Origin of the sequence: Flavobacterium sp. (genome assembly GCF_044357305.1) — a bacterium.
Taxonomy (GTDB): Bacteria; Bacteroidota; Bacteroidia; order Flavobacteriales; family Flavobacteriaceae; genus Flavobacterium.
On sequence record NZ_JBIKPS010000015.1, the window covers coordinates 1 to 57,671 of the forward strand.

Below are 57,671 nucleotides of genomic sequence, written 5' to 3' on the forward strand. Positions count from 1 at the left end.
AACCTAAAACCTAAAACCTAAAACCTAAAACCTAAAACCTAAAACCTAAAACCTAAAACCTAAAACCTAAAACCTAAAACCTAAAACCTAAAACCTAAAACCTAAAACCTAAAACCTAAAACCTAAAACCTAAATACTGCCATTAGAAGCATCAAGAATAGTTACATTTTTGGCTTGTGAGCTTGCAATAAATACAATAGTTACGATAGTGTAAACAGTATTTTTTTTTGTTTTTAATTACTAATTTTTTTAGAGTTTTGCTTGATTGATTTGGTTATTTTCATATTTCTTTTAAAGAATTTTACGTTTATTTATTCTTTTATCACTTTAAATGTTTGCTTCAAATTCTCATCAGCAATAGTGAGCGAATAAATACCACTCGATAAGTTACCTAATTCAATAATTGTGTTTTCTGAATTTAATTTGCCTTTAAGTATGATTTTACCTAAGATGTCATAAATTATATAATCAGAACCTACTAATATTGCAGCTACTTTTACAGTGATTTGGTTTTTTGCTGGATTCGGAGATATAAAAATAGTATTGAAACTCGCCTCGTTTAAACCTAAAACCGCACCTACGGTAGCTGTTTTAGAAACTGTACAACCATTACAATCAGTAGCTGTTACAGAATAAGTTCCTGCAGCAACACCAGTAAGGTCTTCGGTTGTTGCACCATTAGACCATTGATAACTAAGTGTGGAAGCATTAGTTCCGTAATGAACTTTAATAAGAGGTGCCCTTGGCGAATTTGGTGGATTTGGAAAATCACCACCACGTCCAAGCGTAATTGTAAGTTCCCCATTACTTCCCCAAGGAGTCAAACCAGCTACTCCAGTAGCAATTGTATAGGTCAATATTCCATTAAGACCTAAATAAAAACCGTATGTTGCGCCGGCTGGTATAGTCACTGCTGTCATTGGAATTGGGCCACTATATACAGGTGCAGATAAAGTCCCTCCAGATGGAACTGTTCCACTTGCATTAGTAGCAACTGCGATCCAACCATTTTGATTCGACCAATGAGGAACATACGAACCAGGATAATAGTAAATACTATAACTGGTAGCTGAACCAAAGAAGGAACCATAACTACCTTGAGAAATTCCTGTAATAGTTAATGGATTTAAAGAAGTGTTTTTCATGTTGAACATTATTCCACTTGAGCCAGAAGCTGTTCCAAAGTTTGAAGCTAAACTAGTAGGAGTCATACAATTCCATCCAGTCACTGATAAATCAACAGATCCATCTAGTGCGCTTGTACTACTTGCATCAACAACTACTGTTGAAGCTGCAACATCACAGAACAAACAAGCAGCAGTATTACTTATAGTAGCTGATGGATTGTAAGAATATGCAGTTTCGTCCATACAACCTGCACAGGTAGTATAATTACAATCAACATTAACAGTAGCTAATGCCGAATAGTTACAAGCTGAAGGGTCAGTACAGCCATATACAACTCCCGGCTCACATACATAATTAAGTAAGCCAGATCTAAATGTATTTATAGTAGCTATCATTCTGGATTTTTGATCTTCTGTGAAAATATTCCTGCAATCTGTATAATCCATATAATTCATAAACATTTCACCATTAGCTCCTGAATTACATGCGTTATATTCATTATATGGAAATGCAGGACATCCATAAGTTGAGGATGACTCTGTTGGCGTATCATTACAATAATCATCACCGCAATTAGAGGTTTGTCCAGTAACATCGCCCCAAATATGTTTTAGACTTAACCAATGTCCTATTTCATGCGATACAGTTTTTATTATAAAAGAGTTACCACCTGCTGTGCCAATATCACCAAACCTTGTATAATCAACAACTACACCATCAATATTAGCGAGAGCACCAGGATATGTCGAATAACCGTTAAGATTAGGTAAATAACAAATCCAAATATTTAAATACTTTGTGGTATCCCAGGCATCAATTCCCCCTTGTGATGTATGTTTAACTGCATCATCTGAGTAACTTACCCCATTAGAAGTTCCAGGATCAAAACCACTTACATTAGTAGCAGTTCTAGTAATACCAGATGTTGCATTTCCATTTGGATCTGTTGTGGTAAGACAAAATTCGATTTCACAATCTGCTGCTACTGCTGCAAAAACAGGAGGAGTTGCTGAAGCATCCGCATTTAATCTTCTATAATCCTTATTTATAATAGCTATTGCTGATAAAATCTGTGCAGTACTAATATTCTCCGTTGGATTTTTATAAACTACATGAACAACAACGGGAATAGTTATGATCGTGTTCTTCTTAGATTTATTGGTCGCATTAGTTTGAATCCAGTTTTGTATTGCTTGCTCATTTTGCAACATTTTATTTCCTAATTGTGGATCTTGAGTTTTTAAATGTTCAAGATATTCCATACTGCCACATTCTTTTTTTTGAGCGGATACAATAGAAAACAAAAACAAAAAAGAAAAAGAAAATGTAAATAGTATTACTTTTTTCATAATTTTAAATTTTAAGATTAATAAACCATACTTGTCATATTAGTTCAGACTAAGCGACAAAAATATTATGGCAGATTAATAAAAAATTGTAAAAATCGAAAGGGAGTTAAAATTTACCGAATTGAGGAGAAAGTCTTCTTGAATCTTATTAATAATTTAAAGAGTTTAATCCCTTATTAAATTATATTTCCAAAACTATCAAAGCGCCAATGTTGAAAATCGGAAAAATCGGAATAGAGTTGACTATTTAAATAATACTTTTTAGGAGAAATACCTATTGAATCTTTAAAATCCTTACAGAAATGAGCTTGGTCGAAATAGTTTAAATGATAGGCAACTTGAGTTAGAGATTCTTCGCAAGTTAACGGAAAGTCTAACGCCTTTTTAATTCGATGAATCTTGATCAAGTCTTTGGGCGAAATCCCAACATGTTGATTAAAAAGATTTCGTAGCGTGGTAGGTGTAATGTTTAAGATTGAACTTATGTTATCAACCTTATAAATATTTTCTTTAGTAATTAAATGATGTGCTGCTGAAATCCTTTTGTCCAATGATTCAATAAGCAGATTGTCTTTCATAAACAATTCTATTTTGTCCATTAAGGCTTCGTCATTTTTACATTGACATAAATTCTCATAGAGTTTATTAACTTCCTCTTTTTTAAATAAATCAAACAAATCTGTTCCATTAGTTTTATTAGTCGAAAGTAGAGCGTCATTTAAAAACAATTGAAGATAATGTGGATAGAAACCAATTGAAATTTCACGGTAATTAGGACTCATTTTCAGTAATTGAACTTTATCAATTAGCCCGTAAAGATGAACGTTCGGCTGTCTTTGCCAACCCTTGTCTGTTTTTATATGGCAGTCACCTTCCAAAATAACCGTAATTGATAATTCTCCATTGGGAACACAACAGTAAATAAATTCATTGTTTCCATTGGACAAATCATAAACATCAGTCAAGTATTTTGCTGAGAGTGGTTTTGTTTTATGATTAATTAATCGAAATTTCATATTCGTTTCACTTATAATTAGTTTGAATCAAAAATAGGCATTAGCATCTAGTAAAATTATAATAAATAACCCAGTTGTTTATAAAATATAGGTATTAAAAAAACATAAGCTACTATTGTCTTTAACAATTAAGTACTTTCTAAAGCTTGTCTTATTTGTCAATTCTTTTCAAATCTAAATCTTGAAAGTCAAAACTAAAGTCAATATTTGGTGAAATACCTTTCATTTTAATAGATGTTGCCTTTCCTGTCTCGTCCAATGAAAAGATTGACAGTGCATCACAATTCATTGCTTGATATTCCCATTTTATGGCAAAGCTGTTTTCTTGAAAAAAAGCCATCGGGCCATTTAATTTTGGTGAACGATAACATTTAATCCATAATTGCTTGTTTTTTTCAAACACTTCTACTTTTCCAAACCATTTGTCCGCATATATTCCAATATAGTTTTCATTTTTCACTTCAATTTTTTTCGCCATTTGAACTTGTTCCCACGTTTTTTTTGTGACATTATCTTCCTCATTTTTATCCTCATTACTCCACGCCAACATTTTATCTATCCAAGCATAATCGTCCAAACCTAAATAACTGTCAGCAATGGTATTCGTAAGGGATGAAAAAAGTGCTTCTCCACCATTTTCAGTATTGGTTAAAATCACAATGCCTAAATTTAAATCGGGATACATTGTTACTATAGAAAGCATTCCGGGCAATCCGCCAGTATGAGACACTTCAAATTTGCCTACCACATCTGTTAATACCCAGCCCAAGCCATAGCCGTTAAAATGGGAATTGTATCTTGGATTAGGATTCGTTTCTAAAACTGTATGTATTCGCCACATTTCATTATGGTTTTTTAATGAGAACAATGGCGTTTTTAAATCAATACCATACTTTCCTTTATTTAAATGCAGCATCATCCATTTGGACATATCTGTAACATTAGAAAATATGCCACCGGCTGCATCTGCCATTCCTATGTCATAACTATCTATTGTTTTTATGGAGCCCGATTCAGATGAATGTGGCGTTGCCAAGTTGCTTTTGTCTTTCTGTAAATAACCAACATACGAATTGTTCATTTGCAATGGTTCAATAATTCGCTTTTGTACAAACAATTCATAACTCATACCGCTGGCTCTTGCAATTACTTCTCCTGCCACCATATATAATAAATTATCATAATCAAACTTTGTTCGAAAGGCTGAAACAGGTTTAAAATATTGAAAGCAGGTTACTACATCTTTAATTGTAAAGTCGGAACCATCTGGAAAAAACATCAAATCGCCAACACCCAATGCCAGTCCGCTACGATGGGTTAATAAATCTTGGATATTAAAATTCTCGGTAACATAATCATTATACATTTTGAATTCAGGAATATGATCTATTACTTTATCTGTCCATTTAAGTTTGCCCTCTTCTTCCAAAATGGCCAATGCTGTTGTTGTAAATGCTTTGGTATTAGAAGCTATTTGAAAATTAGTATTTTCATTTACAGCTATTTTAGTATTTATATCCGATATGCCATATCCTTTTGAGTGAATTACTTTTCCTTCTTTCACAACTGCAACAGCCACTCCTGCAACTTTAAATTTCACCAAAGCAACAGCCACTAACGAATCAATTTGTGGGGAGGATAGTTGAGCAAAAATTAGGGATGGGGCTAGACAAATCAAAAACAAATATTTCAGCAATATGGACTTTTTTCTCATGATAATTAGTATTTAAAATTGTAAATAAATCAGGGGTATAGCACTTTGGGCATAAGTGAATAATTACAAAATTGCAATGGATGAGATTAGTAAAGTTTTCATTTTCATAATGTTTATTTATAAATTTTTATAAAGATATTTTTATTTATCTCAATTTGTTATGTTTTCATCAGAATATGAAGTAAGATAATAATTTCTTTTTTACTTACATTTGCAGAAATTAAAAATTTATAAGAAAAAAAGTTTCTCACTTTTTATCCCACTTTCATCAAAGTTATTTTTATTTATTTGAAAATCAATAAATTACAACACAACTATACTTTTGCACATGCAACACAACGTACTTATTTTAGATTTCGGCTCGCAATACACACAACTTATTGCCCGACGCGTTCGCGAATTAAATATATTCTGCGAAATTTTCCCTTACAATCATTATCCAACCGATTTATCGTCTTACAAAGCAGTAATTCTTGGTGGTAGCCCTTACTCGGTGCGCTCCGAAGACGCTTTGCAAATCGATTTAGATCACATTCGCGGCAAATTTCCCTTGCTTGCAGTGTGCTATGGAGCACAATATTTGGCACATTTTTCAGGTGGTGAGGTCGCGGCTTCCAACACTAGAGAATATGGTAGAGCAAATTTAAATTACATTAAAGAAGACGAAGTTTTCTTTGAAAATGTAAACCTTAATTCGCAAGTTTGGATGAGCCACAGTGATACCATTAAGCATTTGCCAACCAATGGCGTCAAGCTTGCTAGTACCCACGATGTAGAAAATGCAGCCTACCGAATTGAAGGCGAAACAACTTATGCCATTCAATTCCATCCCGAAGTATACCATTCCACCGACGGAAAACAAATTCTAGAAAACTTCTTAGTCAAAATTGCCGAGGTACCTCAAAACTTTACTCCCAATGCTTTTGTAGACGATTGCGTAAAAGATTTGCAAGAAAAAGTCCAAAACGATAAAGTAGTTCTCGGACTTTCCGGCGGAGTAGATTCGACCGTTGCGGCAGTTTTATTGCACAAAGCCATCGGTAAAAACTTATATTGCATCTTCGTTAACAACGGATTGCTGCGCAAGAATGAATTTGAAAGTGTATTGCACCAATACAAAGACATGGGCTTGAACGTGAAAGGAGTTGACGCTTCCGATCGTTTCTTAAGCGAATTAGCTGGAGTAGACGATCCCGAAACCAAACGTAAAATAATTGGTAGAGTTTTTATTGAAGTTTTTGACGATGAATCGAAAATTATTGAAGACGTATCTTGGTTGGCACAAGGAACCATTTATCCCGATGTTATAGAATCCGTTTCGGTAAAAGGACCATCAGCAACCATAAAATCACATCACAATGTAGGAGGGTTACCCGATTTTATGAAACTAAAAATTGTAGAACCACTTCGAATGTTGTTCAAAGATGAAGTGCGAAGAGTAGGAGCAACCTTAGGAATTGATGCCGAATTATTAGGCCGTCATCCATTTCCAGGACCAGGATTATCGATTCGTATATTAGGAGATATTACTCCCGAAAAAGTGCGTATCTTGCAAGAAGTAGATGCCATTTTCATCGATGGATTAAAATCCCACGGATTGTACGACAAAGTATGGCAAGCAGGAGCAATCCTTCTTCCCGTAAATAGTGTAGGAGTAATGGGCGATGAGCGTACCTATGAAAAAGTAGTAGCCCTTCGCGCAGTAGAATCTACCGACGGAATGACTGCCGATTGGGTACATTTGCCTTACGATTTCTTGATGAAAATCTCCAACGAGATTATCAATAAAGTAAGAGGAGTCAATAGAGTAGTGTACGACATCAGTTCGAAACCGCCTGCAACTATTGAATGGGAGTAGATTAGTGATCAGTGTTCAAGTGTTCAGTAAAATGAATTAGTTACGTTAGATTTTGGAATTTGGATTTTTTTTATTGGAATTTAATTTAAAAAACATGTTTAAAAGAGTTATTTACATTTTTGTGTTTCTAATTTCGGCTTCGATTTTTGGGCAGAATTATACCAAGCACACCGTTGCTAAAGGGGAAACTATTCCGTCTATCGCACAGAAATACAAAGTAACTCCGTATGATATTTACAAGTTAAACCCCGATTCTCAAAAAGGAATCCAACCCAATACGGTTTTGTTAATTCCGAATAATGTTGGGAAAGTAGTTTCGAAACCCGTTCCGCCAAAAGCAAAGGAATCCAATACAAAAACACACGAAGTTTTAGTTAAAGAGACTCTTTATAGTATTGCCAATAAATACAATGTAGCAATTTCGGATCTTCAAGAAGCGAATCCTTTCTTAAAAACAGACGGCTTGCAACCGGGACAGATTTTAAAAATCATTAAATACGAAGAGCCACCTAAAATGGCAGTGGGAACCAAAATGTATTCTTCTTATACAGTAGTTTCAGGAGATACAAAATACAGTGTTGCTAAGAAATTTGGTATTACCGTAGAAGAACTTGAAAAACAAAATCCAGAGATTAAAGATACTCTTTCTCTTGGATTTATATTAAAAATCAATGCTGCTAAGACTAATAATACAGCTCCAATTTCCATGGGAGTACAAGAAAAAGCCCATGCAAAAGCAATTGATTTATTAGAATATACCGTTAAATCTGGAGAAACGTTATACAGTTTGACGCATCTTTTTAATTTATCCGAAGCCTCCTTAATTGGATTAAATCCCGATTTAAAAGAAGGCGTTAAAGAAGGAATGGTTTTAAAAGTTCCTGCAAATCTTTCGTTTACCAAAGAAACCAAAAACGGTTTGAAAGATTTATCCAAATCAATTTCCAACCAACAGAAAAAACAGTTGGTCTTGTTCTTGCCTTTTAATGTTTCTAAAATTCAAAACGATTCCCTTACTTCGGTTTCCGAACGTTTGAAAAAAGATAAATTCCTAAACATGACCCTCGATTTTTATTCGGGGGCTTTAATGGCAATTGATTCTGCTAAAGTTTTAGGATTAAATATTGAGGTGAAAATATACGATTCCGAAGAAACTAAAAATACCACAAGCGCCTTATCGGTAATTTCAAATAGTGATTTTGCCAATACCGATGCCGTAATCGGACCATTTTACCAAGTAAATGTAGAAAAAGTAGCAGGTGCTTTGGAGAATCAAAATATTCCAGTGATTTCGCCATTGTCTAAAGATGAAGGAAAATCCTATAAGAATTTATACCAATCGATGCCTCAAAACGATGCCATAAAAAATGCAATGTTCGATTATATGCATGCTAAAAATGGCAACATAATAGCAGTTGTTGATCCTAAAAAAATGGCAATCAAGCAATACCTTCAAGATTTCCAAAAGGATGTAAAGGTGGTTGGAATAAATAGTAAAGGTGGATTTGTAGCCGATAGCATCAAAAAATATTTTGTTAAAGATAGAATGAATTATGTAATTCTAGTTTCCGAAAAAACGGGCGTTATTTTTACCGTTACCAACACCATGCAAAGCGCCATGAAAGATTACCAAGTGCAATTGGTGATTTTGGAACCTAACGAAACCTTAGATTTTGAAGAAATTGCATTATCCCGATTAACCAAATTAAAAATGGCTTATCCATCGGCATCCAAAGAAAACGAAACGGAAGAAGCCCAACAATTTGCTTCAGCATACAAAAAGAAAAACAGAATATTCCCTAACCAATATGCCATTCGTGGTTTTGATTTGACTTTTGATACGATGTTGCGTCTATCCCAAGGGCAAACCTTTGAAGACAGTATTAATGCAAATGCTTCCGAGCAAATTGAAAGCAAATTTGATTATGCCAAAAAACTTTCGGGAGGATATGCCAATAACGGAATTTACATCTTATACTACGACGAAGATTTAACCATAAAACAAGCACAATAATGCCAACATCAAAGGTAACTTATCTAGGAGGTTTAAGAACGTCTTCTATTCATTTACAATCGGGTTCCGAAATAATATCCGATGCGCCAACCGATAATAATGGTAAAGGGGAAGCTTTCTCTCCAACAGATAGCGTTGCTAATGGTTTAGCTTCTTGCATGTTTACCGTTATGGGAATTAAAGCCCAAGATTTAGGAGTAGATTTCTCCGGTTCTAATGCCGAAGTAACTAAGATTATGGCTGCGGAACCAAGAAGAATTTCGGAGATCCATGTAAATTTCAACATGAATCTTGCTGCCGATGAAAAAACCAAAACAATCCTAGAACGAACTGCGATGACATGCCCAGTTTTTTATAGTTTACATCCAGATATCAAGAAGGAGATTAGTTTTGTTTGGAAATAGTTTTTAAAAAGAAAAAAGAAAATAGAACAAAGAATATAGACTTTGTAAGTATATCTATTCTCTATCATCTATTCTCTCTTTTCTATTCTCTCTTTTCTATACTCTTAAAATGGACGACCAACAAAAATCACTTATCAAACTAGCGCATACTAAGATGCCTTTCGGCAAATACGAGGGCTACTACCTTATTGATTTGCCGGAGTATTACGTTGTTTGGTACAGTAATAAAGGCTTTCCGAAAGGGCAACTTGGCGAACAATTACAACTCATTTATGAACTAAAATTAAACGGTTTGGAAGAGTTGATTCGAAACATCAAAAAAAAATACCCAAAACAATAATTTAGAATTTTAGATTGGATAATTATATAAACCTCCCAAAATTATTCCCTCTAATTATCCCTTGTCAATTATCAATTATCAATTTATAATTGTACTTTTGCCTCGTTTTTATCGGGATTTTATACTTTTGATAAAATCCAACTCTACAAAGAGGATAAATCCAAAAACAACAACCAAAACAACAACACAACAAGTACGGACAACTATATAGTTGTCCTAAAAAAAAAACAATGAATCCAACTAAATACATTTTTGTTACTGGCGGAGTTACTTCTTCTTTAGGAAAAGGAATTATCGCAGCATCTTTGGCAAAATTATTACAAGCACGAGGTTACCGAACTACAATCCAAAAATTTGATCCCTACATAAACGTTGATCCAGGAACTTTAAATCCTTACGAGCATGGAGAATGTTATGTTACAGACGATGGTGCCGAAACCGATTTGGATTTAGGACATTACGAACGTTTTTTAAATGTTCCAACATCACAAGCCAATAACGTAACTACTGGAAGAGTCTATCTTTCAGTGATTGAAAAAGAGCGTCGTGGCGAATTTTTAGGAAAAACCGTTCAAGTGGTGCCTCACATCACCAACGAAATTAAAGAACGCATGCAATTGCTTGGTAAATCAGGTGATTTTGATATAGTAATTACCGAAATTGGAGGTACTGTTGGTGATATTGAATCGTTGCCTTACATCGAGTCAGTGCGTCAATTGGTATGGGAATTAGGCGATAACAACGGAATAGTTATTCATTTAACCTTGGTTCCTTATTTGGCAGCAGCCGGAGAATTAAAAACCAAACCTACGCAACACTCTGTAAAAACGTTGATGGAAAGCGGTATCAAAGCCGACATTTTGGTTTGCAGAACCGAGCATGAAATATCCGATGAATTGCGTCAAAAGTTGGCCTTGTTTTGCAATGTAAAACGCGAAGCAGTGATTCAGTCTATTGATGCTTCTACAATATATGAAGTGCCAAATTTAATGCTTGAAGAAGGATTGGATATTGTGGCTTTAAAGAAATTAAATTTACCCGAAAAATCAGCTCCCGACTTATCCCAATGGAATGATTTTTTACACCGTTTGAAAAATCCAAAACATACCATTAATGTTGGTTTGATAGGGAAATATGTAGAATTACAAGATTCTTACAAATCCATTTTGGAAGCGTTCATTCATGCAGGTGCTGCCAACGAAACCAAAGTAAATGTGGTTAGCATTCATTCGGAATTTGTAAATAAAGATAATATTGCTGAAAAATTAGTAGGCATTGATGGAATACTTGTGGCTCCAGGATTTGGAGAACGCGGTATTGAAGGTAAAATCGAAACGGTTCGTTATGCACGTGAAAACAATATTCCTTTTTTCGGAATTTGTCTTGGAATGCAAATGGCGGTTATCGAATATTCTAGAAATGTTTTAGGTTTAGCCGATGCCAATTCTACCGAAATGAATCCGAATACTACCAATCCAGTTATCGATTTGATGGAAGATCAAAAAACCATCACCGATAAAGGAGGAACGATGCGTTTAGGTTCTTGGAAATGTGATTTAAAAGAAGGTACTTTGGCACATCAAATTTATGGTAAAACACAAATTGAAGAGCGCCATCGTCATAGATACGAATACAATAATAAATATTCTGCCGAATTAGAAAAAGCAGGATTAATAAGCTCTGGAATCAATCCAGATACTGGTTTGGTAGAAATTGTTGAGGTTAAAAATCATCCGTTTTTCATCGGAGTACAATACCATCCCGAATATAAAAGTACTGTTGCAAATCCACAGCCAATTTTTGTTAGCTTTGTGGCCGCAATGGTGAAAAATAAAAAATAAGTTTTCAGCGTAATTGAAAGCCGGTAACAAAACAGTCCTTTAGTCGACTGATGTATAAATTATAAAGTATAATGGAAGAAAAGAAGTTTGACAAGAATTCAATAATTGGCTTTGGTTTAATTTTCCTCATCGTAATGTGGATGATGTACAATAGTCAAAAAACAGCACAAAAAGAACAAGCCGAGAAAGCCAAACAAGAGAAAATAGACAAAATTAATAAAGCAAAAGCTGTCGTTGCTAAAGAAGTAACTGCGGTAGCAGTAGATACTACGGTTAATGATACTTTGAAATTGCAAAAATTGCAAGGTGCTTTAGGAAGTTTTGCATATTCTGCAACTTTACCATCAGCAAAAGAAGGTTTTACCGTTCTTGAAAATGACCTTGTAAAAATGACAATCGCTAACAAAGGTGGTTATGTGTCGGAAGCAATTCTAAAAAAATACGAAAAGTTTAGTAAAGGTTCTGGTCAATTAGTTGAATTGATTAAAAATAATAATGCCAATTTTAATTTGGCATTACAAACTAAAGACAACCGCGTTTTAAATACGAAAGACTTGTTTTTTGAACCAACATTGAAACAGGTTGGTGAGAATAAAGTGTTATCGATGAAGTTGAAAACGGGGCCTACTACTTATTTGGAATACAACTATACGTTGAAGCCAAATGATTATATGTTAGATTTTGACCTTCGCTCACAAGGGTTAAGCGCTGCTTTAAATACTTCAAAACCTACCGATTTACAATGGGATTTAAAAACCTATCGCAATGAAAAAAGCATTTCTTATGAAAATCAAAATGCGGAGATTTACTACGAATACGAAGATGGAAAAATTAGTTATGTAGGACAAGGAAAAGACAAAGAAGAAACTCCAACTAAAACTTCGTTTATTGCCTACAAGCAACATTTTTTCTCCACAGTTTTGTTGACTAATGTTCCTTTTGAAACTACTAAGATTCTTTCAAATGATTTAATAAATGATGTAAAAACAGATACAGTTTTTACAAAACAATTCAAATCCACTTTACCACTTGCTTATAGAAATGGCGAATTGGATTATAAAATGAATTGGTATTTCGGACCTACCGATTACAAAACATTAAACTCCTATGAAGATAAAAATCTGGATAAAATTATCCCGTTAGGTTGGGGTATTTTTGGTTGGATCAACCGATTTATTTTCATCCCATTATTCGGATTTTTAGGAGGTTTTATGCCTTACGGATGGGCTATTATCGTATTTACAATATTGATAAAAATTGCCATGTCACCAATTACTTTCAAATCGTTCTTGTCGCAAGCCAAGATGAAAGTATTGCGTCCTGAAATTACCGAATTAGGAGAAAAATATCCTAAAGATGCGGTAAAAAAACAACAAGAAACAATGAAGTTGTACAACAAGGCCGGAGTAAATCCGATGGCTGGTTGTATTCCTGCGTTAATTCAGATGCCGTTCTTGATGGCTTCGTTTCGATTCTTCCCATCGGCTTTTGAATTACGTCAAAAAGGATTCCTTTGGGCAGACGATTTATCTTCTTTTGATCAAATAGCTAAATTACCATTCAATATCCCATTTTATGGCGATCATATTAGTTTGTTTCCAATTTTGGCAGCAATTGCAATTTTCTTCTATATGAAAATGACTTCGGGTGATAATCAAATGGCGCAACCACAACAAGAAGGTATGCCAGATATGACAAAGATTATGAAAATGATGATTTACATTTCACCAATCATGATGTTGATTTTCTTTAATAGTTATGGTTCTGGATTGAGTTTGTATAACTTTATGTCCAACTTAATTACTATCGGAATCATGTTAGTAATCAAGAAATACTTTATCGATAGCGATAAAATTCATGCTAAAATCCAAGAAAACAAAACCAAACCAGTTAAGGAAGGTAAATTTCAAAAGAAACTTCGTGAGGTAATGGAACAGGCAGAAGAACAAAAGAAACTTGGAAAAAAATAAAGTTAAGTTATATTAAAAAAGAAAGCCGTTTCAAATTGAAACGGCTTTCTTTTTTAATAAGATGTAATGTTATTAAGGCACACTATTTGGTAAAAGTACTTTATTTACAGCGTGAATAACACCATTAGCACATTGTACATCAGCTAAAACAATATTTATTTGTCTGCTTTGTTCGTCTGTGATAACTGTTCCTGCAACTGTAAATGTTCCTGTTTCAAAAGTTGTAATTGGTGTTGTAGGGATTGCATTTGATAAAACATTCGCTCCTGCAACTACATGATAGGTTAAAACAGCTGTTTTTTTAGCACTACTTAAACCACTATACAAATTTGTTGTAGCCGTATCAAAAGCGCTATTTAATGGTGCGAATACTGTAAACGGTGAATTAGCTGTACCACTTAAAGTTGTAATAAGATTTTGGGCAGTTAATAATGATGCAAGTGTGCTGAAATTTGAATTAGCAGTAGCGTGTGTCACAATAGTTGGTAATGTAATTACAGCATCAACTTTGTGAATAACTCCATTTGAAGCAATGATATTGAATGTTGAACCAGCTGTTGTTGTGATTACAGATGACATGCCATTCAATCTCACACCAGATGTAGTGTTAACATACATACTTAAAGTATTTGTTGTTGATGCGGTTCCTTTTGCTAAAGTTTTGATGTAAGAATTATTTGTTAATCCACTAGACTGAACAGAACCGCTCACTACATGATTTAATAAAATTTGTTTAAGTGCAGGGATATCTGCAGTTGGTAAATTGTCAATTACTGATGCAGTATAACCAGCATTGATAAAGGCTTGATCGGTTGGGGCAAAAACGGTAAACGGTCCTGTGCCTTGTAAAGTTGTAGCTAAATCTGCTTTTTTAAGTGCTTTAACTAATAATGTCAAATCACTTGCATTTGAAGCGATACCGGTAATTGTATTGTCAACTGTAGGCATTTGATTGTCGTCATCACTACAAGAAATTAACAATAATCCTAAAAAAGCAAAAATTGCGATTAATTTTGTTTTGTTTGTTTTCATAATAATTTTTTTTTGAAGTTATTTTGTTTGATAAATTTATAAAATGAATAAACAAGAAAATAAAATTTATAATAATTTTAACTTTTTTGTTGAATGATTAAAATTAATTAATTTTTATTTCTTTATCTAAATATTGATATAATGCGTTTAATTTAATACTGTAATTGTTAAACAAAATATGTTAATTCATAATTTTATTTGTAGTTTTTTTCTTGTTAATAATAGAATTAAACAAAAAAAGCTGCTAAATATTTTGACAGCTTTTACATTTTAATTGTTTTATACTCTTTATAAAGATGGTAGCAGTGTTTTGTTTAATAAATGAAATACGCCACTAGTATACTGTATGTCAGTTGTAATGATGTTTAAATTTCTATTATTTACATCTTTTAATCTTGGTGCAGCATTTAATAAAACAGTAAAGGTTTGCTGTACTTCTAATTTAGGAACTATTTTCCGTCTGTTAAATCAGAGGATAAAATAAAATGGATTTATAAATATATATTTGGTAATCAAAGCTATTTGGAATTATTTTTGTCATACTAAATAGTACAATTTTGAGTTATCTTTCAAACAAATTTAAAAAGCATAAAAAAACATGAAAAATTTACTTCTAATATTCTTTTTCACCACTTCGCTTTTTGCACAAGAAATCAACCAACTGGATGTCAATGGCAAAAAGCAAGGCGTTTGGAAAGGTGTCTACGAACAATCTAAAAAACCGCGTTACGAAGGAACTTTCGAACACGGGAAAGAAGTTGGGATGTTTAAGTTTTTTGATGATACGAAAGCAGGAACCGTAATTGCTACACGAGAATTCAACTCCAAAGACAATTCGTGTTATTCTATTTTTTATAATCAAAAAGGAAATAAAGTAAGCGAAGGCAAGTTGGTTAACAAACTTTACGTAGGCGAATGGAAATACTACCATGAAGACTCTGCTTTAGTAATGACTTCCGAAAATTATACAAATGGAAAATTAAATGGCTTGCGAAAAGTGACTTACCCAAGTGGAAAAATTGCGGAAGAAGCCAATTATAAAAATGGAAAAAAAGATGGTTCGTATAAAAAATATACCGAAAATGGAATTGTTTTAGAAGAAAGCCTTTACAAAAATGGTGAATTTGATGGTCTTGCTATTTTCAGAGGTCCAGATAATGTAGTGGTTGCCAAAGGAATTTTTGTTAAAGGTAAGAAAGAAGGTATTTGGGAATTCAATACCAATGGCAAAATCACCAAAGAAAATATGACTACCAAAAAGGTTCGTAAATTTGTAAAAAAAGAAATTACTAGGGAAGAAGAATAGTTCCTAAATAAATAAAATTTACCTGAGTATATGTTTTAACAATTAAAGCATATACTTTTTTTTATTATTTGATGTAAATTTGTAACTCAAAAATAATACTTATTTCAAAAATGAAACGTGTAGTAGTAGGACTTTCTGGTGGTGTAGATTCTAGCGTTGCGGCCTATCTTTTAAAAGAACAAGGCTATGAGGTTATTGGACTTTTTATGAAAAATTGGCACGATGATTCAGTTACAATTTCTAATGAGTGTCCTTGGTTGGAAGACAGTAACGATGCTCTCTTAGTAGCTGAAAAACTTGGAATTCCGTTTCAAACCGTAGATTTAAGTGAGCAATACAAAGAAAAAATCGTTGATTATATGTTCAACGAATACGAGAAAGGACGAACGCCCAATCCTGATGTGTTGTGTAATCGCGAAATTAAGTTTGATGTTTTCATGAAAATCGCTTTAAGTCTTGGTGCCGATTACGTTGCCACAGGACATTATTGCCGAAAAGGAGAAATTGAAAACGATGGAAATACTACTTTTCAATTACTTGCTGGAAAAGACGATAACAAAGACCAATCCTATTTTCTTTGCCAACTTTCGCAAGAACAATTAGCCAAATCATTATTTCCAATTGGGGAATTGACCAAACCAGAAGTGCGGGAAATTGCAACTAAAATGGAATTGGTAACTGCCGAAAAGAAAGACTCACAAGGGCTTTGTTTTATAGGAAAAGTGCGACTTCCAGAGTTCTTGCAACAACAATTACAACCAAAAGAAGGCTTGATTTATGAAGTTCCGGCGTCAAGCGAAATTTATAATCAAATTAAACCTACTTTCAATTCCTTAGAAGAAGAATTAATTTTCGAATCGACTTCTATTGAATATACTCCAGAAACGGGAAAGGTAGTTGGCAAACATCAAGGTGCGCACTATTTCACCATCGGACAACGAAAAGGATTGAACGTTGGCGGTACAAAGGAAGCCTTGTTTATTATCTCTACAAATGTGGTTACTAACGAAATTTACACCGGTCAAGGACACGCTCATCCTGGACTTTTCAAAAAAGCATTAAAGATTTTTCCTTCAGAAACGCATTGGATAAGAAATGATTTAATACTTGAAAACGGACAATCCATGGAAGTAATGGCACGCATTCGCTATCGACAAGAATTGCAAAAAGCAACGTTATACCAGTTTGAAAGCGGATTGTATGTTTCTTTTGAGCAACCCCAATCGGCAATCACCCAAGGGCAATTTGTGGCTTGGAATATAGGCGAGGAATTAGTTGGTTCGGGAGTAATTTCGTAATTTAGTACTTCTAAAAACAAATAGCTATGAAAAATTTTATACTTATCCTTACCTTTTTAGTTACGTTTACCTCTTTTTCACAACAAGATGCTTGGGTATATTTTAACGATAAACCAAATTCGGCTGCATTTTTCAGTAATCCATTATCCGAACTTTCGCAAAGAGCTTTAGATAGAAGAACCGCGCAAAATATTGCTTTGGTTATTAATGATGCGCCCTTAGAAGCAACCTATGTTTCTCAAATTACCGCTGCAACTGGAATTACAGTCAAAGCAAGATCCAAATGGCTGAACTGCCTTCACATCCGCGGAAGCGTTACCAATATTCAGGCTTTGTTGGCGTTTCCTTTTGTAAACCATGTTCATTTTGCAGATAATTCTTTAAATGCTAAAATGGCGGTTCCAGCAACTATCACCCCGGTGAATAAGCAATTGGACGTTCAAGTGAATTTTAATTATGGCACTTCTGCTAATCAGATTCAAATGCTTAACGGACATTTGTTACACCAAGCCAATTATACTGGAACTGGAAAAATTATTGCAGTTTTGGATTCAGGATTTTTAGGAGTTGACACAGCACAACCTTTTCAAAGATTGTTTACCAATAATTTAATCCTTGGTGGTTACAATTATGTAAGTCAAAGTTCTTATTTGTATGCATTACATGATCACGGAACGATGACATTGTCTTGTATGGGTGGATTTACTGATAATTTATTGGTTGGTACAGCACCAGATGCGCACTATTATTTGTTTATAACAGAAGATGTTGACGCCGAAAATCCTGTGGAAGAAAGCTATTGGGTTCAAGCTGCAGAAGAAGCTGACCGACTTGGAGTAGACGTTATTTCGACTTCCTTAGGGTATTTTGAGTATGACAATCCCAACTATAGTCATGCCTATTCAGAGATGACTGGAAATATTGCTTTTGCTTCTCAAGGAGCAAACATTGCTTTTAGTAAAGGAATGATTGTGGTAGCCAGTGCAGGAAATTCAGCAAATTCTAGCAATCCTCATATTGGTGTTCCTGCTGAAGCAACTAACGTTCTTGCGGTTGGAGCAGTCAAATTTGATGAAAATTATGCCTCTTTTAGTTCTATAGGACCATCGTATGATGGAAGAGTCAAGCCAGATGTGATGGCAAAAGGACAGTCAACCACTGTTTCAGATATTCAAGGAGATATCTTTACAGCAAGTGGAACCTCTTTTTCTTGTCCAGTTATGGCAGGAATGATAGCAAGTTTTTGGCAAGCAGTTCCTAATTTAACCAACCAGCAAGTTGTTAATTTTGTAAAGCAATCTTCCGATCGATATAGTACTCCGAACGACTTATATGGTTATGGGATCCCTGATTTTCAATTAGCTTTGAATTCTGCTTTATCGATAAATCAAAATGAAATTAATTCCTTTGTTTTATTTCCAAATCCAACAAATAATATGGTTTCAATTTCTTTTCCAGATAATTTTTCCAATGCTACTGTTACATTTTACAATACCTTAGGGCAAATTTTGATTAATAAAACTATTTCTTCTTCGGTATCGAATGTTTCTTTAGAGGCTTTAAATTCGGGAGTATATTTTTATAAAATAGAAAGTAATTCCTTTATCCAATCCGGAAAAATAATTAAAGAATAATGAACCGAATCACCCAACTTTTCAATATTAAATACCCAATTATTCAAGGAGGAATGATTTGGAATAGTGGTTATAAATTAGCAAGCGCCGTTAGTACTAGCGGTGGTTTAGGATTAATAGGTGCTGGCTCGATGTATCCGGAGGTTTTGCGAGAACACATTCAAAAATGTACGAAAGCAACCGATAAGCCTTTTGGTGTGAATGTTCCGATGTTGTATCCAAATGTTCAAGAAATTATGGATATTATTGTGGAAGAAGGAGTGAAAATTGTTTTTACTTCTGCAGGAAATCCGAAAACGTGGACTTCTTTTTTGAAGGAAAAAGGAATCACCGTAGTTCATGTGGTAAGCAGTTCTAAATTTGCTTTGAAAGCACAAGAGGCTGGAGTGGATGCGGTCGTAGCCGAAGGATTTGAAGCGGGTGGTCATAACGGAAGAGAAGAAACTACGACTTTAACGTTGATTCCGATGGTGAAAGAGAATATCAGCATACCATTAATTGCTGCTGGTGGAATTGCATCCGGACGCGGCATGTTGGCAGCAATGATCCTTGGTGCGGATGGCGTTCAAATGGGAAGTCGTTTCGTTGCTTCAACCGAAAGTTCGGCACACGATAATTTCAAAAAAACGGTAATTGAAACCGAAGAGGGAGGCACACTTTTAACTTTAAAAGAATTAGCCCCAGTTCGATTAATCAAAAATAAATTCTTTGAAGATGTTCAAGAATTATATGCTAAATGTCCGAGTAAAGAAGATCTAGAAAACTTATTAGGAAAACGCCGTGCCAAACGAGGCATGTTTGAAGGCGATTTAGTAGAAGGCGAATTAGAAATTGGTCAAATTGCTGGATTAATTCACGATATTAAACCTGTTGACGCAATTATAAAAGAAATTATTGACGAATTTGAATTAGCAAAAAAAGAAGTTAATTCATTTAATTTTTAAGGAAATTCTTAACTGTTTCTTATTATTGCGATACTTTCAAAATACTTAATTTTGTAAAAATAAATTTCCATGAAAAAATTACTTTTCTTTTTCGTTTTTATCTTCGTTTTCCATCTTCAAGCACAAGAACGACCTAAATTAGTGGTCGGAATTGTTGTAGATCAAATGAGAATGGAATATTTATACCGTTTTCAAAATGATTTTACCGAAAATGGGTTCAAACGCATAATGAATAAAGGATACGTATACCACAATGCACATTTTAATTATATGCCAACCTATACCGCACCTGGTCATGCTTCTATTTATGCGGGAACAACGCCATCTGTGCACGGAATTGTAGGGAATGAATGGTTCAATAGATCCACAAGCAAAGAACGCTATTGTACTGATGATGAAACGGTTCAGACCTTGGGTGATGGAACTAAAGCAGAAGGAGCAATGTCGCCAAAAAACTTGTTGTCTACCACAATTACGGATGAACTCCGAATGGGAACCAATTTTAAAGGAAAAGTAATTGGAATGAGTTTGAAAGACAGAGGCGCTATCTTACCTGCAGGACATTTTGCCAATTGGGCTTTTTGGTACAGCAAAACGGGAGCTTTTATTTCGAGTACATTTTATGGAGAGAAATTACCAGACTGGGTAACCGATTTTAATAACCAAAAAAACTATTTGAATTACATTAATCAAGGTTGGAATTTATACAAACCCGCAGCAACCTACAACGAAAGTGATCCCGATGACAGTCCCTACGAAGGAAAATTATATGGAGTGGACAAGCCCGTTTTTCCTTATGATTTAAAAAAAATGTATGATAAAAATGATGCTGGAGTTTTAAGAGCGACTCCTTTTGGAAACAATATTCTTGCCGATTTGGCTATGAAAGCTATTGAAAATGAATCGTTAGGAAAAGACGAAGACACCGATTTCTTAGCGATAAGTTTCTCTTCTACAGATTATGTCGGACACATTTTAGGAGCACGTTCTATGGAATTACAAGATACTTATTTAAGATTGGACCAAACCATAGCCGATTTATTAGCTTATTTGGATAGAAATGTTGGAAAAGACAATTATTTACTTTTTTTAACAGCCGATCATGCGTGTGCCGAAAATGCTAATTTCCTTAAAAACAATAAATTAAATGTAAAAAATATTGAATACAAAGAAATTTCTAAAGCCATAAAAAAATTCTCTACGGATACTTACGGCGAAGATTTTGTAACCAATTATTCTAATTTTAATTTGTATTTGAATAAAGCTAAAATTAAAGAAAAAGGATTGGAATATGCAACCGTTGAGCACTCTTTCTCCGATTTTTTAATGACACAAGAACAAGTGAAAAAAGTATACAACGAAGAAGAAATTTTACATTCCAATGGAAGTGATTATTATTTAAGCATGATTGCAAACGGATATGACGCCACTCAAGATGGAAATCTTGTAATCCTAGACAAACCAGGATACATCGAATATGGACCAACAGGAACTTCCCACGGAACTCCTTATGCCTATGATACACACGCACCTTTATTGTTTTATGGTTGGGAAATACCAAAAGGGGAGAGTCACTCAAAAAAATACATCACTCAAATAGCACCCACCATTGCTCAAAAAATAGGAATCACTTTTCCAAACGGATCTCAATGTGAAGTATTAGAAGAAATTTTAAATAAGTAAACAACTTTTTTAAAACCAATAAATCAAAAAAAAATCCACTAAATTTATATTAGTGGAATTTTTCATAGAATTATATTCGTTAAAAATTCGTCTAATTTTTGGCTTTTCTCATCTTTCCATAAAAATTCTGAGTTTTTAAAAAAGTTAGTTGAAGTTGTATACAATTAATTAATAATACAATTTTCATTTCTTTTTCGGATACTATTCCGAAAAAAGTATAACTTTTTTTGATTGAATTCCAAAAAAGTTGTATTTTTGAAAAAAAATAAAGAATGATACTGCGTTTATTAGAAAAAAATATTACCGATAATTTGTATAAAAATAAAGTAATAATCCTTTTAGGAGCAAGACAAACGGGTAAAACAACGTTGCTTAAAAAAATTGTTGCTAATTCTAATCAATCTATTTGGCTCAATGGCGATGAATATGACATTCAAGAATATTTTAAAAATGCAACTTCAACTAAACTTAAAGTGGTTATAGGTAACCATAATCTTGTGGTAATTGATGAGGCACAACGAATAGAAAATATTGGTTTGGGACTAAAACTTTTGCACGATTCCTTTCCTGAAATTCAAATTATAGCCACTGTTTCTTCGGCTTTTGAATTAAAAAATAAAACTAATGAGCCTTTAACTGGTAGAAAATTCGAGTATCAATTATTTCCATTTTCTTTTTTTGAACTATCACAACATCATTCAGAGTTAATAGAAAAAAGGCATTTGCATTCTCGTTTGGTTTTTGGTTCTTATCCTGAAGTAATTAACAACCAAGGAAAAGAAATTGAAGTGTTAAAATTACTAGCAGATAGTTATCTTTTTAAAGATATTTTGATGTTAGATACTATAAAAAAACCTGAAAAATTAATTAAATTACTTCAGGCATTAGCATTTCAAATTGGTTCTGAAGTATCTTATAATGAAATAGGTAATTTAATAGGACTTGACAGTAAAACGGTAGAAACTTATATTAATTTATTAGAAAAGGCATTTATTGTTTTTAAATTAAATTCATTAAGTAGAAACTTGCGAAATGAACTAAAACTATCTAAAAAAGTTTATTTTTATGATACAGGAATACGTAATGCGATTATAAATAATTTTCAAATTGCAGATACAAGGCAAGATATAGGTGCTTTGTTTGAAAATTATTTAATTGCGGAACGATTAAAATATAACGAATATAACAAGCGCTATGTTAATCGTTTTTTTTGGCGTACCAAAGAACAACAAGAAATTGATTATATTGAGGAATATAATGGCAACTTATATGCTTTTGAATTCAAATGGAATGCAGCCAAAAAAGCTACTTTCTCCAAAACATTTACTAATGCCTATCCAAGTACTCAAACTATGGTGATTACTAAAGAGAACTATGAGGTATTTTTAAAACAAGATTCATAAAAAAATCCACTAACATTATATTAGTGGAATTTTTTTATGTTTTTGAAATTTAATAATCTGTGAATCAGTGGCTAATTTAAATTTCCACCTCAATTTGGTTTTTAATCAAATCTTCAAAGGTTTCTCTTTTAGTTATTAAATATCCTTTTCCGTCTTTCCATAAAACTTCTGCGGGTTTAAAACGCGAGTTATAGTTGGATGCCATCGAGAAACAATAAGCACCTGCATTTTTAAAACAGAGTATATCGCCTTCTTTTATTTCTTGAATTCTTCGGTTGTTGGCAAAAGTATCGGTTTCACAAATGTAACCCACCACGGTATAAAAACGCTCTTTTCCTTTTGGGTTAGAAATGTTTTCGATGGTATGTTGCGAACCGTATAGCATCGGACGAATTAAGTGGTTAAATCCACTATCAATTCCTGCAAAAACAGTAGAAGTAGTTTGTTTTACCACGTTTACTTTTGCTAAGAAATAACCTGCTTCACTCACTAGGAATTTTCCTGGTTCGAAGGCTAATGTTAATGGACGTCCGTATTCTTTTTCGAAGGCTAAGAAACGTTTGGTTAGTTTTTTTCCGAGTTCTTCAATATTGGTTTCGATGTCGCCTTTTTTGTAAGGAACTTTAAATCCACTTCCAAAATCTAAAAAGTCTAAAGATTTGAAATTATTTGCTGCATCAAATAGAATTTCTGCTGCGTAAAGAAAGACTTCAATATCTAAAATATCGGATCCAGTATGCATATGAATACCGTTAATATGCATTTTTGTATTCTCAACAATTCGAAGGATGTGGGGCATTTGATGTATAGAAATTCCAAATTTACTATCAATATGTCCAACGGATATATTAGAATTTCCTCCTGCCATAACATGAGGATTGATTCGAATGCATACCGGAACGGTTGGATGTTTGGTTCCAAAATGTTCTAAAACCGAAAGGTTGTCTATATTAATTTGTACTCCAAGCGCTGCTGCTTCTTCAATTTCTTCAAAAGAAACACCATTGGGTGTATATATAATTTGATGTGGTTCAAAGCCTGCATGAATTCCTAATTTTACTTCTTGAATAGAAACGGTATCCAAATTAGAACCATAAGATTTTAATAACTTTAGAATAGTAATATTTGACAATGCTTTACAAGCATAGTTAATCCTTAACCTAGGTACTTTTGCGAAAGCATTAGTTAATCGTTTGTATTGTGAATGTATTTTTTCAGCATCATATACATATAACGGACTTCCAAAACTTTCAGCTAATTTTACTAATTCTTGTGATTGCATTTTATTTTTTTTGTAAATTTAATGTTATAAGTATCGTTATCAAAGTAATTAACAAGAACAAAACACTTTTTTTATTTTAAATACTAGGTAAATCCCCATTTCCTTTTGTGGGTAAATTTGTAGAGCTCATTAAATATAAATCAACAACCCTAGCTGCTTCTCTACCTTCTGAAATTGCCCAAACAATTAAAGATTGTCCTCGGCGCATATCTCCAGCTGTGAAAATATTTGGTTTGTTGGTTTGATAATTTGTCGTTTTGTAATTATTTTTAATGTCAATTTCTAAATCTAAATGCTCGCTTAACGTTTTTTCAGGGCCGGTAAATCCAAGTGCTAATAGTGCTAATTCGCAAGGCCAAATTTTCTCGGAACCTTCTTTTTCTATTAATTCAGGTCTATTTCCGGGAACCATTTTCCAACTTACTTCAACCGTTTTTAATCCAACTAATTCTCCTTTATCATTTGCAATGAATTCTTTGGTATTAATGAGCCAGTTTCTATCGCAGCCTTCCTCATGAGAGGAGGATGTTTTTAATTGTAAAGGCCAGAAAGGCCATGGGGTAGATGTACTTCTTTCTTTAGGAGGCTTAGGCATAATTTCAAAATTGGTAACCGATTTTGCTCCTTGACGGTTGGATGTGCCAACACAATCGGAACCAGTATCACCACCTCCAATTACAATTACATTTTTATCTTTTGCTACAATCTGATTTGGAATTGTTTCTCCATAAAGCGATTTGGTTTGTTGCGTCAAAAAAGTCATTGCTTGCACAATACCTTTACTTTCAATTCCTTTTGTTGGCAAGCTTCTACTTTCAGATGCACCTCCGCATAATACTATAGAATCAAATGCATTTAATTGATCCACACTGTAGTTAACACCAACATTTACATTAACTTTAAATACAATTCCTTCGGCTTCTAATACTTTTACGCGTCGGTCAATAATTCCTTTTTCTAATTTGAAATTCGGAATTCCATACCGCAATAATCCACCAATTGCATTGTCTCTTTCAAAAACGGTAACCAAGTGTCCCGCTCTATTTAATTGTTGAGCAGCAGCTAATCCTGCTGGACCTGACCCAATAATTGCAACGGTTTTTCCTGTTCTTGTAGTTGGAATTTGGGGTTTAATCCATCCTTCTGCAAAACCTCTTTCTACGATATTTTTTTCAATATTTTCAATTGCTACTGGTTCGCTAATGATTCCTAAAACACACGATTTTTCGCAAGGAGCAGGGCAGAGGCGACCTGTAAATTCAGGAAAATTATTGGTGGAGTGCAAAATTTCTAAGGCATTTTGCCATTCTTCTTGATGCACCATATCATTGAAATCTGGAATCAAATTTCCTAGCGGACAGGAACTATGGCAAAACGGAATTCCGCAATCCATGCATCTAGATCCTTGTTCTTTTATTTTTTCTTTGGATAATGGAATTGTAAATTCATCATAATTAGACAAACGATTTACAACAGCAAAGTTGTTTTCATCGGTTCTTTCATATTCTTTAAATCCTCCTATTTTCCCCATTTTTTATCTTGTCAAAATTTATTTTTTTTAATTTTAATAGCAAATAAATGCTATATAAAATCAAACTACTTCTTCTAATTCTTTATTTAATTTAAGTGCTGCTCTTTGTAATGCTTTTTTGTAATCGGTTGGCATCACTTTAACAAAATTGTTTTGTTGGTTTTCCCAATCTTCCAGAATTCTTTTTGCCAATGGGCTATTGGTAAATAAGGAATGGTTTTTTATCAATCGTTTCAATTTATTAAAATCCTCTAATTCTAATGGCTCAAAAGCAACCATTTCCATGTTGCACAAAGTAGCATCGAATGTTTTATTTGGATTGTAAACATAGGCAATACCACCACTCATTCCAGCAGCAAAATTTCTTCCTGTTTTTCCTAAAACAACCACTATTCCTCCAGTCATATATTCGCAACCATGGTCTCCAATACCTTCAACTACTGCAGTTGCTCCAGAATTTCTTACAGCAAATCGCTCTCCTGCCATCCCATTAATGTATGCCTGTCCGGTAATAGCACCATAAAGAGCAACGTTTCCAATAATAATATTATCTTCTGGTTTAAATGTTGCAGTAGGAGGGACCTTAATAATTAATTTACCACCAGATAGTCCTTTTCCTAAATAGTCATTGCAGTTTCCATGAATTTTAAAAGACAATCCATTGGTTGCAAATGCTCCAAAACTTTGACCTGCAGAACCTTCAAAATCAATTAAAATAGTATCTTCTGGCAAGCCTTGAGCTCCATAAATTTTAGAAATTTCATTACTCAAAATGGCACCTACCGAACGATCCGTATTTTTGATTTTAAAATTAACTCTAGTTTTTTCTTTTCTATATATGGAAGGAATAGCTGCTTTAATAATTTCAAAATCCAATACTTTTTCTAGTGCATGATCCTGACATGAATCATTATAATTACTGACTCTATTTGCAATTTCTGGTTTGTATAAGATTGCAGATAGGTCTAATCCACTTGCTTTATAATGTTGTATGGCTTTGTTAACGTTCAGCTTTTGAGATTGTCCCACCATTTCTTTCAAAGTTCTAAAACCTAATTGCGCCATAATACCTCTCAGTTCTTCTGCAATGAAATACATGAAATTGATAATGTGCTCTGGAGTTCCTTTGAAATTTTTTCTTAATTCGGGATCTTGTGTTGCAATTCCTACAGGACAAGTATTTAAATGGCAAGCACGCATCATTATACAACCCGAAGCTACTAGAGGTGCTGTTGCAAAACCAAATTCTTCTGCACCTAATAAAGCTGCAATTGCAACATCACGTCCAGTTTTTAATTGGCCGTCACATTCTAAAACAACTCTACCTCTTAAGTCGTTTAATAATAAGGTCTGTTGCGCTTCTGCTAATCCTAATTCCCAAGGAATTCCGGTATGTTGAATGGATGTTAATGGTGCAGCTCCAGTTCCTCCGTCGTAACCAGAAATTAATATCACATCGGCTTTTGCTTTTGCAACTCCAGCTGCAATAGTGCCTACACCAACTTCAGAAACCAACTTCACATTTATTCTAGCTTCTCTGTTGGCATTTTTTAAATCAAATATTAATTGCGATAAATCTTCTATAGAATAAATATCATGATGTGGAGGAGGGGAAATGAGTCCCACATAAGGAGTAGAATTTCTAACCTCTGCAATCCAAGGCACTACTTTATCTGCAGGTAATTGTCCGCCTTCTCCAGGTTTTGCACCTTGCGCCATCTTAATTTGAATTTCTTGGGCGTTGGTTAAATAATTGATAGACACTCCGAATCTTCCTGAAGCTACTTGCTTGATAGCACTATTTCTAGAATCTCCATTAAGTTCTTTTTGAAAACGTTTTGGATCTTCTCCACCTTCTCCAGAATTACTTTTTCCACCAATTCTATTCATTGCAATAGCCAAATTCTCATGTGCTTCTTGACTAATTGAACCATAAGACATGGCGCCGGTTTTGAATTTTTTTACAATTTCTGTCCACGGCTCCACTTCATCAATTGAAATAGGATCTAAATTATTAAATTCAAATAAACCTCTAATGGTCATTAAATTTTCACTTTGATTATTTACCATTTCTGAATATTCCTTATAACTTTCAGGACTATTCAAGCGAACTGCTTGTTGTAATTTAGAAACCGTAGTTGGATTGAACATGTGTTTTTCACCATTTCTTCTCCATCTGTAAATACCTCCAATTTCTAAAGGTAATAAATTGGCAATTTTAGAATTTGGGAAAGCATTTTGGTATCTTTTTTTAATTTCTTTTTCAATTTCCATTAATCCAATTCCTTCAATTCTAGAAGGAGTGTTAGGAAAATATTTCGAAGTAAATGTTTTATTTAATCCTAAAATTTCAAATATTTGAGCTGCTCTATAAGAATGTAAAGTTGAAATTCCAATCTTATTCATGATTTTAAGAATTCCTTTAGCAACCGCTTTATTATAGTTTTTGATGGCATAATCTGCCTTAATAGTTGTGATAACTCCCGAATTTATTTGATCATGAATTATTTCATTTACCATGTATGGATTTATTGCACTAGCTCCATATCCAAATAATAATGCAAAATGATGGGGTTCACGAGGTTCTGCCGATTCAATTATTATTCCAAACTTGGAACGTACTTTTAAAATATTTAGAGAATGATGTATATAGGAACAGGCTAATAACATTGGTATAGGAGCCAATTTATCTGTCACCCCTCTATCGGAAATTATTACAATATTACAGCCTTCTGAAATGGCTTTAAATGTTGTTTGTATGCATTTTTCTAAAGCACGTTCCAAACCATTAACTCCTTTTTCTATTTCATATAGAGTAGATATTGTAAATGATTTGAAATCAACATGGTCTATGTTTCTAATTTTATCTAAATCTTCATTAGAAATAACAGGATTTTGAATTTTTAATTTTTTGCAATGTTTTGGTTCAATATCAAAAATATTAAAGTCCCCCCCAATTGCTAAACTAATGTCGGTAATTATTTCTTCTCGAATTCCGTCTAACGGAGGATTGGTTACTTGGGCAAATAATTGTTTGAAATAATTGTATAAAAGTTGCGGCTGATCTGACAAAACGGCTAAAGGGGTGTCATTTCCCATAGAGCTAAGTGCTTCAGCTCCATTTGTTGCCATTGGGTTAATAATGGTTTTTAAGTCTTCTATAGTATAGCCAAATAACCTTTGGCGGGTTTCAAAATCCATCAACTCTATAGGGATTTCATTTTCGGTATACGGAATTTTTGCTAATTGTAGTAAGTTTTCATCCAGCCACTTTTTATAAGGAAGTTTGGTTACAATTGCATTTTTTATTTCATCATCCTCAATTATTCGACCTTCATTCATGTTTACAAGGAACATTTTGCCAGGCTCCAGTCTTCCGTGTTGCACAACATCTTCGGGCTTGATGTCTAAAACTCCAATTTCAGAAGACATAATTACAAAACCACTTTTGGTTAGTGTGTATCTTGAAGGGCGCAATCCGTTTCTATCTAATAATGCACCTATAACATTTCCATCGGTAAACGGAATCGAAGCAGGTCCGTCCCAAGGCTCCATTATACATGCATTGTATTCGTAGAATGCTTTTTTGTCTTCCGACATGCTTTGATGTCTTTCCCAAGCTTCCGGCACTACCATCATCATTGCTTCAGGTAAAGAACGGCCCGTCATTAATAATAATTCGATAACCATATCCATAGAAGCAGAATCCGATTTTCCATCTAATATTATTGGAAATAATTTCTTAATATCCTCACCAAAAACATCGCTTTTCATCAACTCTTCCCGAGCTCGCATTCGGCTTATATTTCCTCGTAGGGTATTTATTTCACCATTGTGGCACATGTATCTAAATGGCTGCGCCAACTCCCAAGAAGGAAATGTATTTGTTGAAAAACGTTGGTGCACTAATGCTAAGCGGGTGACTAAATCGGTATCGGTTAAATCGGAATAATATCTGCTAATATCCTCTGGCATCAATAAACCTTTGTATATTATAGTAGTGGTTGAAAAACTAGAGAAATAATATTGATGGCTTTGAGATATTTTAGATTTTATTACAGCATGTTCCGATATTTTTCTTGCTGCAAATAACTTCGCGTTAAATTGGGGTTCTGTAAGTTCGCTACTATTTTTCCCAATAAAAACCTGCATAACTGTTGGTTCTTTTTCTGCTGCAATTTTACCCAAATTGGATGCGTCAATTGGAACTTGTCTCCAACCTAAAATAGTTAAATTTTGCTCTTTTATAAAGGTTTCTAAAATAGTTTTACAATAGTCTATTTGATTTTTGCTTTTAGGTAAAAATAGCATTCCTACTGCATATTCTCGTGGTTCTGGCAATTCAAAATCACAAACTTTTGTAAAGAAATCATGTGGAATGTCAAATAGTATACCTGCTCCGTCTCCTGTTCTACCATCGGAACTTACGGCACCACGATGCTCTAATTTTATTAATATATCTAATGCTTTATGAATTATGTCATTAGACTTAATACCGTTCAAATTACAAATAAATCCAGCTCCACAATTGTCGTGTTCAAATTCTGGTAAATAGAGGCCTTGTGCTTTAACTTTCATTCTTGATAATTTTTTACTAAATTAAGGTATCTATTAAATATAATTAAAGGAATTTTCGGTTTTCAATGAATTTTTATGCACTTTTAATTAAAAGTTTGAAATAATAGCAATATCTTAATTAAAGCCTTTAATTTTAAAAATTTCATAATTTGATTAGTGCGTAAAACATTTGTTTATGTAATTAATTCAGAAAAAAACACGTTTTGATTAATTTACTCAAACGTTTTAGTATCTTTTAAATCAGAATAAACTGACAAAACTGTTTTTATTTACCTTTGAATTTATGAATTTGATAATTTTAATTTATTATTTTTATTAATTAGATTCTTGTTGCATATAAATTGAAATATATTTCGCTTTTAACTTCATTTATCTTATTTTTGTGGCACTTTATAAAACGACAAACTTTTATTATGAAATCGGCAAAACAACAATTGTTTAAATAAAGTATTTTTGACGATTACATAAGACCTTTGAAAAACAATAAAAACTAATTTATGAATATACACGAATATCAAGGAAAAGAGATATTAGCAAAATATGGTGTACGCGTACAACGTGGAATTGTTGCTAATAGTCCTGTAGAAGCAGTTGCGGCTGCAAAACAATTGACTACCGAAACTGGCACTAGCTGGTATGTAATTAAGGCTCAAGTTCATGCAGGTGGACGAGGAAAAGGCGGTGGCGTTAAGTTGGCTAAAAACTTAGAGCAAGTTACTGAAATCTCTGAACAAATAATTGGAATGCAGTTAATTACGCCTCAAACTCCTCCAGAAGGAAAAAAGGTGCATAAAGTTTTGGTTGCTGAGGATGTTTATTATCCTGGTGAAAGTGAAACTTCTGAATTCTATGTATCGGTTTTATTAAACAGAGCTACTGGTAGAAATATGATTATGTATTCTACAGAAGGTGGAATGGATATTGAAGAAGTTGCTGAGCATACTCCGCATTTAATTTTTACCGAAGAAATTGACCCTGCTGTTGGTTTACAAGGTTTTCAAGCAAGAAGAATCGCATTTAATTTAGGTCTTTCTGGAAATGCTTTTAAAGAAATGGTGAAATTTATTGATTCATTATACAATGCCTACATTGGTTCGGATGCATCTATGTTCGAAATCAATCCAGTTCTTAAAACATCGGACAATAAAATACTTGCAGTTGATGCAAAAGTAAATATTGATGATAATGCTTTATACCGTCAGCCAAAATATGCGGATATGCGTGACATTAGAGAAGAAAATCCTATTGAAGTGGAAGCTAAAGAAGCTGGTTTAAACTATGTAGATCTTGACGGTACCGTTGGGTGTATGGTTAACGGTGCTGGATTAGCTATGGCAACAATGGATTTAATTAAATATGCTGGTTTTGAACCTGCAAATTTCTTGGACGTTGGTGGTACTGCGGATGCTAAACGTGTTGAATTGGCTTTTAGAATTATCTTAAAAGATCCAAACGTGAAAGCAATTTTGATTAACATCTTTGGAGGAATCGTTCGTTGTGACCGTGTTGCTCAAGGAGTTGTAGATGCATACAAAAACATGGGTGACGCTATTAAAGTTCCAATCATTGTTCGTTTGCAAGGAACTAATGCAGTAATTGCAAAAGAATTAATTGATAATTCTGGTATGCCAATTTTATCTGCAGTTCAATTTCAAGAAGCAGCAGATCAAGTTCAAAAAGCGCTTTCTTAATTTAATGGAAAACCTCCAAAGGTATTTAGTTGCTTTTGGGTTATTATATCAAAAGGCTGTCTGTAAAAAGGCAGCTTTTTTTTGTGCTAAAAAGAATGAATGTTGGGCTATGGTTTTTTAATTGGTATTAAAAAATGGAAATAATATGTTAATCAACAAAATAGTAGTCTAATAATAACCACCCTCTTTGAGTATGCAATGAAAAGATTTATTTGTAGTAATTAATTGTTCGATAATTTCTTTTCTCAACATTTCAATAGATTCTACTTTTAGATGTTTCGCCCAAGTAGTGTTTTCTAATAAATTTCTTATCAGTTTTAAGAGATTAGTTGTTTCAACAGAGGTTCGTAATACTTTATCGACAGTGTATTTCTCATTTTGAAAGTGATTGAAGTGAGCCGATTGATTACTATAATCTACCTCAATAAAATAGAGTTTTTCGTAATCATTATCTGAAAAAAAATCTTCCCAATTAGCATAGCCAAGTTTTGTTCTATTTTTTTGCGTGGTAATGCAAATTAAGCGCCATTTGCAATTAGCTGCCCTTCCCCAATGGTTAGAATATCGGTATACTCCATTTTCAACAAAGTAATAACTACTGCCAGATTTACTTGTGTAGTGCAGCTTCAAATTCTTTAAGCAATCTAATTCTTTTTCCTGAAAAATGCAGAAAGTATGTTTGTGGAAATTAGTTTTATTGTAAGTTTTGGTTTGCATTAGAAATAATATACTTGCTTGTAAAAGTAGTATTTTTTTAATGTTATTAGAATTATTTTGTATTTTTGATATAGGGTAATTATTATACTATGAAAGAGTATCGAATAATTTAAAATATTAACCTATGAATATAATTAACTTTATTTACTTGTTATGGATTATTTCTGAAATAATACTAAATCGCTTTCTTCGTTCTGGTATATCCGATAAAAAAACCTTTGACAAAAATACCTTGCTTTTACTTTGGATCACAATTCTAATCTCTATAGTAATCGGAGTATTTGTTTCTAAAATAATACGTTTCCCTATAAATACTAATATAGGTCTTGAATTTATTGGATTAGCAATAATTGTATTGGGTATGTTAATTCGATTTATTGCTGTAAAACAACTTGGGCGATTTTTCACTGTAGACGTTACAATTCGAGAGAACCACCAACTATTGCAAACAGGACTTTATAAATTTTTAAGACACCCGTCCTATACAGGCTCTTTAATATCTTTCCTTGGCTTTGGATTCTCTTTAAATAATTGGCTAGGTCTTGCAATAGTTTTTCTTCCTACTTTATTTGCTATGATTCATAGAATTAAAATTGAAGAAAAAGTACTTACAGAACAATTTGGAAAACAGTATTTAGATTATATTGCCATAACCAAACGTTTAATTCCATTTGTATATTAGCTTTTAAGTTTTTCAATAAAAAAGCGATTTTCATTTACGAAAATCGCTTTTTTAATAGTATCTAAAAAAAATCTAAGTAGTCTAAAATTTAAGAAGTCTAACAATCTAAAAATCTAAGAAGTCTAAATTTTAACTGTCCACCCAAAAGTGTCTTCAGCTAACTTATATTGAATGTTAGTTAATTTTTCTTTTAATTGAAGCGCAAAAGAGTCCTCCATTTTTGGTAAAACATATTCTATATCTTGGAAAGAAAAAGCACTAATTGGACTAACAACGGCGGCAGTTCCTGCGCCAAAAATTTCTTTTAAACTTCCGTCTTTAGCAGCATTTACTATTTCTTCAACAAGTACCGAACGTATTTGAACGTCCATTCCTTCGCGTTTAGCAATATCTATTAAACTCTTACGTGTAACCCCATCTAAAATTCGTTCGCTAGTTGGCGCAGTGTATAAAGTATCGTTAATTCTAAAGAAAACATTCATAGTTCCTGCTTCTTCCAATTTAGTATGGGTAGCATCATCGGTCCAAATAATTTGTTGGAATCCTTTTTCGTTAGCCAATTTGGTTGGATAAAATTGTGCCGAATAATTTCCGGCCGCTTTTGCAGCACCAATTCCACCATTAGCAGCACGACTATAATGCTCCGCAATAATTACTTTCACTTCTCCAGAATAGTAAGATTTTGCTGGCGAAAGGATAATCATAAATCGGTATTGTGTAGAAGGTTGTGCAATAACTCCTGAACCAATTGCGATCATAAAAGGTCTTATGTATAAGGTATTTCCTAAACCTGTTTTTACCCAATTGCGCTCTAAGTCTAATATTGTTTTTAACCCATCTATAAAAATAGTTTCAGGAACTTCTGGCATTGCCATTCGCACCGCCGATTTATTGAACCGATGAAAGTTCTCGTCAGGGCGAAATAACCAAACGTCTTCATTAACATCTTTATAGGCTTTCATTCCTTCAAAAATGGCTTGGCCATAATGAAAAACTTTAGCAGATGGGTCAATAAGAAAAGGCTCGTAAGGTTTAATAATTGGTTTTTGCCAAGCACCTTCTTTAAAGTCACAAATTAACATATGATCGGTAAAAACATTTCCGAAAGCAAGGTTTTCAAAATCAATGCTATCTATTTTAGAAGCGGAAGCTTTAATAATGTCTATTTCTAGAGTATTTTTTAAACTCATTAGGCAGTAAGTTAGGGGTTAAAATTTATGTAACTATTTGAATATGATTTAGTTATATAATTTTTATTAATTAATTATTGTTGTTTTTGTTTTATTCGGCTAAACTAATAAAAAAATGAATATTTTTTTGATAAATCTCAAAATAATTACTTCATTTTAGTAATATTCTATGGATATCTAAAAAATATAAAGAATTCTTAAAGAAAATAAAAAAAAGATACATTTTTAAGTGTTTGTTTTTAATATCTGATTATTTTTGTAGATAATTAAAATCTACCTCAAAATGAAAAAAGTTATTTATGCTGTAGTTGCAGTTTTATTAGTAGTAAGTTGCAATAAAAAAGAAGAAGTTAAAACCACAGAATCTCCCGTTGCTTATGCAAAATTTGGAGATAGTATTTCACCAGATGGTGCAATTAGTAAAGAAGAATTACTTACAAAATATTTAACTTTAAAAACAGCAGATACTCTTGATATTAAAGTTACTTCAACTATAGTTGATGTTTGTCAGAAAAAAGGTTGTTGGATGAATTTGGACCTTGGATCTGGAAAATCAGCTTTAGTTCGATTTAAAGATTATGGTTTTTTTGTACCAAAAAACGCAGGAAAAAGTGAGGCTATTATTCATGGAAAAGCATTTGTTGAAGTTACTCCAATTAGTGATTTGAAAGAATATGCTAAAGATGCCGGAAAATCGCAAGCAGCTATAGATAGTATTATTGCTCCCGAAACTAATTATTCTATACTAGCAGATGGTGTTTTAATAAAAAAATAAATGAAAAAACTATTAGTTGCATTGGTGGTTATAAGTGTTTTCGCTTGTCAAAAGAAAGAACAAAAAACTCCAAAAACCGAAAGTTCTTGTTCTAAAGAAAAGAAGTTTGACATGTATGAACTGTCAGAAATGGCATCCCTTATGGAGCAAATGTATGCTTACAATTTGCAAATTAAAGATCGAATTGTAAAAGGCGATACCGTTGGTAAATTTCCAGAATTTTTCAATAAAATTTATACTGCCAAATTTACAGATGCAACCGATAAAGATCCATTTTTTGATCAAAAAGCTACTGCCTATATTGCTGCACAAAAACTCATTTATTCCGATTCAAAAAATGTAAAACAACATTTTAATGAAGGTGTTATGGCATGCGTTTCCTGTCATGAAGGGAAATGTGGAGGGCCAATACCTAAAATTAAAAAATTATTTATTAAGTAAATTTTGAAGCGAGAAATAATTCAAACCCAAGATGGTTCCACTACCATTCATTTGCCGGAGTGGGAGGAAAGCTACCATTCAAAACATGGTGCCATTCAAGAAGCCTATCATGTATTTATAAAATCCGGATTGGATTTGTTTCCTAATAACCCAATTTCGATATTAGAGATTGGATTTGGTACTGGCTTGAATGCTTTTATTACTTATTTGGAAGCAAAAAAAAAGCAGCAAACTATTGAATATGTTGGTATTGAAGCCTATCCGGTTCTTGAGGAAGAAGCACTTCAGATGAATTACGTTGTAGAGTTACAAGCCCTTGAGGAGCAAGAAGTTTTTTCAACAATGCACCAAACTACTTGGGAGGAGAAACATGCTATAGCAACTAATTTTACTTTTACCAAACGCCAGCAATTCTTTCAAGATATTGATGATGTTGCCCAATTTGATTTAATCTATTTTGATGCCTTTGGTTTCAGAGTACAACCCGAATTGTGGTCATTAGAAATTTTTCAAAAAATGTATACGGCTTTAAAAACAGGAGGGGTGTTAGTAACCTATGCTTGCCGTTCTTCTATAAAAAATGCCATGATTGAAAGTGGTTTTTCTATAGAGAAATTACCCGGAGCACCTGGAAAAAGAGAGATGCTACGGGCAACTAAAAACTAAATTACTATTATAATTATTTTGAAGCCTTAGGGCTAATGATTTTTACGTTTTGAAATACAATTGCTCCTTTTATAACCCCAGCAATTGTTCCACGTAGCGCATCAATTATATGAATTTTTAATTCGTTTTTAGGATATATTAAACTCACTTCTCGTGCAGGTTTTGGCTCTACAAAATGGCGTAATTTTACTTGATCTTTTTCTTTTAAATCTAAAGTGTGTAAATACGGAAGCAAAGTGGTTCCGAGACCTTCATCGGCTAATTTTATTAGCGTTTCAAAACTCCCACTTTCAATTTTAAAGTGATTATTTTCAAGGTTAGTATCTCTTTTGCAAAGATTTAAAATACTATCTCTAAAGCAATGACCATCTTGTAAAAGCAATATTTCATCTAAATTCAAATCGCTAATTTCAATTTCCTTTTTATTGAAAACGCCATGATTTTCTGGAATGTAAGCAACAAAAGGCTCAAAATACAAGACGATTTCTTTTATTTTTTCTTCATTTAGCGGAGTAGCAGCAATTGCGGCATCCAAATGCCCATTATTCAATTTGAAAATAATATCTTCTGTATGTAACTCTTCAATTATCAGTTTTACTTTTGGGTATTTTTTTATAAAATTACTCAAAAACATAGGCAACAACGTTGGCATAATAGTAGGAATTATTCCTAAACGAAATTCACCTCCAATAAACCCTTTTTGTTGGTGCACTATATCTTGAATTCTATCGGCCTCATTAACAATGTTTTTGGCTTGATTGACAATCTTCTGACCAATTTCGGTCATTTGAATTGGTTTTTTTGTTCGATCAAATATTTGAATTCCTAGTTCTTCTTCTACCTTTTGAATTTGCATACTTAAAGTAGGTTGCGTAACAAAACATTTCTCGGCGGCTAAAGTAAAATTCTTATATTCTGCTACTGCTAGAACATATTGTAATTGGGTTATTGTCATTGGTATAGTAAAATTTGATGCAAATATAAAAACTATCAATTAAATTTATAGTATTTAAAAAGGTTTATTTGATAAGTTTGTTTAAAATAATAATTATGAAACTCAATAGTATTGGATTACCTGAAAAAGATGTAGAAGTTTTAGCTGCCGAATTAAATATTTTATTAGCTAATTTTCAGATTTATTATCAGAATTTAAGAGGTTTACATTGGAATATCCGCGGAAGACGTTTTTTTGATTTACACTTAAAATTTGAAGAGTTATACAATGATAGTCAATTGAAAATTGATTTAATTGCAGAGCGTGTTTTGACTTTAGACGCAACTCCTCTTCATACTTTTGAAGATTACATCAAGTACAATAAATTAGAAATCGGAAATAACATTCATAAAGATGAAAAAGCGATTGAATTAATTTTAGATTCTTTAATGAAATTGCTTCAAATAGAAAGAGTTATACTAAAAAAAGCTTCAGATATTGGAGACGAAGGAACATCTTCTATGATGAGTGATTTTATTGTTGAGCAAGAAAAAACAATTTGGATGTTGAAAGCTTGGTTACAACAAGATGTTTTATAATATTTGTTAAATAATATACAATAGCTATTCTTTCCTAAATTGAATAGCTATTTTTGCGATATGAAATTAATAACAAGATTATTATTGGTCTTTTTTATTTCTTTTCTTGCAACTCCAACAATTGTATTGGTGATTAAGAAAAGTACCAATATGTCTATGTTTTATAGTTTCAATGAAGAAGAATTACAAAAAGATTTTAAAGAACTCAAAGCCGATTTGAGTCCTAATTTTGAATTTACATTTGTTAATTTAGCTTCTACAACTTATTCTAAAATTATTTCAGAAAACTTGTCTCGTCATGACAATGTTTCGGAGCAAATAGTCACTCCTCCACCCGATTTATCTTAATGCATTTTTAGGATTTCCAATCTTTTGGAATCATTTTACGTATTAATATAATTTTCAGGTATGACAAAAAAAATCAATCTTTTTGCAAACCTTAAATCGGACTTTGCATCCGGTTTAGTGGTTTTTTTAGTGGCATTGCCATTGTGTCTTGGTATTGCATTAGCAAGTGGGGCACCTTTATTTTCAGGTATTATTTCAGGTGTAATTGGCGGAATTGTAGTGGGTTATTTAAGCCAATCCCATTTAAGTGTTTCTGGCCCAGCAGCTGGTTTAACGGCAATTGTTTTAACAGCAATTACCGATTTAGGTTCTTTTAATACTTTTCTTTTAGCAGTTTTGATAGCAGGTTTAATTCAATTAGCATTGGGCTTTATTAAGGCAGGAACCATATCTAACTTTTTCCCAACCAATGTTATCGAAGGAATGTTGGCAGGAATTGGAGTAATTATTATTCTAAAACAAATCCCTCATGCTTTTGGTTATGATCCCGATTTTGAAGGAGATTTATCTTTTATGCAAGGAGACGGGCAGAATACCTTCTCAGAATTGTTTTCTATAATAAATCATGTTCAATTGGGTTCTATTATAATAGCTCTAGTTTCATTAGGTATTTTGATTTTTTGGAATAAAATTGACTTTTTGAAGAAAATAAAATTAGTTCCTCCCGCACTGGTAGCGGTGATCATTAGTATTTTATTAAACGAATTCTTTATTCAATCTGGAAGTAGTTTAGCTATAATAAAAGAACATTTGGTTAGTTTGCCAGTTCCAACAACTTTAGAAGAATTTAAAAATATAATTGTAACCCCTGATTTTGGAGCAATTTCAAATTCTAAAGTATGGATTGTAGCAGTTACTATAGCCGTTGTGGCATCAATTGAAACATTACTATGCATTGAAGCTTCTGATAGAATGGATGTGCAAAAAAGATATACAGACACTAACGTTGAATTGAAAGCTCAAGGGATTGGAAATATTGTTAGTTCACTTTTAGGAGGCTTACCAATGACTTCAGTTGTAGTAAGAACATCAGCCAATAATGAAGCTGGCGCAAAATCAAAAATGTCAGCAATTATTCATGGAATACTTTTATTAGTAAGTGTTTTAGCAATTCCAATTTTACTAAATAAAATACCATTAGCTACATTGGCCGCGGTTTTATTATTAGTTGGTTATAAATTAGCCAATCCAAAAACAATTAAACATTTCTGGGAAAAAGGTAAATATCAATTCATACCGTTTATTGCCACATTTGGGGCGGTTGTTTTTACAGATTTGTTGAAAGGTGTTGCTTTGGGGATGATTATCAGCATTATTTTTGTATTGAAAGGAAATATGAAAAGAGCCTACAATTTCAGAAAAGAAGAATATCATGATGGTGATGTAATCCATATTGATTTGGCTCAAGAGGTTTCTTTTCTGAATAAAGCTGCTATTAAATCAACATTAGCTTCAGTTCCTGAAAATTCTAAAGTAATAATCAATGCTTCCGATACAGTTTATATTGCGCATGATATCTTAGATTTAATCAAAGAATTTAAAAAGATTAGAGCAAAAGAAGAAAATATAAAACTGAAATTAGTTGGTTTCAAGAAAGCGTATGATCTTGTAAATACAGGCGAAGAAGAAAAACACGTTTTTGTTGAATCTAAGAAATAGCAACAATATAAATGAGAATTTTTCTATTTGTTTTGCTTTCATTAGGATTTAATGAATTTGCTTTTTCGCAGAAATCAGAAATTGGAAATTGGTTTGTCTATTTTGGTAATCAGAAGATAAATCGTAATTGGAATTGGCATAACGAAATTCAATACCGAAATTATGATTTCATTGGCGATACGAATCAAATATTGCTCCGAACGGGTATTGGTTATAACCTTACCGAAAATAATAATAATGTTTTAATAGGATATGGATTTATTAATACCCAAAAGTATATTCCAGATTCTGATCAAAAGCAAGAATCTAATGAACATCGAATTTTTCAGCAGTATATCAAAAAAATGAATTTCGGTAGATTTTATTTTCTTAATCGATTTAGAATGGAACAACGATTTTTAACTGATGATTTTCAGATTAGACTTCGGTACTTTTTGAATATTAATATTCCATTAAATAAAAAAACACTCGATAAAAATGCTATTTATTTATCTACCTATAATGAAGTTTTTGTTAATACAGAAAATAAATTGTTTGATAGAAATAGGATTTATGCCGCTTTAGGATTTGTGATTAATAAAAATTGCAAAGTTGAAGCTGGTATCATGTCACAAAGTTTAATACAATCGAATCGCAGTCAATTTCAAATTGTGATTTTTAACAATTTACCATTTAATAAATAATAATATGAAAACATTAAATAAAGAATTACAAGCTTCAATTACTCCACGAAGAGCTTTAGAAATATTAAAAGAAGGAAATAATAGATTTGTAAATAATCTTAAAGCACATAGAGATTTGCTGGAACAAGTAAATGATACTCGCGACGGACAATGGCCTTTTGCAACAATCTTGAGTTGTATTGATAGCAGAACATCGGCAGAATTGATTTTTGATCAAGGATTAGGTGATGTTTTTTCTGTGAGAATTGCTGGAAACATTGTAAATACAGATATTTTAGGCAGCATGGAGTTTGCATGTAAAGTAGCTGGATCCAAACTTGTTGTGGTTTTAGGTCATAGTAAATGTGGCGCTGTAAAAGGCGCTTGTGATCATGTAGAAATGGGAAATCTTACCGAATTATTATCTAAAATTCAACCTGCTGTTTATCAGGAAAAGCAAACAGTAACAGACAGAAATGCAAGTAATTCGAATTTTGTTGAAAATGTTGCTGAAATCAATGTGAAACGCAGTGTTAAAAATATAATTGAAAGAAGTTTTATTTTAGAACAAATGGTTGAAAATGGAGAAATTGGTGTAGTAGGAGCAATGCACAATATAGAAACAGGAGAAGTTACTTTCTATAGTGATGTTGAATTAATAAAAGATGATAATAACCCAAATTTTTCTGTAGCTGAATTAAGATACTAGAATTATATACATCCATTAATCATAAGCATTAATTTTATTGTGGTTAATGGATTTTTTATTTTTATATTTGAATTTTATTGGAAAATCTAATAGTTCAAATTAATCAGATTAACAATTACAATAATTATGAGTGATTTATATAAAAAGCTTTTAGAAAATAATAAGAAGTGGGTTGAGAGTCAATTGGCTCTCGATTCAGAATATTTTAAGGATTTATCCAAAGGACAAAATCCACCATTATTGTGGATTGGTTGTTCGGATAGTAGAGTACCGGCTAACGAAATTATTGGCGCAAAACCAGGTGAAGTTTTTGTTCATAGAAACATAGCTAATATGGTTATTCATAGCGACATGAATATGTTAAGTGTTTTGGATTATGCTGTAAATGTTTTAAAAGTAAAACATGTAATTGTCTGTGGACATTATGGTTGTGGAGGTATTAAGGCAGCAATGGGAAACGATTCTATTGGGATTATCGACAACTGGATTCGACATATTAAAGACGTTTATCGTTTGCACAATACTTATTTAGATTCTATTGTAGATGAAAATGAACGATTTAATGCTTTTGTGGAACTAAATGTTAAAGAACAAGTTTTTGATTTAGCTAAAACTTCTATTGTACAAGCTGCTTGGAGAAATGGACAAGATGTAACCTTACATGGTTGGGCATACGGATTAAATTCCGGATTTGTAACCGATTTAAATGTAAATTTCAGTTCTAATAAAGATTTAGATGCTGTGTATCAATTGTTTTTTAAATAATATATTTTAATTTTAAAAAACGCTTCAATAATAAAACTATTGAGGCGTTTTTTTGTTATTCTGTTTAATAATTTTTCATCTACAAGCTCTATCCACATCGTCTTCAAACGATTCGTCTCTTGATGCTGGAGGATTAGAAATAACCTTGATTACCCCATTTGTGAATTCCTTAGCAAGACTTGTTTCATTACTAGATTCTTTTGGTGAAGGTGCAGGTGGAGTAGTAGAAGGTGTTGCATTGGTTGGTGTACTACTTGCAATGTTTGCAGTAGTGCTTGCAAGATCTTGCGTGCCGCTGGCATTTTCGGGTTTGTCATTAGTATCCATAATTTCTAATTTTAGGTTTCCTACTCTTTTGGCTTTTCGGTTACGCCCCGTTTATAATTGGTTTCTGGACTCCATTATTATATTTATTTAAACTAATTGGGAAGCTGTGGGTGCTAATGCCGGAGTTAGTTTAGATAGGCAACCAATTATTTGCATTCCTTTTATTTCTAAAGTATTTTGATTAAAACTACCGTTTCTTACATCAAATGGCCCAAAGGATACTGCATTTTCTATGTTGTCTTTATCTGTAGCCGACCAATTTGCAGTTATAGAAACATTACTAATTAAAATAAAAGAAGTTGGTAGTAATGGAAATATTCCTGTATTATTTTCAGCGGTTCCTGTAGAATATTCGCCTACATTGGTTCCGCTAATATTCCAGTTTTTAGTGCTTAATAAGGCCAAATTCAACCAAGGTCTATCGATATTTACTCTGCAAAATTTAAATGAAATACTAAATCCATCCGTTCCTACTGATTTTTGCGTAGGAAGATCTTTTATTAATAAATCATTTAATAAAATAGCCTGTTTAGCCGAATAAATATTTGGTTTAACCATCAAAGTTTCGGGATTGATATTTTGCATTTTTATAGAACTGATAACTTTGCTGTTTTTATCAAAAGTTGTAACAGGAATAGGTCGTAGGACTGTTTTTTTTAAATTAGTATTGACCAATTTATTTCGAAAAGAGGTATTTAAAACTACCGAAGGTCTTACTGCAGTTGCGGTATTCATTTTATTAAACACAATTTTAGAATTTGCATTTAGAATGTTTGGACTAATTGTAAAAGTATTTGGCTTAAATTTTTTATTTGCTAAATTTTTTTGTTTAGAAATAGTTTGTGCCAAAGTAGCATTAAATGAAGTTGCTGTAGGAGAGGTGCTTTTCATTTTGATAACTCCACCTTCTAGTAATTTGGATCCATTATATTTTACAAATAATGGATTGTTGTTTGCAGGTTTTACTTGACTAGATTGAATGTTTATAGATGTCCAAAAAGCTGTAGCGGCATCATCATACCAATTAGAAGGAGTTGCAATACTTTTATGATAGGTTTCCATAGGATCTCTAACACTTCCTTTTTCACTTAATACAAATTCATATTGAGCATCGGCAAATAGTTTGTATAACGGATTGGTTTCTAAACTAGCATCTGGTATTCCATTAGGTCGCGCACTTGAAATGATAATATCATAAATGTCATCAATAGAATAGGCTGAATTTTCATATTTTGATTTATCCATAACCGGAACAACATTAGCTAAAGAAGAAAATAATTCTTCGGCTAAATTGGCATTATATTTTCCTGTGGCATCTTTACAATCTTCTGGACTTATTGAAATTCCAGGCCAAGCCATTTGTAAAAATAAACTATTTGGTGCAGCACTCATATTAAATGTTGTTGCTAACGTGTCGTAAACACTTGCTATAAAATCAGTTGCATTTGCCATTTTTTTTATATTTCATTAAAGCACCCTTAAGTAGTTAGCTCCTAAGGATGCTTAAATTTTAATTATTTTATTTGTAACTATTCATTAATCAATATTATAAGGCTCTAATAGTATTCCTTAAAACAAGGATGCTTTTATTTAGGCATTTTTTCTGGTGCACAGAATGGAACTACGGTGTTAATCCAACCAATTATTTGAACTCCAGGAACAGTAATTTCTCCATTTGCGAAAGCAGAGGTCCAATGTTCTTCGGAATGGGAACTAGAATAACCTCCACCTATACTAAACGGACCTATACCTACACTTCCTCCTGCACTAATAGTAGATTTCATCATGTCCCAATCGGCTTTAGCCCAAGTGGCTTTAATTTTAATGCCTTTCACAACTACAAATGATGTAGGCATTAATGGCCACATGGTATTTGGTTGCACTTTACTTCCATTAGATATTCCGCCTTTAAGAGGAGAAAAATTACCAAGATTCCAAGTTTTAGTATTCAATAAATGAAAACTCATCCAGGGTCTACGAATACCTACCAATTTATATGAAAATTCAAAACTTAAATTGCTAGTCTCTGAACTAAAGGTTCTAGATTCTTTACTTCCACCTGCAGATGCTCCAATACTAAATATTCCAAGGCTAAAACCTGCAGATCCACCATATTTTTTATAATCAGAGGTGCTACTGGATGAGGATGTTCCTGCTGTTATTTTAGTAGTTGCCCATCCGGTATTATCTACTGAACTATACCAATTGGAAGGGATAAGACTAACGCGTTGAATTTTTGGCGACATGCCGCCAGTTTCTTCCAAAGTTGCTCCATAGCCTTCAAATAAATCTTGCGCTTTTTTGAATGCTTTTTGAAGTGTATTTTGTGAACTAGTGGTCATTATGGCTAGATTTTGCTCAATTAAATCGGCTTTATTAGAGCGCCATTTGTCCCAAGCTTGCTTTACTGGAATTTGCAAAGTAGGTGCTACAAGTGGCCATGTGTTTCTGCTTTGTGGCGTTTCTTGTGCCGTTAAATAGGCTTGTAGGTAAGCCAATCGCGCATTTTGATACCCAATTTCATTGTCTTTATAATCGCGGTATAATTGCGTTTCTATAGTGTTTTTTGTTACTTCGCCAGTATCAGGATCGGTTACATCAACCACTCGATATAAGGCTTTATATGCAGTATCAATTTGTGCATCTAATGCTGGATTTGCGGGTTGTTTAGGTATCGATACTGAAGAAAGGATATCGCCATAAACTTGCGAAATTGTTTTACCACTATCTTGATAAAGTGAATTTGCTTTCGGAATAGCATCTACCAATCTAGATGTATTAATTGCTGCATCTAGTCCTGCCGCATTATTGTTTCCTGGAGTCCACGGATTGCGATAATCTGCCGGATTTATTGCCATTCCAGGCTTCATCAAGGTTAGCATTGTAGTAGAAGCTGGTAGTAATGGTTTTCCTCCAGGTTCTGCTTTGGTTGCAGAATTAAAAATGTTGTCAAATACGCCTTGAACCATAGCGTCCATTTCTTGTGCTGTCATAATGTTGTATTTAATAATTTTGCCTACTCTAATCGGTTTTCGGCTTCCCCGTTAGAACTATTTGTAATAATAAAATTAATTCCAATTTGAAATAATTGAAAAATGGATTTTAATTAACTATTGAAAAATGAGGTTGTGCTTTTAGAATGTTATTTGGCTTATAGAAAATTCAACCTTTATATTTTCAGAATTAGAATAATAATAGCATTTGTCTTTAAGTAAAGTTCTGAAAATTAGCAGTATTGCTGTTATATAAAAGTGCAGTAAAATTTATATAATTTACATTTTATGATACAATTTCAAAAATATTTTTCGTACCAATTGGCAATAGAGGTTTCTATTGAAGTTGAGAATTGAATAATTATTTCCAAAATAATTAGAATAAAAACAGGGAAGAAGTAGAAATAAGATTTATTAATCCTCTAAATTTTCATTAAAGGCAGACGGTAATAATTGTGGAATGAATTTAATAAATAGCGGCAAAAGAAGGCTACCTCCTGGCAGTAAAAAAATGGTCAAGGATGGAATGCTTTTACAAATATCCAACAATTGTTTTTTTACTTTCTTTTTTTCAGTTGCATCCAAATCTCTCTTGGTAGATTGCAATAGTAATTGCATAAGTTCTTTGCTTTCCAAAATTTCTTTGGTTAAACGTTTTTTATTTCGTTTAATTAATAATTGAACTCCTGAAGTTGTTTGGTCGTAAAAATGTTTTACAGGGTTTGAATGGTTAAAATATTGAATTTCAGATTTATAATTTATTATAAACTTTGTAATATCGTCTATGCTATCCGAAACAAATGCATCCGAAAGGTCCAATTCTTTAGCAATTTTATGAAGAAAATAGGATTCCTCATTTTCGATTACACCGTCATTCCAAAGCGTTAATCCAGCTAAATCCAATAAATAAAATTTTTCTAAATCGTCTTTAAAATATTCTAAAGGAAGTTGCTCTAAATTTTGAACGTTAACTTTAGAAAATTTAGTATACCGAAGTGAAGCTTCAAAAAGTTTAATTAACAAATCATCATTTACTGATTTTACGGTTTTAATTTGTAAAGCTAAAGACACTAAACTAATAATAGATTCTTCAATTTTTTTTAAATATTTATCCGGAATTTCGCCATCTATTAAATAATGCCGAAAAGCTAAAGCATCTACAAAGAGTAGGGCATTGGTAACAATATGAGAGAAGTTTTTACTAATGATATCCTTATTGGTTTGCACTCGTTCTTCAATCAAGGTTTCTAATTTTGAACTAGCAGAGGATGGTAATAGTTTATTCCAAAAACCAATTCCCTTTGGAGTCATTTTTTGATAAAAATCAACTGTTTTTTTTATAAAGTCTTCTTTATTAGATTGCTCGGTGGCAAAATGATAAGTGTCTAACAAAGTCGTTACTAAAGCAATTTTAGAAATCTCCTCCGATTTCCATTGTTCTGTCAATAATTCGGGGTTATTATTGATACTAATGATATGACCATATATAAATCCGGTTTGGCGAATGTTTTTGTAAAAGGATAAGCTATCTAAAGTAAAATTAGGGAACGGATTAGTTTGTTCCTGAAAATACTTATCTATCCAACCATTTGCCGATGGGTTTATCATTATTATAATTTGAATTACAAATCTAGGATATTTTATAGAGTTATTTCAAAAAAAATCGTCATATAAATTAATATATAACGATTTAAAATTTAAGATATTCTGTTATTTTATTATACCAGAACAAGCTACTCTTGCACCTGCATTTCCAGTAGGTTGAGTTATAAAATCATCCGCTTTATCGTGAACGATTAATCCTTTTCCAAGAATGTCTTTATTAGTGTCGTCACAACCTATGCACCATTCGTCTGTTTTTAAAGTGACAGTTCCATTGCCGTTTTCATCTGCAGTAAAATTTCCAATATCACCTTTATGGTGTTCGGAATCGTTCCAATTACCATGTTTTACATGTGTTGGATTCCAATGTCCGCCAGCAGAAGTAGCATCTCCAGAGGAACAATCTGCTTTTTCATGAATATGAATAGCATGAACTCCTGGTTTAAGTCCGGATAGTTTTGCTTCAAAAGTAACTACACCGTTTTTCTCTTTGAAGGTAGCAGTACCAATAACAGTGCTTCCACTTTTTGGTTCTAAAGTTATGTTTAAAACATTAGCTTTAGAAGAATTACCCGATTTACAAGCAACAATTATTGCAAAAGTAACTAAGGATAACAGAAGTATTTTTTTCATGAGAATTATTTTTATCAAAGTTAAATATAAAATGTGTTTGAATGTTTAAAATTAACTTAAAAAAAACACTTCATTTCTGAAGTGTTTTTAACCAATCAATTAACAAAATTATTAAAAACAATAACTATTTTCAGCAACTAATTTTGCAGTAATAGTTTCTCTTAAACCAACAATATTTGGCATGTTGGTATATTTTGTAAATCTTCGTAATCCCATTAACATCATTCGTTGTTCATCGCCTTCGGCAAAAGAAATGATGCTTTCTTTTCCTTTTTGAGCGACAATATCAACAGCTTTATATAAATACAATTTTGCCATGGCAATTTGTTCTTTCACTTTGTCTTCGCCTTGTTTTTTGGCTAATTTTTCGGTTCTTAAAACCGTACTTTCGGCCATGTATATTTCGATAAGAATATCGGCAGCAGCCATTAATAATTGTTGGTGTGCATCTAAATCCATTCCGAATTTTTGAACTGCAGCCCCTGCAACCATTAGGAAAGCTTTTTTCAATTTACCAATTAGCTCTTTTTCTTCTGCAAATAATTCGGAATAATCTGGAGTTTCAAACGATGGAATTCCCATTAAATCTTCTTGTACTTTCATTGCAGGGCCTAATAAATCAATATGACCTTTCATGGCTTTTTTAATCAACATACCTACCGATAGCATTCGGTTGATTTCGTTAGTACCTTCATAAATTCTTGCAATACGAGCATCACGCCAAGCACTTTCCATCGGGGTATCTTCTGAGAACCCCATTCCGCCATATATTTGGATGCCTTCATCGGCACAATTTTGCACATCTTCTGAAACTGCCACTTTTAAGATAGAACATTCTATGGCAAATTCTTCAACCCCTTTCAATTCGGCTTCTTGGTGTGAAACACCTTCAGCTACACGAGTATTAATTCGGTCTTCAATAGATTTTGCTGCACGATAGGTAGCACTTTCTCCTGCATAAGCAGAAGTTGCCATCTCAGCTAATTTATAACGAATAGCACCAAATTGTGAAATTGGAGTGTTGAATTGTACTCTTTCGTTGGCATAAATCACCGCATTAGTAGTAACGCGACGTTGCGCATCCAAACAAGCAGCTGCTAATTTTATACGACCTACGTTCAAGGCATTCATGGCTATTTTAAAACCATTTCCTCTTTCAGATAACATATTTTCAACAGGAACTTTAGTTTCGTTAAAGAAAACTTGTCGGGTAGAAGAGGCACGAATTCCAAGTTTGTGCTCTTCTTCTCCAAATGAAATTCCGTTGGAAGCATCATTTTCAACAATGAAACCCGTAATATTTTTGTCGTCTTCAATACGTGCAAAAACTATAAAAAGGGAACAAAATCCTGCATTGGAAATCCACATTTTTTGTCCGGTGATTTTATAATGAGTTCCATCATCGGATAAAACTGCTTTTGTTTTTCCAGAATTGGCATCACTTCCTGCACCTGGTTCGGTTAAGCAATAAGCTCCAAACCATTCGCCAGAAGCTAACTTAGGAACGTATTTTTGTTTTTGTTCTTCAGTTCCGTATAGGGTTATTGGCATAGTACCAATTCCGGTATGTGCACCAAAAGCAGTAGAAAACGACCCCGTTGCTCCCGAAATATAGTCGCAAACCAAGCAAGTATCTACAAATCCCATTCCCATTCCGCCATAATTTTCGGGAACGGCAACACTTAAAAATCCCATTTCTCCAGCTTTTTTCATTACCTCTTCGGTAAATTTAAAGTCTCTGCTTTCGAAACGACTTTTGTTAGGCCAAATTTCTTTTTCTACAAATTCTTTCACTGATTCTCGCATCATGATTTGCTCTTCCGAGAAATCTTCTGGTGTGAAAATGTCTTCACATTTGGTTTCTTTTACCAAAAACTGTCCACCTCTAGTTATATCGCTCATAGTATTATTTTTTAGTTTGATAGTTTATGCACAATTTTGTCATTCCGTAGGAATCTAATTTTGTTATTCCTTATTTTAGTATGAGATTCCTACGGAATGACAAAATGAAGTTACCTTTATTAATTACAACAATTCGTAAATCCCCGCGCTTCCTTGTCCGGTGCCTACACACATGCTTACAATTCCGTATTTGCATTTACGCAAACGCATTTCTTCAAATAATTGTACCGATAATTTTGCACCAGTACAACCTAGTGGATGTCCTAAAGCAATGGCACCACCATTTACGTTTACTATATCTGGATTTAATCCTAATTCTCTAATAACGGCTAAAGATTGCGATGCAAAGGCTTCGTTTAATTCGATTAAATCAATATCATTTAAAGTTAGTCCTGCTTGTTTTAAGGCTTTCGGAATGGCTTTTACCGGCCCGATTCCCATAATTCTTGGTTCTACTCCTGCAGAGGCAAAGTTTACCAATCGGGCAATAGGAGTAACTCCCAATTCTTTTACCATTTCTTCGCTCATAATTAAAACGAATGCCGCGCCATCACTCATTTGAGAGGAATTACCTGCAGTTACACTTCCATCTGCAGCAAAAACTGGTTTAAGATTTCCTAAAGCCGCCACATTAGTATCTGCTCTAGGACCTTCATCTTTTGAAACTATATACGATTTTATTTCTTTTTTTCCACTTTCATTAATGAACGTTTGCTCCACCGTAATCGGAACAATTTGTTTATCAAATTTGCCTTCTGTTTGCGCTTTCAATGCGTTTTGATGGGAATGGAAAGAAAAAATATCCTGATCTTCCCGAGTTACATTGTATTGTTTAGCAACTGCTTCTGCGGTTAAACCCATTCCCCAGTAATAATCCTCGTGACCTTCTTTTGCTACAGCATAATCTGGCGTTGGTTTATATCCTCCCATAGGGATAAAACTCATGCTTTCGGCGCCACCAGCAATAATACAATCGGCCATTCCGCTTTGGATTTTTGCCGTTGCCATTCCGATAGTTTCCAATCCAGAAGCGCAATATCTATTTACGGTTACTCCAGGAACATCGGTTACTTTTAATCCCATTAAGGAAATTAATCGACCAACGTTTAGTCCTTGTTCGGCTTCAGGCATAGCATTTCCGACCATGACGTCGTCAATTCTTTTTTTGTCGAAATCTGGTAATTCGTTCATCATGAATTGAATGGTCTCTGCCGCCAATTCGTCAGGACGTTTAAAACGGAATACTCCTTTTGGTGCTTTTCCAACTGCTGTTCGGAATGCTTTTACAATATAGGCTGTTTTCATTATTTATGATTTATTTCATTAACCTCGTAGAGGTAAACTGTTATTAGACGTTATTTTTATATTTTGGGAAGCTCCGTAGGAGCGACCTGTTTATTATTCCACCCAATCAAATAAATATTTTGAATCATATTCAATTTCGAATTTTTCTAAAAAATCTAAATATTCATTTTTAAATGTTTTTTTCTGATGTCGTACTTCTTGGTTCAAAATATATTTTACCACATTATCCAAATTGCTTTTGGAATAAGAAAATGCTCCAAATCCTTCTTGCCAATTAAATTTTCCGTTTATCCATTTGCTGTCATTTATAAATTTTGATGAACCTGCTTTTATATCTCTTACCAAATCTGAAATTGAAATACTTGGCTTTAATCCAACTAAAATATGAACATGATCTGGCATTGCAAAAATTGCTAATAATTTTTGTTCTCTATTTGTAACAATACCGGTAATAAATTTATGTAACTCTTCCCGATTTTCTTTAGCAATTAGGTTTTGTCTTCCTTTTACTGCAAAAACAATTTGAATATAAATTTGTGAATAGGTATTTGCCATAATAACAGGTCGCTCCTATGGAGCTATGTTTAATTAAACATACATTTTCTATAAACGGGCCGCCTCTACGAGGTTATTTGCTAATCTTTTTTCTAATTTATTAATAGTATGTCTCTACAAGGCTATTAATTTCTTAAAGGTTTCCCTTTTGTCAACATAAATTGAATTCTTTCTAATGTTTTTCTTTCGGTACACAATGATAAAAAGGCTTCGCGTTCAATATCTAATAAATATTGTTCGCTTACCAATGTTGGTTCAGATAAATCACCACCAGCCATTACATAGGCTAGTTTGTTAGCGATTTTCAAATCGTGTTCCGAGATGTATTTTCCTGCTGCCATTTGGTTGGTTCCAACTATGAACATTCCTAATGCTTGTTTACCTAATACTTTGATGTCAGTTCTTCGTATTGGTTGTGTGTATCCTTGGTCTGCCATTTGCAAAGCCACTTGTTTGGCAACAGCAATTTGACGGTCTTTATTTACCACAACGATATCTTTTCCTTTTTGTAAAATTCCTAAATCGAATGCTTCATAAGCTGAAGTTGCAACTTTTGCCATACCAATAGTTAGAAAATATTCTTGAAGTACATTTAATTCTACATCGTTTTTACGGAAAAGATCGGAAGCTCTTAATGTCATTTCTTTAGATCCACCGCCACCTGGGATTACTCCAACACCAAATTCTACTAATCCAATATAGGTTTCTGCAGTAGCAACCACACGGTCGGCATGCATGCTCATTTCGCAACCACCACCTAAAGTCATTCCGTGAGGTGCTACAATTACAGGAATAGAGGAATAGCGCACGCGCATCATAGTGTCTTGAAACATTTTGATTGCCATGTTCAATTCATCGTATTCTTGTTCGACAGCCATCATGAAAATCATCCCGATATTAGCGCCCACCGAGAAATTAGTTCCTTGATTTCCAATAACCAATCCGCGGTATTCTTTTTCGGCCATGTCAATTGCTTTGTTGATGGCAGTTAAAACGCCACCTCCAATAGTATTCATTTTAGAATGGAATTCTAAGTTCAAAATTCCGTCTCCTAAATCGAAAACAGTTGCATCCGAATTACCCCATACTTTATGGCTTTCGCGAATATTATCTAAAATAATAAACGCATCTTGACCCGGAACTTTCTTTTGAGATTTGGTTGCAATATTATAATAATGTGTCGCTCCATCTTTTACAGTATAAAAAGAAGGACTTCCCGAAGCAAGCATGTCATTAACCCAAGCAGCAGGAGTATAGCCTTCGGCTTTCATTAAATCGATTGCTTTTTCTACACCAATGGCATCCCAAATTTCAAAAGGCCCATTTTCCCAACCAAAACCCGCTTTCATAGCATCGTCAATTTTGTAAAAATCGTCCGAAATTTCAGGAATTCTGTTGGAACAATAAGCAAACATTGCAGCGAAGTTTTTTCTGTAAAAATCACCTGCTTTGTCTTTTCCTTTTACTAATACTTTAAAACGATCAATAGGTTTGTCAATGGTTTTAGTTAGTTCTAAAGTTGCAAAAGATGCTTTTTTAGCCGCTCTATATTCCAAAGTATTTAAATCTAAAGATAAAATTTCTTTGCCTTCTTTTTTGTAAAATCCTTGTCCAGTTTTACTTCCTAGCCATTTATTTTCCATCATTTTAGTTACAAAATCCGGAAGTTTAAATAAGTCGTGTGCCTCGTCATTTGGGCAACCTTCATACAAACCATTAGCAACATGGACTAAAGTATCTAAACCAACTACATCTACAGTTCGGAACGTAGCCGATTTTGGGCGACCAATAACAGGACCAGTTAATTTATCGACTTCTTCAATGGTCAATCCCATTTCTTTTACCAAATGGAAAAGACTTTGAATTCCGAAGATACCAATACGGTTTCCTATGAACGCTGGTGTATCTTTGGCCACGACCGAAGTTTTTCCTAAATATTGCGAACCATAATTGGTTAGAAAATCTAGTACATTCGTAGAAGTTTTCGGACCTGGAATAATTTCGAATAATTTCAAATAACGCGCAGGATTGAAGAAATGCGTTCCACAGAAATTTGCTTGGAAGTCCTCACTTCTGCCTTCACTCATAAACTTAATCGGAATTCCAGAAGTATTAGAAGTTACTAATGTTCCTGGTTTGCGGAATTTTTCAATTTGTTCAAAAACCAATTTCTTGATATCCAAACGTTCTACCACAACTTCTATAATCCAATCGCAAGTAGCGATTTTAGCCATATCGTCAGTAGTATTACCAGTTGTGATTCTATTAGCAAACTTCTGACTATAAATAGGAGAGGGGTTCGATTTTAAAGCGTTTGCCAAATGGTCGTTTACCATTCTATTTCGAACGACTTTACTTTCTAGAGTTAGCCCTTTCTTTTCTTCGACTTGAGTTAAAGCATTTGGAACAATGTCCAAAAGCAATACTTCTACACCAATGTTAGCAAAATGGCATGCAATTCCAGAACCCATTATTCCAGATCCTATTACAGCCACTTTTTTAATTGTTCGTTTCATAACTTACAGTTTATGAGTTTAGTTGTTTATGAGTTTATTAGTTTTTAATACTTCGTACTTCGTATTTTGTACCTTGTATTTTGTATCTCGTATTTCTAAAAAATCTTTTTCTCGTTGATTAAATCGTTTATTGTTTCGGCTACTTCAAAAAAGTGTCTTAATTTTTCTTCGGATATATTTTTCTTAATTGTTTCATTGAATTTTAGAACGGTTTCTTTTGACAATGCTCTTTTTTCTTTTCCTAATTCAGTAAGGTAAATTAATACGCCTCTGCCATCATCAGGATTTTTCTTGCGAATTATTAAGCCTTTTTCTTCTAATGTTTTTAAAGTCCGGGTTAAAGAAGTTGGTTCCATACCCATACGATTGCTTATATAGGTTGAGGGCGTTCCGTTTTCTTTATCAATGCTAAGTAATGCAAAGCCAATTGCCATAGAACCATCAAATTTGGACGCCTCCTCATTATACATTCTAGCAACTGCTTGCCATGTGGCACGAAGAATATAATCTATAGTTTTATCTTTCATTTAATACATCTTATGATAATTCAAATATACAATAATTTATTATGCACGCATACTAATTAATGTTATTTTTTTTTTAAATAATATTAATTTATCACTTTCACTATGAAAATAATATCAATTTTCCATTTTTTGCGTATATTTTTGCGCATCTATGATTAAGAAAATTCTTAATTTTGATATAAAATTTTGATATATAATTTTTTTGTCAAAATAAAAAATATTCTACTGCTGTTGCATTGATTTAAAATTATTTTAAAGTTAGAATATGGATAAAAAATATGTTATTTTATTATGAATTAATCAATATAAAATTATGATAGAGAATATTTTAAATAGATATTAATACTTTCAATGAATTATTTTCTATTCGTGAACTTTATAAAAGTAATTATCATTTCTATTATGATTTTTTTGTAAATTAGAATATTTAAAAAAGAAAAATTATAAGCAAAAAATAATTAAGATTTTCGTTTAATTGTCTATTGTAATTTATTTTATAATATGGAAAAAAAAATATTATTAGTTGTTGGATTAGATCTTGCTTTATCTCAAGAAGTACAAAATGTTCTTGAAAATGAAGGATATGAAGTTAAATTCATATCCATACTTACAGGAGACATTATTAATCATATAGTAAAAATTACACCGCAATTAGTAATGATAGATATTGAAGAAGCTCAATCGGATAGATGTATTCAGTTAGGCCGTTATTTATTAAATGAAGATTTGATCCCATTTCTATATTTATCTTCAAATGCAAATAATGTTATATTAGAAAATATTAAACGCACTCGGCCATATGGTTTTTTGATAAAACCATTACGCGATAAGGATGTCAAAGCTTGTGTGAAATTAATACTGTATAATTATACGCATAAAAATATTGATTTATTAAAAACCGATAAAAAAGTTATTGAAGATGTGCCTTATAGAATAAGACATGTTATTAATTACATAAATGAAAATATTAATGAAAAAATTGATATTGATGAATTAGCTAATTTAACCAGATGGAAAAAACATCATTTTATCAGAATTTTTTCAAGTATTATAGGAGTAACTCCATACCAATATATACTTATTAATAAAATGGAGATTGCAAAGGCGTTAATTGAAAATACAGATCAACCAATAAATGAAATTGCATTTGATTTAGGATTCGTTAATTATAGTAATTTTGGACATATATTTAAAAAAATCTGTTATACTTCTCCAGAAAATTGTAGAAAAACAAAAAAACAATATGCAGAACTCCAAAAATCGGGAATTTAGTATATATTTGCAAAATAAATTTATGTAATTATTTTTTTTACATAAAATAATGCAGCGATTACCCTCCAAATCTTTTTTTTGCCTACAATTTAAAATTTGAAATTATTAATTTCAAATTTGTATGTTTTGCTATATTTATTTTTAGCCTAAATATATTTATGATTTGTTTTATTAACAATTAATATTTAAATAAATGAAAAAAAGAATGTTAGTAGTTGTCGTAGCTTTTATTGCAACGTATACTTATGCTCAAGAAGAAAGAAGTGAAAAGGACCTATACAATCATTGGTCTATTGAATTGAATGTAGGGCAGAATAGACCTATAAGACCTTTTTCTTCAGGTTATTATACTTCCAAACCGAATACCTACTTTTATTTTAATGGAATTGAACATTATGATCTAGGTGCAAGATATATGTTTTCTAATCTATTTGGAGTGAAAGCTGATTTGGGTTATGATGAAATTAAAAATCAAGCTGGAAGTGGATCTTTAGAATTTAATTTAAAACAATATCGTTTGGGAATTCAAGGGGTAATGAATTTTTCAAGGTTATTGCGATTTGAATCCTTTACAAAACGCATTGGGTTATTAGTACATGGAGGATTTCAATTTTCAAAACTAACACCACAAACAGGTGTTAATCAAAATGTTTCGGAAGATAATGGTGGAATAATTTTAGGATTAACTCCGCAATATCGATTGACTAACTGGTTAGCAATAACAGGCGATTTTACGTATCTAAATAACTTAAGACAACATTTCAATTGGGATGGATCTTATTCGGAAGATACAAATAATCTTACGGGTTCTATTTATAATACCTCACTTGGACTAACTTTTTATTTAGGTGATAAAGATAAACCACATGCAGATTGGTTCGTTTCTAAGGTTTCTAAAGTTGATGAAGATGCTAGAAAACGAATAGCTGAAATTGAAAAATCGATGAAAGATACCGATAAAGACGGTGTTCCAGATTATATAGATTTACAAAATAATACTCCTGCAGGAATTGTTGTAGATACTAAAGGAAGATTTATTGATTTGAATAAAAATGGAATTCCGGATGAATTAGAACCAGAAGAGCCTAAAAAAGCAGATCCAATTGTAGAAAATAACGACCCCTTTAAAACAACTTTAGAAAGCGGAAATCTAAATATTAATGTGTTTTTTGATGTAAATGAAGACATGCCTAATAAAGGATCCGAAAACAACATTCATTTGTTATCGCAGTATTTAAGAAATTATCCAGATGCGAAAATTAAACTTACAGGATTTGCTGATGTTCGTGGTGGAGAACAACATAATATGGATCTGTCAAAACGAAGAGCAATTAAACTTAAAAATTTCTTAGCTTCTACAGGTGTAAATGAAAACAGGATGACAATAAGTGCAGAAGGGGTTGATACAACCTATCCAAGTTCTTCTAAAACTGGACTTGATTTAGCACGAAGAGTTTCTGTGCAATTAATGAAATAAGCATAATAATTGAGTTTTAGTTAAGTTAAACACCCTTAAAAAAACTTTAAGGGTGTTTTTTATGTAATTAAAACCCCAATTATGAATTGTATATTTTATCGTAAAGTTTAATATATTTTTCCTTTATTATTTTGCGTTTGAGTTTAAGAGTAGGAGTGAGTTCCCCGCCTTCAACACTCCAAACAGTAGGAGTAAGTTCAAAACGTTTTATTTTTTCCCAATTTCCAAATTTTTCATTGTAAAGATTTATATCTTCTTGAATTTTCTCAATAACTCTAGAATTATAAATAATTTCTTCATTTAAATCGCCAATATCAAATCCTTCTTTGGTAGCCCAATTTTTGATATATGTAAAGTTAGGTTGAATAAGCGCTGCAGGCATTTTTTCACCATCTCCAA

Annotated in this window: 46 protein-coding genes (1 of these 46 running past the window's edge); 25 read left to right on the forward strand and 21 right to left on the reverse strand. The window is 32.8% G+C overall.

Annotated features, from left to right (window positions below; translation table 11 throughout):
* Nucleotides 1–311: 311 nt before the first annotated feature.
* The 3 genes from ACIQ2J_RS10000 to ACIQ2J_RS10010 all read right to left on the reverse strand — a co-directional run bounded on the left by ACIQ2J_RS10000 (nucleotide 312) and on the right by ACIQ2J_RS10010 (nucleotide 5,207).
* Entirely contained in the window at nucleotides 312–2,477 is a 2,166-nt protein-coding gene (locus ACIQ2J_RS10000) for a M43 family zinc metalloprotease (protein ID WP_396169242.1), read from the reverse strand.
* 176 nt (nucleotides 2,478–2,653) lie between these two features.
* On the reverse strand, nucleotides 2,654–3,493 hold the full coding sequence (locus tag ACIQ2J_RS10005) for a helix-turn-helix domain-containing protein (RefSeq protein ID WP_396169245.1): 840 nt from the start codon (nucleotides 3,491–3,493) through the stop codon (nucleotides 2,654–2,656).
* A 151-nt stretch (nucleotides 3,494–3,644) separates the two neighbouring features.
* Entirely contained in the window at nucleotides 3,645–5,207 is a 1,563-nt protein-coding gene (locus ACIQ2J_RS10010; RefSeq protein ID WP_396169247.1) for a serine hydrolase, read from the reverse strand.
* 328 nt (nucleotides 5,208–5,535) lie between these two features.
* Between ACIQ2J_RS10010 and guaA the strand changes: the two genes are divergently transcribed.
* From guaA to yidC, 6 genes are all read left to right on the forward strand, one after another.
* Nucleotides 5,536–7,065, forward strand: a complete 1,530-nt coding sequence (gene guaA, locus ACIQ2J_RS10015) for a glutamine-hydrolyzing GMP synthase (RefSeq protein WP_396169249.1) — start codon at nucleotides 5,536–5,538, stop codon at nucleotides 7,063–7,065.
* 94 nt (nucleotides 7,066–7,159) lie between these two features.
* Nucleotides 7,160–9,079, forward strand: coding sequence for a LysM peptidoglycan-binding domain-containing protein (locus ACIQ2J_RS10020; protein WP_396169251.1), 1,920 nt, complete (start codon nucleotides 7,160–7,162; stop codon nucleotides 9,077–9,079).
* Nucleotides 9,079–9,483, forward strand: coding sequence for an OsmC family protein (locus tag ACIQ2J_RS10025; RefSeq protein WP_396169253.1), 405 nt, complete (start codon nucleotides 9,079–9,081; stop codon nucleotides 9,481–9,483). Before ACIQ2J_RS10020 ends, ACIQ2J_RS10025 begins: the two co-directional genes overlap by 1 nt.
* A gap of 109 nt (nucleotides 9,484–9,592) precedes the next feature.
* Nucleotides 9,593–9,823 (forward strand): DUF3820 family protein, encoded by a 231-nt coding sequence (locus tag ACIQ2J_RS10030; RefSeq protein WP_396169255.1) that lies wholly within the window; start codon nucleotides 9,593–9,595, stop codon nucleotides 9,821–9,823.
* Between the two features lie 230 nt (nucleotides 9,824–10,053).
* Nucleotides 10,054–11,664 (forward strand): CTP synthase, encoded by a 1,611-nt coding sequence (locus ACIQ2J_RS10035; RefSeq protein ID WP_396169259.1) that lies wholly within the window; start codon nucleotides 10,054–10,056, stop codon nucleotides 11,662–11,664.
* A 71-nt stretch (nucleotides 11,665–11,735) separates the two neighbouring features.
* The gene (gene yidC / locus ACIQ2J_RS10040) at nucleotides 11,736–13,634 is read left to right on the forward strand and encodes a membrane protein insertase YidC (RefSeq protein WP_396169261.1); all 1,899 of its coding nucleotides are present in this window, start codon (nucleotides 11,736–11,738) and stop codon (nucleotides 13,632–13,634) included.
* 72 nt (nucleotides 13,635–13,706) lie between these two features.
* On the opposite strand, the gene ACIQ2J_RS10045 is transcribed toward yidC, so the two are convergent.
* Nucleotides 13,707–14,666 (reverse strand): fasciclin domain-containing protein, encoded by a 960-nt coding sequence (locus ACIQ2J_RS10045; protein ID WP_396169263.1) that lies wholly within the window; start codon nucleotides 14,664–14,666, stop codon nucleotides 13,707–13,709.
* 598 nt (nucleotides 14,667–15,264) lie between these two features.
* On the opposite strand from ACIQ2J_RS10045, the gene ACIQ2J_RS10050 reads away from it, so the two are divergent.
* The 6 genes from ACIQ2J_RS10050 to ACIQ2J_RS10075 all read left to right on the forward strand — a co-directional run bounded on the left by ACIQ2J_RS10050 (nucleotide 15,265) and on the right by ACIQ2J_RS10075 (nucleotide 22,934).
* Nucleotides 15,265–15,972 (forward strand): toxin-antitoxin system YwqK family antitoxin, encoded by a 708-nt coding sequence (locus ACIQ2J_RS10050; RefSeq protein WP_396169266.1) that lies wholly within the window; start codon nucleotides 15,265–15,267, stop codon nucleotides 15,970–15,972.
* 110 nt (nucleotides 15,973–16,082) lie between these two features.
* Nucleotides 16,083–17,270 (forward strand): tRNA 2-thiouridine(34) synthase MnmA, encoded by a 1,188-nt coding sequence (gene mnmA, locus ACIQ2J_RS10055; protein WP_396169268.1) that lies wholly within the window; start codon nucleotides 16,083–16,085, stop codon nucleotides 17,268–17,270.
* A gap of 26 nt (nucleotides 17,271–17,296) precedes the next feature.
* Complete coding sequence (locus ACIQ2J_RS10060; RefSeq protein WP_396169270.1) at nucleotides 17,297–18,904, forward strand: S8 family serine peptidase; 1,608 nt, start codon at nucleotides 17,297–17,299, stop codon at nucleotides 18,902–18,904.
* Complete coding sequence (locus ACIQ2J_RS10065) at nucleotides 18,904–19,848, forward strand: NAD(P)H-dependent flavin oxidoreductase (protein ID WP_396169273.1); 945 nt, start codon at nucleotides 18,904–18,906, stop codon at nucleotides 19,846–19,848. Before ACIQ2J_RS10060 ends, ACIQ2J_RS10065 begins: the two co-directional genes overlap by 1 nt.
* A 69-nt stretch (nucleotides 19,849–19,917) precedes the next feature.
* A complete protein-coding gene (pafA, locus tag ACIQ2J_RS10070) occupies nucleotides 19,918–21,531 on the forward strand; it encodes an alkaline phosphatase PafA (RefSeq protein WP_396169277.1) in 1,614 nt (537 codons plus the stop codon).
* Nucleotides 21,532–21,803: 272 nt separating this feature from the next.
* The gene (locus ACIQ2J_RS10075) at nucleotides 21,804–22,934 is read left to right on the forward strand and encodes an ATP-binding protein (RefSeq protein ID WP_396169279.1); all 1,131 of its coding nucleotides are present in this window, start codon (nucleotides 21,804–21,806) and stop codon (nucleotides 22,932–22,934) included.
* Nucleotides 22,935–23,010: 76 nt separating this feature from the next.
* Here ACIQ2J_RS10075 and lysA read toward each other — a convergent pair whose 3' ends face one another.
* The 3 genes from lysA to gltB all read right to left on the reverse strand — a co-directional run bounded on the left by lysA (nucleotide 23,011) and on the right by gltB (nucleotide 30,325).
* The gene (gene lysA, locus ACIQ2J_RS10080; protein WP_396169281.1) at nucleotides 23,011–24,216 is read right to left on the reverse strand and encodes a diaminopimelate decarboxylase; all 1,206 of its coding nucleotides are present in this window, start codon (nucleotides 24,214–24,216) and stop codon (nucleotides 23,011–23,013) included.
* Between the two features lie 76 nt (nucleotides 24,217–24,292).
* Nucleotides 24,293–25,747, reverse strand: coding sequence for a glutamate synthase subunit beta (locus ACIQ2J_RS10085; RefSeq protein WP_396169284.1), 1,455 nt, complete (start codon nucleotides 25,745–25,747; stop codon nucleotides 24,293–24,295).
* Nucleotides 25,748–25,807: 60 nt separating this feature from the next.
* Entirely contained in the window at nucleotides 25,808–30,325 is a 4,518-nt protein-coding gene (gene gltB, locus ACIQ2J_RS10090) for a glutamate synthase large subunit (RefSeq protein ID WP_396169286.1), read from the reverse strand.
* 497 nt (nucleotides 30,326–30,822) lie between these two features.
* On the opposite strand from gltB, the gene sucC reads away from it, so the two are divergent.
* The gene (gene sucC / locus ACIQ2J_RS10095) at nucleotides 30,823–32,016 is read left to right on the forward strand and encodes an ADP-forming succinate--CoA ligase subunit beta (RefSeq protein WP_396169288.1); all 1,194 of its coding nucleotides are present in this window, start codon (nucleotides 30,823–30,825) and stop codon (nucleotides 32,014–32,016) included.
* Nucleotides 32,017–32,184: 168 nt separating this feature from the next.
* Here the strand turns inward: sucC and ACIQ2J_RS10100 are convergent, their stop codons facing one another.
* Nucleotides 32,185–32,733, reverse strand: coding sequence for a hypothetical protein (locus ACIQ2J_RS10100; RefSeq protein WP_396169290.1), 549 nt, complete (start codon nucleotides 32,731–32,733; stop codon nucleotides 32,185–32,187).
* Between the two features lie 124 nt (nucleotides 32,734–32,857).
* On the opposite strand from ACIQ2J_RS10100, the gene ACIQ2J_RS10105 reads away from it, so the two are divergent.
* Nucleotides 32,858–33,415 (forward strand): methyltransferase family protein, encoded by a 558-nt coding sequence (locus ACIQ2J_RS10105; protein ID WP_396169292.1) that lies wholly within the window; start codon nucleotides 32,858–32,860, stop codon nucleotides 33,413–33,415.
* Nucleotides 33,416–33,537: 122 nt separating this feature from the next.
* Here ACIQ2J_RS10105 and ACIQ2J_RS10110 read toward each other — a convergent pair whose 3' ends face one another.
* Nucleotides 33,538–34,605 carry a branched-chain amino acid aminotransferase gene (locus ACIQ2J_RS10110; RefSeq protein WP_396169294.1) on the reverse strand — a complete coding sequence of 356 codons (1,068 nt, stop codon included), beginning with the start codon at nucleotides 34,603–34,605 and terminating at the stop codon, nucleotides 33,538–33,540.
* 283 nt (nucleotides 34,606–34,888) lie between these two features.
* On the opposite strand from ACIQ2J_RS10110, the gene ACIQ2J_RS10115 reads away from it, so the two are divergent.
* The 3 genes from ACIQ2J_RS10115 to mnmD are packed head-to-tail and all read left to right on the forward strand — an operon-like array spanning nucleotide 34,889 to nucleotide 36,487.
* On the forward strand, nucleotides 34,889–35,380 hold the full coding sequence (locus ACIQ2J_RS10115; RefSeq protein ID WP_396169296.1) for a DUF4920 domain-containing protein: 492 nt from the start codon (nucleotides 34,889–34,891) through the stop codon (nucleotides 35,378–35,380).
* On the forward strand, nucleotides 35,381–35,821 hold the full coding sequence (locus ACIQ2J_RS10120; RefSeq protein ID WP_396169299.1) for a hypothetical protein: 441 nt from the start codon (nucleotides 35,381–35,383) through the stop codon (nucleotides 35,819–35,821). It abuts the gene before it with no gap.
* Nucleotides 35,822–35,824: 3 nt separating this feature from the next.
* Nucleotides 35,825–36,487, forward strand: coding sequence for a tRNA (5-methylaminomethyl-2-thiouridine)(34)-methyltransferase MnmD (gene mnmD / locus ACIQ2J_RS10125; protein WP_396169303.1), 663 nt, complete (start codon nucleotides 35,825–35,827; stop codon nucleotides 36,485–36,487).
* A 13-nt stretch (nucleotides 36,488–36,500) separates the two neighbouring features.
* Here the strand turns inward: mnmD and ACIQ2J_RS10130 are convergent, their stop codons facing one another.
* A complete protein-coding gene (locus ACIQ2J_RS10130) occupies nucleotides 36,501–37,442 on the reverse strand; it encodes a LysR substrate-binding domain-containing protein (RefSeq protein WP_396169305.1) in 942 nt (313 codons plus the stop codon).
* Between the two features lie 95 nt (nucleotides 37,443–37,537).
* On the opposite strand from ACIQ2J_RS10130, the gene ACIQ2J_RS10135 reads away from it, so the two are divergent.
* The 6 genes from ACIQ2J_RS10135 to can all read left to right on the forward strand — a co-directional run bounded on the left by ACIQ2J_RS10135 (nucleotide 37,538) and on the right by can (nucleotide 42,163).
* Entirely contained in the window at nucleotides 37,538–38,020 is a 483-nt protein-coding gene (locus ACIQ2J_RS10135; protein ID WP_396169309.1) for a Dps family protein, read from the forward strand.
* Nucleotides 38,021–38,080: 60 nt separating this feature from the next.
* Nucleotides 38,081–38,368, forward strand: coding sequence for a hypothetical protein (locus ACIQ2J_RS10140; protein ID WP_396169311.1), 288 nt, complete (start codon nucleotides 38,081–38,083; stop codon nucleotides 38,366–38,368).
* Between the two features lie 60 nt (nucleotides 38,369–38,428).
* A complete protein-coding gene (locus ACIQ2J_RS10145; protein WP_396169313.1) occupies nucleotides 38,429–40,027 on the forward strand; it encodes a SulP family inorganic anion transporter in 1,599 nt (532 codons plus the stop codon).
* An 11-nt stretch (nucleotides 40,028–40,038) separates the two neighbouring features.
* Nucleotides 40,039–40,710 (forward strand): DUF2490 domain-containing protein, encoded by a 672-nt coding sequence (locus tag ACIQ2J_RS10150; protein ID WP_396169315.1) that lies wholly within the window; start codon nucleotides 40,039–40,041, stop codon nucleotides 40,708–40,710.
* A gap of 4 nt (nucleotides 40,711–40,714) precedes the next feature.
* On the forward strand, nucleotides 40,715–41,398 hold the full coding sequence (locus ACIQ2J_RS10155) for a carbonic anhydrase family protein (RefSeq protein WP_396169317.1): 684 nt from the start codon (nucleotides 40,715–40,717) through the stop codon (nucleotides 41,396–41,398).
* A 126-nt stretch (nucleotides 41,399–41,524) separates the two neighbouring features.
* Entirely contained in the window at nucleotides 41,525–42,163 is a 639-nt protein-coding gene (gene can, locus ACIQ2J_RS10160; protein WP_396169319.1) for a carbonate dehydratase, read from the forward strand.
* A gap of 75 nt (nucleotides 42,164–42,238) precedes the next feature.
* Here can and ACIQ2J_RS10165 read toward each other — a convergent pair whose 3' ends face one another.
* From ACIQ2J_RS10165 to ACIQ2J_RS10210, 10 genes are all read right to left on the reverse strand, one after another.
* Nucleotides 42,239–42,490 (reverse strand): hypothetical protein, encoded by a 252-nt coding sequence (locus ACIQ2J_RS10165; RefSeq protein ID WP_396169321.1) that lies wholly within the window; start codon nucleotides 42,488–42,490, stop codon nucleotides 42,239–42,241.
* A gap of 87 nt (nucleotides 42,491–42,577) precedes the next feature.
* Nucleotides 42,578–43,942 carry a hypothetical protein gene (locus ACIQ2J_RS10170; RefSeq protein WP_396169323.1) on the reverse strand — a complete coding sequence of 455 codons (1,365 nt, stop codon included), beginning with the start codon at nucleotides 43,940–43,942 and terminating at the stop codon, nucleotides 42,578–42,580.
* A gap of 134 nt (nucleotides 43,943–44,076) precedes the next feature.
* Nucleotides 44,077–45,483 carry a hypothetical protein gene (locus ACIQ2J_RS10175; RefSeq protein ID WP_396169326.1) on the reverse strand — a complete coding sequence of 469 codons (1,407 nt, stop codon included), beginning with the start codon at nucleotides 45,481–45,483 and terminating at the stop codon, nucleotides 44,077–44,079.
* Nucleotides 45,484–45,897: 414 nt separating this feature from the next.
* Nucleotides 45,898–47,091, reverse strand: a complete 1,194-nt coding sequence (locus ACIQ2J_RS10180) for an LETM1-related biofilm-associated protein (RefSeq protein ID WP_396169328.1) — start codon at nucleotides 47,089–47,091, stop codon at nucleotides 45,898–45,900.
* Nucleotides 47,092–47,193: 102 nt separating this feature from the next.
* A complete protein-coding gene (locus ACIQ2J_RS10185; RefSeq protein ID WP_396169330.1) occupies nucleotides 47,194–47,718 on the reverse strand; it encodes a superoxide dismutase family protein in 525 nt (174 codons plus the stop codon).
* Between the two features lie 111 nt (nucleotides 47,719–47,829).
* The gene (locus tag ACIQ2J_RS10190) at nucleotides 47,830–49,620 is read right to left on the reverse strand and encodes an acyl-CoA dehydrogenase family protein (protein ID WP_396169332.1); all 1,791 of its coding nucleotides are present in this window, start codon (nucleotides 49,618–49,620) and stop codon (nucleotides 47,830–47,832) included.
* A gap of 123 nt (nucleotides 49,621–49,743) precedes the next feature.
* Entirely contained in the window at nucleotides 49,744–50,925 is a 1,182-nt protein-coding gene (locus ACIQ2J_RS10195; RefSeq protein WP_396169334.1) for an acetyl-CoA C-acyltransferase, read from the reverse strand.
* 93 nt (nucleotides 50,926–51,018) lie between these two features.
* Nucleotides 51,019–51,480, reverse strand: coding sequence for an IS200/IS605 family transposase (gene tnpA / locus ACIQ2J_RS10200; RefSeq protein WP_396169336.1), 462 nt, complete (start codon nucleotides 51,478–51,480; stop codon nucleotides 51,019–51,021).
* Nucleotides 51,481–51,605: 125 nt separating this feature from the next.
* Nucleotides 51,606–53,996, reverse strand: coding sequence for a 3-hydroxyacyl-CoA dehydrogenase NAD-binding domain-containing protein (locus ACIQ2J_RS10205; protein WP_396169338.1), 2,391 nt, complete (start codon nucleotides 53,994–53,996; stop codon nucleotides 51,606–51,608).
* A gap of 95 nt (nucleotides 53,997–54,091) precedes the next feature.
* Complete coding sequence (locus ACIQ2J_RS10210) at nucleotides 54,092–54,523, reverse strand: MarR family winged helix-turn-helix transcriptional regulator (protein ID WP_396169341.1); 432 nt, start codon at nucleotides 54,521–54,523, stop codon at nucleotides 54,092–54,094.
* Nucleotides 54,524–55,024: 501 nt separating this feature from the next.
* On the opposite strand from ACIQ2J_RS10210, the gene ACIQ2J_RS10215 reads away from it, so the two are divergent.
* Together ACIQ2J_RS10215 and ACIQ2J_RS10220 are read left to right on the forward strand one after the other, a co-directional pair.
* Nucleotides 55,025–55,795 carry a DNA-binding response regulator gene (locus tag ACIQ2J_RS10215; RefSeq protein ID WP_396169343.1) on the forward strand — a complete coding sequence of 257 codons (771 nt, stop codon included), beginning with the start codon at nucleotides 55,025–55,027 and terminating at the stop codon, nucleotides 55,793–55,795.
* A 193-nt stretch (nucleotides 55,796–55,988) separates the two neighbouring features.
* Nucleotides 55,989–57,272, forward strand: coding sequence for an OmpA family protein (locus tag ACIQ2J_RS10220; RefSeq protein WP_396169345.1), 1,284 nt, complete (start codon nucleotides 55,989–55,991; stop codon nucleotides 57,270–57,272).
* 79 nt (nucleotides 57,273–57,351) lie between these two features.
* Here the strand turns inward: ACIQ2J_RS10220 and ACIQ2J_RS10225 are convergent, their stop codons facing one another.
* Nucleotides 57,352–57,671: the 3' end of an AMP-dependent synthetase/ligase gene (locus ACIQ2J_RS10225; protein ID WP_396169347.1), read on the reverse strand. The gene runs 1,456 nt beyond the window's last position; 320 of the gene's 1,776 nt are visible here — the last part of the coding sequence; its start codon lies off the right edge, out of view; it ends in the stop codon at nucleotides 57,352–57,354.

What these genes read in the sequence shown, in the direction of transcription:
- ACIQ2J_RS10000 (WP_396169242.1), bottom strand. Translation starts at nt 2,477, where the DNA reads ATGAAAAAAGTAATACTATTTACATTTTCTTTTTCTTTTTTGTTTTTG.
- ACIQ2J_RS10005 (WP_396169245.1), bottom strand. Translation starts at nt 3,493, where the DNA reads ATGAAATTTCGATTAATTAATCATAAAACAAAACCACTCTCAGCAAAA.
- ACIQ2J_RS10010 (WP_396169247.1), bottom strand. Translation starts at nt 5,207, where the DNA reads ATGAGAAAAAAGTCCATATTGCTGAAATATTTGTTTTTGATTTGTCTA.
- guaA (WP_396169249.1), top strand. Translation starts at nt 5,536, where the DNA reads ATGCAACACAACGTACTTATTTTAGATTTCGGCTCGCAATACACACAA.
- ACIQ2J_RS10020 (WP_396169251.1), top strand. Translation starts at nt 7,160, where the DNA reads ATGTTTAAAAGAGTTATTTACATTTTTGTGTTTCTAATTTCGGCTTCG.
- ACIQ2J_RS10025 (WP_396169253.1), top strand. Translation starts at nt 9,079, where the DNA reads ATGCCAACATCAAAGGTAACTTATCTAGGAGGTTTAAGAACGTCTTCT.
- ACIQ2J_RS10030 (WP_396169255.1), top strand. Translation starts at nt 9,593, where the DNA reads ATGGACGACCAACAAAAATCACTTATCAAACTAGCGCATACTAAGATG.
- ACIQ2J_RS10035 (WP_396169259.1), top strand. Translation starts at nt 10,054, where the DNA reads ATGAATCCAACTAAATACATTTTTGTTACTGGCGGAGTTACTTCTTCT.
- yidC (WP_396169261.1), top strand. Translation starts at nt 11,736, where the DNA reads ATGGAAGAAAAGAAGTTTGACAAGAATTCAATAATTGGCTTTGGTTTA.
- ACIQ2J_RS10045 (WP_396169263.1), bottom strand. Translation starts at nt 14,666, where the DNA reads ATGAAAACAAACAAAACAAAATTAATCGCAATTTTTGCTTTTTTAGGA.
- ACIQ2J_RS10050 (WP_396169266.1), top strand. Translation starts at nt 15,265, where the DNA reads ATGAAAAATTTACTTCTAATATTCTTTTTCACCACTTCGCTTTTTGCA.
- mnmA (WP_396169268.1), top strand. Translation starts at nt 16,083, where the DNA reads ATGAAACGTGTAGTAGTAGGACTTTCTGGTGGTGTAGATTCTAGCGTT.
- ACIQ2J_RS10060 (WP_396169270.1), top strand. Translation starts at nt 17,297, where the DNA reads ATGAAAAATTTTATACTTATCCTTACCTTTTTAGTTACGTTTACCTCT.
- ACIQ2J_RS10065 (WP_396169273.1), top strand. Translation starts at nt 18,904, where the DNA reads ATGAACCGAATCACCCAACTTTTCAATATTAAATACCCAATTATTCAA.
- pafA (WP_396169277.1), top strand. Translation starts at nt 19,918, where the DNA reads ATGAAAAAATTACTTTTCTTTTTCGTTTTTATCTTCGTTTTCCATCTT.
- ACIQ2J_RS10075 (WP_396169279.1), top strand. Translation starts at nt 21,804, where the DNA reads ATGATACTGCGTTTATTAGAAAAAAATATTACCGATAATTTGTATAAA.
- lysA (WP_396169281.1), bottom strand. Translation starts at nt 24,216, where the DNA reads ATGCAATCACAAGAATTAGTAAAATTAGCTGAAAGTTTTGGAAGTCCG.
- ACIQ2J_RS10085 (WP_396169284.1), bottom strand. Translation starts at nt 25,747, where the DNA reads ATGGGGAAAATAGGAGGATTTAAAGAATATGAAAGAACCGATGAAAAC.
- gltB (WP_396169286.1), bottom strand. Translation starts at nt 30,325, where the DNA reads ATGAAAGTTAAAGCACAAGGCCTCTATTTACCAGAATTTGAACACGAC.
- sucC (WP_396169288.1), top strand. Translation starts at nt 30,823, where the DNA reads ATGAATATACACGAATATCAAGGAAAAGAGATATTAGCAAAATATGGT.
- ACIQ2J_RS10100 (WP_396169290.1), bottom strand. Translation starts at nt 32,733, where the DNA reads ATGCAAACCAAAACTTACAATAAAACTAATTTCCACAAACATACTTTC.
- ACIQ2J_RS10105 (WP_396169292.1), top strand. Translation starts at nt 32,858, where the DNA reads ATGAATATAATTAACTTTATTTACTTGTTATGGATTATTTCTGAAATA.
- ACIQ2J_RS10110 (WP_396169294.1), bottom strand. Translation starts at nt 34,605, where the DNA reads ATGAGTTTAAAAAATACTCTAGAAATAGACATTATTAAAGCTTCCGCT.
- ACIQ2J_RS10115 (WP_396169296.1), top strand. Translation starts at nt 34,889, where the DNA reads ATGAAAAAAGTTATTTATGCTGTAGTTGCAGTTTTATTAGTAGTAAGT.
- ACIQ2J_RS10120 (WP_396169299.1), top strand. Translation starts at nt 35,381, where the DNA reads ATGAAAAAACTATTAGTTGCATTGGTGGTTATAAGTGTTTTCGCTTGT.
- ACIQ2J_RS10130 (WP_396169305.1), bottom strand. Translation starts at nt 37,442, where the DNA reads ATGACAATAACCCAATTACAATATGTTCTAGCAGTAGCAGAATATAAG.
- ACIQ2J_RS10135 (WP_396169309.1), top strand. Translation starts at nt 37,538, where the DNA reads ATGAAACTCAATAGTATTGGATTACCTGAAAAAGATGTAGAAGTTTTA.
- ACIQ2J_RS10140 (WP_396169311.1), top strand. Translation starts at nt 38,081, where the DNA reads ATGAAATTAATAACAAGATTATTATTGGTCTTTTTTATTTCTTTTCTT.
- ACIQ2J_RS10145 (WP_396169313.1), top strand. Translation starts at nt 38,429, where the DNA reads ATGACAAAAAAAATCAATCTTTTTGCAAACCTTAAATCGGACTTTGCA.
- ACIQ2J_RS10150 (WP_396169315.1), top strand. Translation starts at nt 40,039, where the DNA reads ATGAGAATTTTTCTATTTGTTTTGCTTTCATTAGGATTTAATGAATTT.
- ACIQ2J_RS10155 (WP_396169317.1), top strand. Translation starts at nt 40,715, where the DNA reads ATGAAAACATTAAATAAAGAATTACAAGCTTCAATTACTCCACGAAGA.
- can (WP_396169319.1), top strand. Translation starts at nt 41,525, where the DNA reads ATGAGTGATTTATATAAAAAGCTTTTAGAAAATAATAAGAAGTGGGTT.
- ACIQ2J_RS10165 (WP_396169321.1), bottom strand. Translation starts at nt 42,490, where the DNA reads ATGGATACTAATGACAAACCCGAAAATGCCAGCGGCACGCAAGATCTT.
- ACIQ2J_RS10170 (WP_396169323.1), bottom strand. Translation starts at nt 43,942, where the DNA reads ATGGCAAATGCAACTGATTTTATAGCAAGTGTTTACGACACGTTAGCA.
- ACIQ2J_RS10175 (WP_396169326.1), bottom strand. Translation starts at nt 45,483, where the DNA reads ATGACAGCACAAGAAATGGACGCTATGGTTCAAGGCGTATTTGACAAC.
- ACIQ2J_RS10180 (WP_396169328.1), bottom strand. Translation starts at nt 47,091, where the DNA reads ATGATAAACCCATCGGCAAATGGTTGGATAGATAAGTATTTTCAGGAA.
- ACIQ2J_RS10185 (WP_396169330.1), bottom strand. Translation starts at nt 47,718, where the DNA reads ATGAAAAAAATACTTCTGTTATCCTTAGTTACTTTTGCAATAATTGTT.
- ACIQ2J_RS10190 (WP_396169332.1), bottom strand. Translation starts at nt 49,620, where the DNA reads ATGAGCGATATAACTAGAGGTGGACAGTTTTTGGTAAAAGAAACCAAA.
- ACIQ2J_RS10195 (WP_396169334.1), bottom strand. Translation starts at nt 50,925, where the DNA reads ATGAAAACAGCCTATATTGTAAAAGCATTCCGAACAGCAGTTGGAAAA.
- tnpA (WP_396169336.1), bottom strand. Translation starts at nt 51,480, where the DNA reads ATGGCAAATACCTATTCACAAATTTATATTCAAATTGTTTTTGCAGTA.
- ACIQ2J_RS10205 (WP_396169338.1), bottom strand. Translation starts at nt 53,996, where the DNA reads ATGAAACGAACAATTAAAAAAGTGGCTGTAATAGGATCTGGAATAATG.
- ACIQ2J_RS10210 (WP_396169341.1), bottom strand. Translation starts at nt 54,523, where the DNA reads ATGAAAGATAAAACTATAGATTATATTCTTCGTGCCACATGGCAAGCA.
- ACIQ2J_RS10215 (WP_396169343.1), top strand. Translation starts at nt 55,025, where the DNA reads ATGGAAAAAAAAATATTATTAGTTGTTGGATTAGATCTTGCTTTATCT.
- ACIQ2J_RS10220 (WP_396169345.1), top strand. Translation starts at nt 55,989, where the DNA reads ATGAAAAAAAGAATGTTAGTAGTTGTCGTAGCTTTTATTGCAACGTAT.